Raw genomic sequence first — 57,671 nt, forward strand, 5'->3', positions numbered from 1 at the left:
CTGGCGATCAGCACCCCAACAATACAAGGCACCCATATTGCCCAATCGGGCGCTGCGGCCAGCGCAACGTGCGAAAAGAAGCTCGACCCCGCCGACCACGTGATAATGAATGCTGAGGTCGCAGCGGCCATCTTGGGATCAAGCCCCGCAATGCACAGCATCGGCACGACGAAGGAGCCGCCACCGCGACCGAGCAGGCCCGCCAGAAAGCCCAGCGCTGCCCCGCCGCATATCCCCAGGACCACACGACCACGCGCGGTCAATCCCCCTCGCTTCGGCCTCCAGCCGGAAAGCATTAGGATTGCTGCCGTCGCTGTGAACGCCGCAAAAATCCCGATCAACGGCCTAGTTGGGAGCTTCACGTTGAGCCAAGCACCGACCGGGGCAAGGCCCACTGAGGCAATCGCAAAGGGCACACCGGTCCGCCAGTCGATCATCTTCTTACGCCCATAAGTTATCGCGGCAGAAGAGCTGCTGACGACATTCAATAGTAGCGCCAATGGTATCGCCTCGGTCTTGAAATCCATTCCCATCCAGAACAACACAGGGATGTAGAGCTGCGACCCGCCCATCCCAAGCATCGAGAAAACGAACGCGATGCAGAAGATGACCAGCGGGGCGAGAACCGTCATTCCCATTTACCTACTCGCACGGCTCCTTGCTCCTTCGCGAACCAATCTCTTCTGCATCTATGTCCGAAATCTTCTCTTGCCATCCTGAGAGCGCGTCCGATCGGGTGTCAAATCGAGGAATAAACGGCTTAATGTCCACGACGGGACTCCCGTCGAGAATATCCACGTCCTCGACAAATAGCACATTTTTCTCGCGCTTGACCAGTCGAACCAGACTTAGGCCGATCAGGTTGGGCCTTCTAGGCGATCTTGCGGCAAATACGCCCCTTTTGACACTCTCAAGATAGGGCTTAACCTTCAGGGCCGCAGGTCCTGCTTTATGAAAGATGAATAGAATGAAGATATGCGAGAATCCGTCCAGGTCATCCAGCCCCTCCTCATATTCTGGCAGGATAACCACTCTTGCCTGTGAGCCCTGGGCATATAGCGGCTGGATCGGCGTCTTGGCTGGATCGACATAGCTAGAATGGACGTAGCCAATCGGCCGGAACACGAACTCTTCCTGTCCACCACTTGTGGCAGCATCCGTTCCGGACGTCATGCTGAACTCCCTCGCCTCACACTTGCCGCGTCATCATTGTCCCACATTTAGGGCACTTCATCTGCGTACACGACATTCCTAACTGATGGGGCACGACCTCGCCGCAGCTGGGGCAGACACAGTTCCCGCCAGGGCCTGCCGCGAAACCGCCGCCACCACCTCTGCCGCCGCCCCCACGTCCAGCGCCGCCGCCCGCGCCCATTCCACGACCGCCCATGCCGCGACCCGTTCCCGGGCCCTGTCCAGTTGGTCCCGTTCCGTCACCTCTTGGCATATTATCTACTCCTTTCCAATCTCATCTCTCGAGGCCACCTATCCGGCGTGATTCGCTCAATGGCCCCGCAATCTTCATAGCACAAACCATCATCCAAACAAAAGACGGGCGTCCGGTTCAGAATAGCGTTACCTGCCCGGGCGCCCTCAATGCATTCAGATTACTCGGCCTTGCTCTTCTGAAGCTCTTCCATGCGCTTTCGAATCTCGTTCAGGCTTTTCTCAAGGTATTCAGCCTGGGCCTTGAGCGCACCCGTCTCCTGCTCAGGGGTTGGTGCATAGCCCGGCGGTGGCGCATATCCGTAACCCGGCGCACCCCCCGCGGGCACGCCCGCTGCGGCGCGCTGCCAACCCGTCAAGCCGGTCGCGTAGAACTGGTTTCGCCAACCCCGACCTCTCCCGAAGCCGCCTCCAAAGCCCATGCCTCGTCCGCCAACGGGATTCATGTATCCCGGCGTGCCATAGCCAGCGCAGTAGCCGGCCGCTCTACCGGTCATTGGGCCCATACCCGCAGGGCCCGTTCCGTCTCCTCTAGGCATATCTTGCTCCTTTCTCTTCTCGTCAATTCGTTCAATTTATCTCCTACTACGAAAACTTAGCTTACCAAAATCGTCGGCCGCGCCCGCCTCCTCGGCCTCGCCCGCCAAAGCCTCTGAAAGCCCGCCGGCCGCGTCCAAGGAAAGCCCCTCGCCAAGCAGGATACAGGCCAGGGCGAAAGCCAAAGGCCGGCACCGGCGGCCGCACGACTACAGGATAGCCCCAGCCGGCCGTCCCAGTGGGGAAACCCGCAGGCGCCTGACCAGACGGCACAGCGCAGTAGCCCATTCCGCGACCTGTCAAAGGCCCAAGCCCCATCGGGCCTGTTCCATCAAAACCAGGCATCATTCATCTCCTTTCCTTTCGCCCCCTTGTCCGTAACGCTCCTCAATACCAAATCACCAATTCAGCCTTCGTAGCCATAGGCTACTATGGCGAAGTCAACAGGCGAACCGCCCTTTAAGTTGTTCCTCATGTGAAAGCACCGGGCGCGCAGCTGGCGCCCGATGAGCTGCTCACGTTCGAGCCAAACATCGACATCAGCCGTTTAGGTCCCTTGGCGCCGCATTCAGGGCAGGAGACCTGATCGCCACTCTCATTGATGCCCTGAAGAAACTCAAAACGCGTCTTGCACTCTTGACACTCGTATTCGTAAATCGGCACTCAGACCACACCTCCTCTCACTTTTGCCCTTTCTTCTTTTCTCCTGTTTCCCAGGCTAAAGACCTCGCCCGCCGGCACGGGGGAACTCCCCCTACCAATGCCCACCCACGTCCGACCTCGCAGCTGGCGTGAGCTCCCCGCTCTTGAACTTCTCGAGCGCCTCCGCCACGGTCCCGCTCGCACCGGTTACAACCTTGATCCCAGCCGCACTCAACGCCCTGAACGCGTTCGGACCGCAGTGCCCGGTGATTAGCACCTCAACTCCTTTGTCCGCCATCAGACTGGCCGCCTGCGGACCCGCGCCGTGCGCAGCGCTCATCGGCCCGCTGTTATCATGCGCCTCAAACTCGCCGGACTCAGTGTCCGCAAATAGAAAGAACGAGGCGCGGGCGAACCGCTCGTCAACATCGCTCTCGAGTGTCTTGCCCAGTGAACTGACCGCAACCTTCATCTCATCTTTCCTCCGTTATTGAAGAACCTCCCACGACGCCCATGACGAAAACGCCGGCAGCCCTGGCGTGCGCCAACTCCTACAAGCGTTCCAAAATCTGTCACGTTAAGCTCCTTGTTAAGAAAAGCCCTCAGAACGTCATCAACTCGTCCGTTGGCCCATCCGACCAGGGAAATCCCTGAGTTCGACAGCATCGCCGCAAGCGGCCTTGAGACCGCTCCGCAGATCAAAACGTCAATTCCAAGGTCTAAAATCGCTCTAGCCCGAAAGGGCAGATATGTCTCCGCGATCTCAACCTCTTCTCGCCCGATCTCCTTCCCGTCCTCAACATCAAGGACCAAAAATCGCTTGCACCCATCGAGCACGGGCGAGATTCTGTCCTCCCAAACTGAAATACCAACTTTCATCATCGCCTCCATCGGTAGTTAAGCATATCTCGTGCCAAAGTCTGTCCACAGAGCGGGTAATGGGCCTAAATATCCTTTGGATGGGAGATAACATGATGAGCGTGGTCTTTGATCGCCCATCGGATGTCAGGTAATCAGGTTGCAGAATTGAAACGCTGGCGGGCCCAGTAGTTGCAGACGGCAACCATTCAAAACGGATGCCAATCTCCGGAGAGCATGCCATCGGTAGCCGTGTGCGAAGCACAACGGGCAATAGACACAGGCCGGCCCAGCACCAAATTTCAATCCGTCAGGCTGACGCCTGCGGCTACCCATGGTCTTCTCTGACGGGAAATAGGGGCAATCCAGTGGCAAACTGACTCTGACCGATATACACGCGCCGGAATGCATTCGGACAATTGTCCATCCCCGCTAGCGGATACCGTGGGTAGCCGTGTGTGAAGCACAACGGGGATCGAAGCCTTCACAAATTTCTTCGTGTAAGCTATCCTACATCTATGCCGACGTTTTATCAGATCTATTATCATGTTATCTTCACAACAAGCAGAAGGTGTCCTGTTCTTCTTTCCGCAGGTCGTGAACGGCTCTTTAAATTCATCTGGGGGATTATCAAAAACAGGGATTGTCATTTGTACCGGATCAACGGCATGGAAGATCACATTCATATATTCACCGCTCTTCATCCAAAAATCTGCCTCGCGAATCTGATGAGGGACATCAAGGCCGGGTCATCCAAATGGATAAGGGAGGAGAATCTATTCCCGGATTTCGAGGCATGGCAGGATGGTTATGGCGCGTTCACGCATTCTCAGGCGGATAAGGACCGCCTGATCGAATATGTGAAAAACCAGCAGGAGCATCATGCGAGGCTCTCGTTTGAGGAGGAATGGCGCGGGTTATTGGCTGAGGCGGGTATAGAGATCAACGACAGGATCCCGTCAGGCTGACGCCTGCGGCTACCCATGGTCTTCCCTAGCGGGAAATCAGAGCATTCCAGCAACATAAGGATCAATGTGCTCGCGCCGTATGTATCCCAGAGAATTGTCAATCCCCGCTAGGGGATACCGTGGGTAGCCGTGTGCGAAGCACAACGGGCAATAGATACAGGCCGGCCCAGCACCAAATTTCAATCCGTCAGGCTGACGCCTGCGGCTACCCATGGTTTTCCCTGACGGGAAATAGGGGCAATCCAGCAACATAACGAATGATCAATGTGCTCGCGCCGTATGTATCCCAGACAATTACCTTCTCCCCGCTAGGGGATACCGTGGGTAGCCGTGTGTGAAACACAACGGGCAAGGAGAGCGCGCTTCCAAATAATCTCCCCGTCAGGCTGACGCCTGCGGCTACCCATGGTCTTCCCTAGCGAGAAATTAGGGTATTCCAGCAACATAACGAATGATCAATGTGCTCGCGCCGTATGTATCCCAGAGAATTGTCTTGTCCCCGCTAGGGGCTACACCAACAATCCCAGGCGACGCATCTTCCGCCAAAGCGTCGTCTTGTGAATCCCGAGCTCCCGCGACGTCGCAACGCGGTTGCCGCCGTTGCGGTCAAGCGCCTCAACTATCAGCCTCGCCTCGACATCGCGCAGCGAGCCGGAATAGGAAGGTGGCCCGGCGACAGCTTTGGGTTGGAGATAGATTGGCAAGTGCTGCGGCTCAATGATTCTGCCCCTGCACAGGACGAACGCGTGCTCGATAATGTTCTCCAGCTCGCGGATGTTGCCAGGGAAGTCGAACTTCATGAGGACAGACATGGCGTCCGGCGAGATGCCCGCTATGCTCTTGCCCTTCAGCCGGTTGAAACGCGTAATGAAGCGGTCGATGAGAAGCGGGATGTCCTTGCGCCGCTCCCGAAGTGGAGGCAGGCGCAGGTTCACGACGTTTACTCGGTAGTAGAGGTCCTGCCTGAACTCACCTCTTTCGACAAGTTGCCTCAGATCACTATTGGTGGCCGCGATTATTCGGACGTCTGCCTGAACGGTTTGTGACGAGCCAAGCGGCTCGTAGGTTCTCTCCTGCACAACACGCAGCAGCCGGACTTGCATGGAGGGAGAGACTTCGCCGATCTCGTCGAGGAATAGAGTGCCGCCCTCGGCCATGTCAAACCTCCCTTTCCGGTCTGAGGTGGCATCCGTGAACGCTCCTCTCTTGTGGCCGAAAAGCTCCGATTCTAAAAGCGTGTCCGGCAGCGCGCCGCTATTGACGATCACCAGCGGCTTGTTCCGGCGCGGGCTGAGGCCATGAATCGCCCTACACAGAAGCTCCTTACCGGTGCCGCTCTCGCCCTCTATGAGAACGGTGCTCTCGCTCTCAGCTACGGCCGGCAAGATGTTGAAAAGCTCCAACATCTCCTTGTTCTGGCTTATCATATCGGAGAAACTGTAGCGCTGCTCGACCTTTTTTTTCAGCTCCTCGACGAGGCTGAGGTCGCGGAACGTCTCAACGCCGCCGATTACATTGCCCTCGTCGTCCCTCAGAACAGCCGTCGAGGCGCTTAGGGGAACGTTCTCGCCGCTTTCGTTGATCATGAACAACGCCTTGCAGAGAACCGGCTCACCCGTCTTCATGGTCTGCCGAAGCGCGCAGTCCGACTCGCAAACCGTGGCCCGCAGAACCTCCCAGCACGGCCTTCCAACCGCATCCTCGCGCAAGACGCCTGTTATTCGCTCCGCTGCGTGGTTGAACAACGTGATGCGGAACTCAAGATCGACTGTGAACACCCTGTCGGTGATCGAGTCGAGGATAACTTCAATGTGTCTCTGATGTTCTTGCCTCATCAGCTTCTCTCTCGGGCTGCAATCTGCAACACCCCAAACGGCCCTGCTCTATCGCATCATACATTAGCAACAGCGAGCTGGTTAAGCAAGACGTGGCCTGCCTAAAAGCTTCAATCTGCGGCCCATATATGACGTCGCGACCGCCCACTTACACCGGGCTGCCTCTACTCATCCTTGCGGCGATACACTGCAAAAGATCAATGCAATGAATGACAAGGCGGAGACGTCTAGGCAATGGGCGCGCACCGACAACAACGGTGATTGGAGCATCAGCCGCTATGGGTTTGCGGCACTAAACGCCATGAGCAGGGGGAATGTCTCCGCAAGCCCGCTGGTGATGAACTCAACCGCCATGGCGGCAAGCATCAGGCCCATTATTCGAGTGAATATGTTGATGCCGGTCCTGCCGAGTCGCTTGGCCAGCGGGACGCCGATCTTGAACAGGACATAGATTGTCCCACCCATCAGCAGGATGGTCCCAATCATGATCGGCATATATGCAAGCCCAGGCGACCGTTGTTCCTGAAGGATCACCGTGCTTATGGCGCCGGGGCCAGCAAGCAAGGGAATGGCCAATGGAACGACAGCAATATCCTCTTTCTCAGCGCTCTCGGTCGCCTCGCGCGGCGTGTATTTCGACCTGGGCTGCCGAGCACGAAGCATAGCGATGGCAATCAAGAGAATCAGGATCCCCCCACCTATTCTGAATGCTGGTATCCCCACCCCAAAAAAGGATAGAATCCGTTGACCGAGAAACGCGGAGACCATCAGGATTGCGCAGACCGCCAGCGCTGTTCTTCTGGGGATTCGTCGAACCTCATCATCGTCGCGACCTTGCGATAGCGACGCAAAAATAGGCACCGCGCCAATGGGATTGAGAATCGCGAACAGCGCCGCGAAAAGTTTAACAAAATAGACCATCGGGCTCATTTCGGCTCAATCTCCCTATTGATCTCGTCTGCTGTGGCAATCTGCACAGACATTTCTACACTCGCCACGCTTAACAACGTGTCCAACGAAACATCGGGTGAGTCAAAAGGTTCCGAGGCCCGATGAGGCGCAGGCCAGATCAGCATCCGCGAAACACTCTGTCATGCTAGCTGGAATTGCTGCCTTTGTCGAGCCGCTTCCTCCACCTATGCGATATCCAGCTCCACTGTTCGGGGTCCTCTCGCACGACAGCCTCTATCGCCTTTGTCATAACGGCTGTTGCCTGGCGGACAGACTCGTCATTATACTCGCTCGGCATATTCAGAGGCGGCTGGACGACAATCTTCTGTCTGCCGCCGGGCAGGTTATACGCAAATGCCGGCGCCACCTTCGCTCCAGACCGAATGGCCAGTGCAGCGGGGCCTTTGGGGGTTGGGACCTGATAGCCGAAGAAATCAACGAAAACGCCGCCCTTCCTGGCCTCCTCATCCATTATCAGGCAAATCACCTCGCCATTTTTGAGGCGACTCAGGCATTCCCTGAACGATGCCCACCGCGGACTCCGGTCGATCGGATGCATCCCAAAGACCTCTTGGCACCCCTTGATGACCATGGCGGCGGTCTGGGGGTCCTGTGGCATGTTGATCACCGCCGAAAACGGGAAGTCCTCCAACGCAAGTCTGAGACACAGCATCATAAAATTGCCGAAGTGTGCGCTGAGAACTACGACTCCCCTGCCCCTGCTAACGGCGCTCTTGATGTGCTCCAGGCCCTCCACCTGCACTATATCGGCGGCGAGATGCGGATGACCGACAATCCACAGGAGCTCCAGCACGTTCCTCGCCAAGTTGCGAGCGACCTGCTTGCACATTCGGATTCGCTCAGGCTCCGATAGATCCGGCAGAGCAAGTCTCATGTTGTCAAGCGCACGCCGCCAATCGCTCTTTGTCACGTGCCAAGCAATACTGCCCGACCGGTCTGAAAGTCGCTCGATCCATCCCAATGGGAATCGAGGGATCAAGAGCAAGGCCGCCCTGAGCAACTGCCGCCCTGTCCAAAACTTCGCCGCGCGGGTTAGCCGCTTGCGGGCCTTCCTAAACCGCTTTCTCAATCGCATCAGTGCCTCGGCGAGGCCCGTCTATGCAAAACAGCGCTTACCATCAAGCTTGCACGGTGAGCGACAACCTGTCGATCTTGCCCATCTTCGTCCTCGGCAAAGTCTCACGGAACTCGATCTGGCAGCTCTTTGTTCGTTACCGGCCTGTCATCCGCGAGCACCGCAAGCTTGTCTGGAACATCACCTGCCGTCTCGATTAAACATTTCCCCGGATGCATAACTGTTCCCTTCAACTCTCACCAATTGGAAACGCAGACATTACTATAGCCGTATATTACTATAATAGGTGTTGCGCTGGCAAGAACACACAAAGGCCCCGATAATCAGATTGATCGTTTCTGAAGTTGAGCTCTGAAGCTGGCTGCCACGTGGGCACGGGAGTTCATGTCGACGGCCGAGTTGCTGCCTCTTTCAGCTAACGGGTGCGAACGAGGGGTGCAGGCTGCAAATCCCCGAAAGGGGATACCGTGGGTAGCCGTGCGTGCAACGCAACGGGGAGGTTAGAAAGGGGGATTGTGGCTCCATTCGGACCGTCAGGCTACGCCTGCGGCTACCCATGGTCTGCCCTTCGGGCACGAGCTTCTGCCCTCCATCCGCGAGGGAGCCGCAACGCAACAGCCACGGCCACCGCGTCAGAGACGGCGTTTAAGCCGCTCCGTAAACCTCGGAACCACTTGAAACAGATCACCTACAATGCCGTACGTAGCGACTTTGAATATGGGCGCCTCCGGGTCCTTGTTGATGGCGACGATGACATCGGAGGTCCGCATCCCGGCAAGGTGCTGTATTGCGCCTGATATCCCGCACGCAACGTAGAGCTTTGGCCGCACTGTCTTGCCAGTCTGGCCGACCTGGTGCGGATACGGTATCCAGCCCGCATCGACCGCCGCTCGCGAGGCGCCAACCACGCCGCCCAGCGCCTTAGCAAGGTTCCTAATGACGCTGAAGTTCTCCGGCTTGCCGAGACCACGTCCACCGGACACAATGACGTCAGCATCGACGAGGTTGACGTTCTCTTGCTCGCTCTTGATAAACTCAAGGACGGTAGTAAGGATCTCACCATCCTCGATCGCAAGCTCCTCTCGTATCAGCTCACCCGTCATCGTCTCGTCCGGCGTTGGCATCTCCATAACCTTCGGCCGAACGGTCGCCATCTGTGGCCTTCGCCTTTCGCACCTTATCTGCGCCATTATGTTCCCGCCGAACGCCGGGCGCGTCTGGACCATGTTCCGCCCGTCATCCGCGATGTGAAGGCCCGTGCAATCCGCCGTCAACCCAGTCTCAAGCCTCGTTGCCAGAGCGCCGGCAAGGTCCCTGCCGCAAGTCGTCCCGCCAATGAGCACAATCTCTGGCCTGTATTTCTGAATGAGAGAGACAAACGCCCGAGCAAACGGCGCCGTCCTATACAACGACAGCCGGTCATCCTCAACCAAATAGACGCGCTCCGCCCCGTAGTGAAAAAGAGGCCCAGCGAGGTCAGCAACTTCGTGACCCAGCAAGACCGCGCACAGCCGGCACGAGAGCCGGTCGGCAAGCTCTCGCCCCTTGCCCAAGAGCTCAAACGTAACATTGGCTATGCGGCCACTCTCCTGCTCGCAGAAAATCCAAACATCCCTGTAGTCCTCCACACGCATCCCCTCGAGGCGCTCCCCCACGGGGATCGAGAGGGCGTCAACCGGGCACACGGAGATGCACGCGCCGCAGTCATTACAGGCCTCCGAGACTACTGCCACACCGTCAACAACGCTCAGCGCCGAAAATGGGCACGAATCGATGCAGAGACCGCAGCCCGTGCAAAGCTCAGTATCTATCCTCAATTGGCCCAATTATCTCTACCTCTCATACTAAGCCGTCTGCACCAAGCTTCTGCATCAGCTTCTCCACGGCCTCGTCAACCCCGCCTTCTAGTATCTCGCCGCCGGAGCGAATCGGCGGAGTGAAGACTCTCTCAACCCACGTCGCAGACCCGCCAAGGCCAATCCGGGAAGCATCAGCCTGGATATCCTCCGCGCCCCAATGGGGAAGCTGTTTCCGGCTGGCTTTTCTTATTCCCAGAAGCGAGGGATACCTTGGCTGGTTGATGTCCTTGACCACCGTCAATAGCGCCGGCAGGCGTCCCCGAACCGCCTCAACACAGCCCTCGAGCATCCGGTGGACGGAAACAGCTCTACCCTCCAGGTCCAACTCCACAACCTTGCAGACATAGGTCAGCTGCGAAAGCCCAAGCCGCGTCGCAATACCCGGACCTACCTGCGCCGTGTCTCCATCAATCGCCTGCTTACCGCAAATCACCAGGTCAAAATCGCCAATCTTCTTAATCGCACGCGACAGCACGTAGGACGTCGCAAGAGTGTCCGAACCTGCAAAACACGGATCATTGAGCAAGACCGCCTCGTTCGCACCCATTGCCAAAGCTTGTTTCAGCGCCTTCTCGGCCTGAGATGGACCCATGCTAACGACCCAGACGTCCCCACCAAAACGCTCCCGCAACAGCAGCGCCTCCTCAATCGCATACTCATCGAAGGGATTGATGACTGCCTCCGCCGCCTCACGATTGAGGGTGTTGTCCTCGGGATTTATGGTGATTTCCGAGGCAGATTCAGGAACCTGCTTCACACAAACAATTGTTCTCATAACAAACTAACCTATGGTTTGATAGGGACAGCGAAAGGCCACGCAAAGATATACGACGCTCGCAATCCCGTCAAGGAAAACACTAGCCAAGCATGATCAGATTGAGCCAAGCTGTATTATTGTGGGCCCCATCGAATGTCTGAACGTTTGCAGACTGTCCGGTTCCGTGTTATTCTTCTCTGGGTTGGTTTTCTGGGTATTGTTGCGCTTCAATTATAGGGCACAGCGCAGATAACACTAACCCCTAAAAAGGGAGAGAGCCATGAGAACAGCGGTTGTTGTATCTATTATCCTTGCAGCCTTTGCGATGCTGCCTATGGTAGTTCTGGCGCAGCCAACGGTAACTATCTCCACGGACGACGATACATATCAATCCGGTGACACGATCGAGGTGAGTCTGTCCGCCCAGAACTTCGACGACGCCATGAGTGTGGCAGTGTATATTGGCCTGTTGGGTTCTGATGGTGACATATATACGTTGCAGTTCGAGGGCTGGAGCGACCGGATTGAGCCGTGGATACCTGAGATTTGGGTCCCATGTCGCTTCAACATGAACTGCACGGCCTACTGGTGGTTCGATGTGCCGTGCCTCATGCCGCCGATTGTGGACGAAGCCCTGTATCATTTCGTTGCTGGACTCACGCGCTCCGGGACGTTTGAGTTCGTCTGCGATATAAGCTATGCGCCGTTCGAGGTTCGGTATGGCCCTCCGACGGACTGCTATGTGGATGCAGAGGACGGAGACGACTCGAATGACGGCTCAGAAGGCGCTCCCTGGCAGACCATCACGCATGGATTGGACTCCGTGACAGGAACAGAGGACTATCCGGTGACGATCCACGTTGGTGCCGGCACCTATGCTGAGAGTACTAATGGTGAGACGTTCCCGCTAAGCATGGAGAGCTGGGTGTCCCTGTCTGGCGAGCACCGAGACACGACAGTTCTGGACGCTGAAGGCCAAGCTTACCATGTGATCTCGTGCGAAGATGTAAACAACTTCACTATCGAGAATCTGACGATATCTGGTGGGAAAGCCGAGGGCCCATCAAACAGTGATCAGTCGGGAGGTGGAATAGCATGTTCGTTCAGTTCCCCGACAATTTCAAACAATAGGATCACTGGCAACCTGGCAGCCTACGGTGCGGGGATATACTGCTGGGAGAGTTCACCGACGATTTCAAACAACAAGATCACCGCAAACAGGGCAAGAGATGATTGGGCATATTTGGCGGGCTATGGTGGCGGGATATACTACCGCAACAGTTCGCCGATAATCGCAAACAACAGGATCAGTGGCAATTGGGCGACGTATTATGGTGGTGGGATAGACTGCACGTCTAGTTCAGCCGCAATCTCAAATAACAGGATTAGCTGGAACACGGCCGATAGCGGTGGAGGTATTTGCTGCAAAGATGGTTCAGCGGCGATTCTAAACAACACGTTTATAGGCAACAGAGCCACCGTTGGTGCCGGAATATGCTCCTGCAATAACAGTTCACTGGATATTGAAAGTAATACTATCGTTTGGAACATGGCAAGAGATGGTGGCGGGATAGTGTGCAAGGAGGACAGTTCGGCAGCGATAATCGACTGCATCATCTGGGGCAATGGCGACGACCTGTTTAACTGTTCGGCGAGCTATTGTTGCATACAGGACAGCGATTCAGGCACTGGCAACATCTCCGACTACCCGATGTTCGGCATCGGCCCGTTGGGCGATTACTACCTCGATCCTGACAGCCCGTGCATTGACACCGGAAGTCAATCCGCCAGCGCAGCGGGGCTTTCAAATCGCACGACGCAGGCGGACGGCACGCCCGACACGGGCACGGTCGATATGGGATTCCACTACCCTATTCCGTGAGCAGTTGGCGGTAGGCAGTTGGCTCTAGGGGAAAGAAGGTAGGCGTTGGCTGGCCCAGATTCCCCCGAATGAATTCGGGGGCTAGGATTATGGTAGCCTCTTGCATCGCCTCGGCTGAAGCCGGGCGATGAGGTGCTGCCACATGCTTGCGCGCCTTTCTCCGAATCACCGTATTTTAATGCGGTGATATAAATAGCTCTGATTATCGCAACACCCGAATTCATTCGGGTGGCCTGAAGATGCATCTGCGCCCCCTCCTCCTTCCCCAGAATCCTCATCTGAACGGATATAGAGGAGGGTGTCCGGCTGCCCTAGATCCCCCGAATGAATTCGGGGGCTAGGACAATAATAGCCTTCTATATCGCCTCGGCTGAAGCCGGGCGATGAGCCTTGCCGGGTGCCGCTTGCGCCGGGCGGTGAGGTAGCGCCTGCCTGAGCTCGCCTGAGCCATTCACAAGGCTGCTGTTATCGAGTATAGAGCGATACGTCCTGCAAATGCCACTCTTCAGAGCTTGCTCTTGACCGCAGCAACCTTGCCATCCATCGTCAGCTGCTTGTCGCGACGCTCGTCTATCTTGATCGTGGTGGCCACACGCACAACCTCGTCGGAGAAGAGCGAGCTGTGCATCTTGCCCGCAACCGCAAGGACCTCGTCGAGCTCGCCCTCAATGACGGTCGCCATCGGCGTCAGCTGATACTTAAGCCCGCTTTCATTCAGCACACGCAGGCTTTTGGCGACGAACCGGCTGAGGCTGGGGGACCCCGTGCCTAACGGAACAACTGTTACAGAGCAGACTACCATCTGCGACTCCTCCTTTCTGGGAGATCAGTCATCAATTTGATACGTGATCAGAATCATACCACAACAGGCAACCGGGCGAGACTACGGTCAGACACACTCTAAAATGAACTGCCGAACCGCGGAGTGGTCAATGAGCCGCGACCTTTGGCCCTCAAGTTCGAGGGACGTGAGGATCGCCTTCTCGGTCAGGAATTTGGCCTTCGTTGCAGCTTCACGGAGACCCTTGCCGAGCACGAGCAGCGAGAGCAGGGACGCGGAGTAGAAACAGCCAGTCCCATGGACGGAAACCTTCTCGACCGACGAGGCGAGCCCGGTCTGGCCCGGGATGAAGTAGCCTTCGGAGCCATCAAAGAAAAAGTCCTCACCGCCAAAGCGCCCGCTGCCAGTGATCACAACGGACTTGGGACCCATTTGGCAGAGCCTTTTGGCGCAATCGTGGACGTCCGCTCGGCTCTTGATTGTCCGCCTAGCGAGAAGGCCGGCCTCATCGATGTTGGGCGTGATGACGTCTGCCATAAGAAAAAGATTCTCGCTCATCGCAAGCCTTCCACGAGGCGTTATCAATTGCTTGCCGTCCGATGAATGGAGGACCGGGTCCACGATGAGAATGCCCTCGAACCGACTTCTCAGCGCGCTCGAGAGCACGTCGATAGCTGCCTCGTCGCAGAGAAGCCCCGTCTTGATGCCCAGCACCTTACATGAACCGAGCATTGTCTCGAGCGACCTCCGCATCCGCCCAGCGCTACAGCACGACACCTCCAGGACCGAATCTGGCGTCTGAACAGTGATCGCCGTGGGAACGCCAAGGCCATAAAGGTCGAAAAGCTCGAACGTCTTGATGTCTGCCAAAAGTCCCGCACCGGCGGTGTTGTCCAGTCCCGCAAAAGAGAGGACACAGCGCTTGCCCGCCGCGCCGCGATCGGTTTCCGGCATGTCGGTCGGCACGTCAGGACTGGGCCTTGCCCCGTTTCCCTGAGCCCTGTCCATCTTCACTCGAGGAATCGCCTCGCCTCGGCGCCTGCCTCTCGATCTCGCCCCGGCTGTAGTATCGCACGGTAGGATACGCAAGCTCGATGTCGTCGTGCTCCGCAAACCTTGAGAGTATCTCCTCCCACAATTGGTGCTCGGTTGTCCTACGCTCCCTGGGCCGCGTCAGGTAGCGGATTGTCAGCCTAACGCCGTTGTCCTGAACCTTGATATAGACAATCGGCGTCAGATTGCGGAAGAATATCATGTAGCGCTGTGCCGCCTTCTTGAGCTGTCTCCTGGCGTCCTGCGACGTGTCGGCGAGCACGCGGGTCGCTATTTCTTCAAGAATCGACTTGACCTTCTGCCACTTGCTCTCGAAGGTGATAACGACAGAAAGCTCGTTCCATATATAATTGAAGTCCTTTGTGTAGTTCGCGAGTGGCTCGGTGAGGACCTTGCCGTTAGGCACGTGGATGAGCCGCCCGGAGCTCTGGTCCGCGTCAACCCAGTTGCCCACCTCAATTAGCGTGAACTCGAACAGCCTGATATCGATGACGTCGCCAGCATGGCCCGAGACCTCGATCCTGTCCCCCACTCTGAACAGCCGCCTTGAGTGGATTAACAGCCAACCGGCCATATTTGCGACTAGGTCTTTCAGTGCAAGCACAAGGGCTGCCGCCACTAGCCCCAGAAGCGTCGCTACTGAATGAAACGTGTCCGACCAGAGCCAGGCCAGCAGCACTATGACTAACACCGTAACCAGAGACGTTGTTCTCCGACGCCAGATGTAGGCCACAGTCGTGTCGGTAACACGCTGGTGTATTAGACTGAGAACAAGCATCCGCAGCAAGACAAAAACGGCGATCAAGATGATCGATACGAGGACCTTGCCCTGAGGGGAGGCCCGCAAGCACCACCAATTGAACGCGTCCGAGATCATCTGACCCACCGGTACTACGGCCTCTTCATCACAAGATGCGTTGGTTGCTCAGACACCTATAAATCGCCAACTGACCTCCCACCACTCGGCAGGTACCTCACGCTCCAAGACCGTGCCAGATAACGAAAACAGAAAGCCGCAATGAGAGGCACAGAGCACTGGATACCCGATCTCGCACGCCAGACTTGTCCAGCTCCCTGATGCGGTCCCGCACAATGCAGGAGCAACCTACTTCCTATCCTTTTTCAGCAAGGACCTTAAGCCCTTTATGGCACAGTACTCACCGCACATTGTGCACACATCATCGACATGCGGCCGCGATGAGCCCCTGATCCTCTCGAACCGACTCGGGTCAAGCGACACCTTTTTTTGCCCCTCCCAGTCAAGCTTGCCCCTCGCCTCGGCCATTTTGCGGTCCCTGTCCATGGCGCCCGGAACGCCCTTCGCTATATCCGCTGCATGTGCCGCTATCTTGGTGGCTATGACGCCCGCGCGAACATCCTCAACCGTCGGCAAAGCCAGGTGCTCTGACGGCGTTACGTAGCAGAGATAGTCCGCGCCCGCAGCTGCCGCAATCGCCCCGCCAATGGCGCAGGTTATGTGGTCCCAGCCGGCAGCGATGTCCGTAACAAGGGGGCCAAGCACGTAGAAGGGCGCACCATCGCACAGCTTCTTCTCGAGTATGACGTTCGCCTCAATCTCCGAGATGGGAATGTGGCCTGGGCCCTCGATCATGCACTGGACCTCGGCCTCGAGCGCTCGTTTATGCAGCTCTCCGATCCTTAGAAGCTCCGCTATCTGGCCGCGGTCCGTGGAGTCGGCCAGCGAGCCGGGCCTTAGGCCGTCGCCGAGACTCAAACAGACGTCGTATTTCTTGGCTATGGACAGCAGGCGGTCGAACTGCTCATACAAGGGGCTCTCCTGTTCGTTGAAGAGCATCCAGCTGGCCAGAAACGCCCCACCCCTGCTGACTATGTCCGTCGAACGCCCCTGGTCTATCATCGTCTGAACGACGTCCAAAGTAACTCCGCAGTGAACGGTAATGAAATCAACGCCGTCCTGGCAGTGGGTCTCGATCGCATCGAACATATCGTCCGGCGTCATGTGGACCACGCCCTCTCTCGAACGGGCAGCCAAGACCGCCGCATCATAGATGGGAACCGTGCCAACGATGACGTCGCTCACTCGCAGCACCGCTTTCCTGACCGCGCGAAGATCGCCCCCTGTGCTCAGGTCCATCACTGTGTCAGCGCCCGCCTCAATAGCGACCCTGACCTTCTGCACCTCTTGCTCGACGTCGATACGGTCCGTGGAGGTGCCGACGTTGGCGTTGACCTTGGTTGTCAGACCAGTGCCTATCCCGCACAACCTTCTGTGTTCGCGGGCTGTGTTGCACGGAATTACGATGTGGCCGGATGCGACACGGTCCCTTATCACCTCAGGGTCCAGGGTCTCCTCCCTAGCCACCTGGAGCATCTCAGGGGTTGTGTGTCCCCTCCGCGCCTCAGTTATCTGCGTCATCTTCTTGTTCAGATTCCTCTACCATATTATACCGCTAGGCCTCCCAAATACCCGCCCGAAAAACCGGCAAGCAAAACGCCTCGAGCAAAAAAGAAGGGCGAGGCACAATCACGAACCTCACCCTTCACTGAGTTAGCCTATGTCTAATTCATGTCATTTGTGAACTTGTGGCTGCACAAACGCCAAAGGATAACTCGTCCTGTTGGTAAGGTCTGTTATGGCACCATACAATAGGTATTGGCCCTCTTCCCAAATGACCGTCCCTCGACCGTTTATCTTGGTCGCGCTCGAGAACAATATGTCCCTGGCGTCCATAAACCACATGCTGTTGGGCGCGATCTCGTGATCGGCTATCCCGACGAGCTCGCCCATGTTATCGAACAAGTTGACGACAACGATGCCATTTTCATCGCCCTTGTTAGTGACCGAGACCCAGCTATCAACGCCATACTCATCATTGATCGACCAATACGGGATGAACATCGACCGGCTGTGCCTCGACTCGAAGTTGATGGCGAACCCGGTGTTGAACGTATCACTCTGGATAACACCCCAGACGTTCAAGAGTGGATTGGCGGCGCCTATGGAGATAGTGCCACTGCCGATGCCTTGCATGACGGGTGTCTCGCTCAGCTTGAGCATCCCCGAACTGTACAGACCTCCAAGCTGTGTCTGGATAGCACCCACAACGTTGCCGTTGAGGTCAAACAAACTCACAATTGCGGGGCCTGCGCTCTCCGTCAGGTTAGTCACTACCAGCCACGTATCCAGCTGCTGGGAGGCTCCGGTCACATTGATGGTGAAGTGCGTGCCCTCCGGCAGCTGCACTATCATCTCGCCGTCCGAGAACATGAAATAGAACCTATGCACGCCCGCCGTAAGGAACGTCTGGTATGAGTAACGACCATCATAAGGTTGGCCCTCCTCAAGAGTCATCCCTCGGTTGTCGTCATCGATCACGACCAGCGCGAAGAGCGGCAAATCACCGTCCTCATCGTAATAGTCAATCGAGAACGTTACGGCGTCCAGAGTCGTTGGCGCCTCGGGCGAGATCGCAAAGCCGCTCAACACTGGCGGCGCCTTGTCCGCGGATTTGGTCTCGGCGGTCCAAGACCGCGCCCCCACAGCCAAGGAGCCAGAGCTCAGGGCGGACCCATTGTGCGCAGCCTCCCGAATCGCATCAAGGTCAACGGGCTTCCCTTTCTTGCCCGAGAGCGAGCCCACAACGAGACGAGAGACGTTGTCGCCCAGGCCGTCTGAGAACCGGGGCATCTCCAGATTAATCTTAGCGAGCCCGCTGCGCCCGGAGCCACCAGACTGCAAGGCCCAATATGGCAAGTCTGCTGACAACGAAAATGGCTGATTGAAGCTTACCTCAAAAGCCTTGCTAGTATCCTCCGACATGATCATACCCCAAAGCGCTAGTATCCCGCGTTCCCAAATCAGAACGGCAGAGCCAGCCGACTCGGCATCATTGATGACGTCGCTGAGCCAGAGCGGACGGAGCACTCTAGGCTGTATGGTGAACGTCGTCGCACCGACCGAGTTGCCGTCGAAATCGTAGAAATCGACGTGAAGGTCAACAGAAGTCCCGCCGATGTTGCTTATGGCGAGCAACGTGTCTATCGTGGAATCGCTCGAAACCTGCCAGTAAGGCAGATAGGAGCTCCTGATCTGCGGGTCCTTGAGCGTCATGGAGACGGCCTGCGACTCGGCATTCTTTGTCATCGCCCACACCGCTATCGAGCCACGGTCCCAAGTAACCTTCGCACACCCAAAGTGCGACAACTGATCATCAAAACGCTCCGAAAGGTCAACCTTGACCTGCTCGCCCGGCGCTATCGTATGCGATATCGTGTCAATCTCCATACCCAGCAGCCCAGCATAAAGATGCACAACCACGTCCACCGACGACGAGAGCTGACTGGTTCCCGCATTACCAATCACAAGAGTCGTGTCCTGCCCCGTCGAATTCCTAACCTGCCAATACGGGATGTAAATCCCCGGCTCAACGATCGCCGGACCGCTTATCGACTCACTCGCGTCCTCGGGGAACCTTGTCGATGAGCCATCGTCATCAGTTGCCTCAAAATAGAAGGAGTGGTCATCACCCAGCCCGATCTGGGTCCCGCTTATCGTTCGTGCGTAAAGCCCATCGGTAATGATGCCCTCCTCCAGAATTAGATCGTACCGCGTCCCATCCAGCACGAGCGCCACCTCACTCGGCCTGACGCCATCGGGGTCAGCGAAGTGCACAGAGAAGACGAAGTCAACATCACTGTCGCCCGAAATCGGCGAGACATGGCCAACCAAAAGCGTTGGGATCGCATTGACCTGAGGACCATGGAACGGCTCCAGAGGAGGCGCAGGAAGCATTGTAGCCCCGCTCGCGGTGTCCTCGAAACCAAAGTAATAGATGTGCGAACCATATCCCATCAGCTCGCCCGCCATCGTGTATCGGTAAGTGCCGTCCGAATCAAAATCGCTGTAGAGCGACATCTGGTGAGGCACACCGTCAATGACGACGTTTGCTCTCGCTGGCGGCTGGTCATCGATGTCCTTGTAATGGACAGAATAGGTGTAATCGTCGGAGGTGTCCCCGCCTTCGGGCGTTACCGTTCCGTCCGCAAGGACAGGTGAGTTGTTGACGGTCAGGTCACTCAGCTCACCAACCACTGGGCCTTTGACCCATTCATTGACGGAGTACTCGAACTCGAAGTGGTATGTATGGTCGCCGACGCCCAGCTCCGCACCAGTCGTAGTATAGGTATAGGTGCCATTGAACGGCGTCTGGCCCTCGCCGGTAGGCTCAGAAAGCGCATGGGCCTTCCCGTCGATATAGACGACCGCCGAGACCGGCGGATCATCGTCAGGGTCAGAGAAATCAACCGATAATACAAACTCCTGGCTGAAGTCGCCATACACCGGATCGACTCCCGGATTAGTCAGGTCCGGCTTGTTGTCAATGATCGGGCCCGAAAACTGGCCTTCAGGCGCAGCTGCCGGCAGCAATACGGGAGTGTTACCTACCCAATTGCCATCTGTGAACTCGAAATAATAGGTGTGCTCGCCCTTGGACAGCGTGAAATCCGTATAGTACTCGTATCCACCATTCGAGGGAACGCCAACTCCGGTGAACATCATATCGTGAGCCTCGTCGTCGATATAGACACTCGCGTCCAGCGGCTCATCGCCATCCGCGTCGAAGAAGTGCACGCCGAAGCGGAACGACTGGTCGCTGCCACCGATCGAAGGCGAGACTGAAGGATCGGTCAACACGGGCGGAGTGTTGAAGCTCCTGTTGGCTATCCTGTAGATGTTGCCATCCCAACAGCCGAAGAACAGCTGACCCTCATCATACTGACTGGTTCCGTATCCCTCGCTGCCAACGCTGCCAAGCGGCGCTATCGACACGCCAGATATCCAAACCTGGCTTCCGACGTTCTCCCACCAGGCTAACTCGCCCTCTTTGCGCGCAACGAAATCAGGATCGGTAGGCGCCCGGACTGCGTAAAGCTTCGCATCGCTCGCCCCAAAATAGACTACGCCCGCAGAGTCCACGGTAATGGAACCAAATATCGAGCCGCCTGGCACGAACGACCATCCAAGCTCTCCAGTATCCTTGTCAATCGCATAAAGCGCATCTGACGCGAGATATACATAGTGGCCGTCAATCGCCGGCGAAGAGTACTGCACGGGAGCGCCCGTGTCGTACTTCCATACCATCATCGGCTCAAAGCCAGCGACAGTGAAGTCATAATCAAGCCGATAGAGGCAGTGATCGAACGACCCGATATAGACAGTATCCACGTTGCCATTGGTCTCCACTGAAGGCGAGCTGTTGACCATGCCGCCCGTCTCATACGTCCAGACCAACAGACCACCCGAGTTGACGGCATAAACGTAGTTATCGTAGGACCCGAAATAGACAGTGGAATCTGTCCCCTCCGCCGCACTGCACTGCACCGCGCCACGCGTCGGGAGGTTGTAGGACCACTTCAACGTGCCATCCCGGCCCTTGATGGAGTAGAAGGTGCCAGAATAAGAGCCTATATAGACGTCGCCGTTGACGCCGACACAAGGGGAACTGTCCGCGATATCGGCAGCGCTGAATATCCACCTCAGCTCGCCTGTCCACGTGTCCAGCGCAAAGACTGTCCCCGACCTCGAGGCGACAATGATGCTGCCCTCTTGCCCAAGAGCCGGCGTGCAATCCACGTAGTCGCCTGTGTCGTATTGCCACAACACGTGCGAAAAATCGCTTGCTATGGCATACACCCTGCCATCGCGCGACCCAGCGAAGATGGTCGATTCGGACCCTCCAATCACCGGGGTGCCCTTGACGGGCTCGCCTATGTTAAGCGTATCCATAACCGGCATCGTCGGCCCAAACGCCTCGTTCTCGAGCGAGTTATTGTCCTGATACCGGTTGAAAGAAGGCCACTTGGCGATTGTCGGCCCTACATATTGAAACTCTGGGGCGGTCGCCCTTGCGATCGACGGCGGCGGATTCCTCTCAACATCAGCGTTGCCGGGGTCCGAAGTCAACACGCCGCGGCTCCTAGGCTCGTTGTAGAACGGCATCTGGCCCTCGTAGTAGAAGTCAAACCAGAACGAGTGCTCCCCATAGTCCAGATACACCGTCTCGTAGGTGTAGAGCCCATCGAACTGCGAACCGTTCCCAGGCAGAAGCTCCATGTCATACTGAACATCATCGATGTACATGTGGGCATTCAGCGAGCCTACATCACCGGTATTGATGCCGGACGAGCGCCTCTTCGGGTCGAAGAAGCGGATGCTGTAAGTGTAAGCTCCCGGCGGCCCGACCGCTGGTGTTACCTTCCCATTACGCAGAAGCAGTGTAAACAGCTGACCGTATTCGGGCAGCCTCGTTGTGCAAGGCTCCACCTCATCCCTCGGCCAATCCGGATGAACGGCGGTCGGGGCGTCCGTGAACTCGAAATGGAAGCTCGGCGTGTCGTTCGTCGTGGTCATGTGGAACGAATACCTATCCTCCCAAGGCACTGAGGAGTTACCTATCACGGAGTCTCCACCCATCGTATATGCTATGTTGTCAAGATAGACCTCTCGAGCCCGGGGTGAATCCTCGTCAGAGTCGTAATACCAAACCCAAAGGTCAACAACGCTCTTCTTAGGCCTAGATATCGTCCCGTCAAACGTAACATCCGTCTTGACAAAATATAGCTCGGGACACATATTCGGCCCCCCATAGACCTCCGAGACGATCGGCGAGTTCGCACCAAAGCCATCCTCGGTCTCGAAGAAGTAGTTGAAGCAGCCATTCTGGTTGTAATAAATGTATTCCCGGAGTGACGGGGCCGCGACCGAACCGTCAGAAATATACTCGTATGTCCCCAGCCGGCGATCGTCGTCGCCAGTGTCGAGCTGATAAATCATCCCCTCCCACAAGCCATAAGGTGGACCGACGAGACTCGTCGGGCGCGCGGCGCGGTTAGGATTGTCTGGGTCGATGTGATACGGCGGGTATTGTTGGAAGGGGTCCTCCAGAAACCTCCAGAATGTATGGAACCCATCAACGTACAGGATTATGGGATTCTCCGGATGCGGGACTTCATCGTCATAAACACCCACTGAACCGCAATCCGGGTCGAAATAATCCACGTCATACGTAAACACCGTCGGCAGCCGGGCCATCCGGTTCTCCTCGGTGTAGCCGACCTTTGGATCCACATCCGCAAACCTGAACCGGCCCACAACGTTTTCCTTTATCTTCATCACCCAGCCAGTGCCGTAAAGATCGCCACTGACTTCGTCCTCGTTGCGGCCATCGCCACGGATGTAAATGTATCCGCCGGAGATTATGGGCGAACAGGCTATAGTCATATAGCGGTGGGGATAGACCTGCTCGTGAAACGGCACTTTCTCAAGGCCCCGGTGATTCTCCTCACTGTCCGTGTGGTATTCAAAAACGACATCACCGGCCAGATAGCCCATCAAATCGTTGTTCGTCGAGGTGACAACCTCAAGCCAGCCATCGCTCGTCATCATCCAGATCAGGCCGTTGCCGTCCATAGCCGGAGATGGAGCCACCTCGTAGCTTCCGTCAGGCGTGAAATTCCATTCCCCCGGCGGCTGATCGGCGGAGCAAGAGGTTTCCCACAGCCCCATACCCTCCGTGGCGCCGAAGTAGTTCGTGGCAACATCCATGCCCGTCATGATATCGACACCGTGCAACGAGTGATCGCTTTGGACATAAATAGCATTACCTGCAAGAATCGGCGTCGAGGCTGTCGGCCCGCCCAGATCGTATGACCACCTGAGCGCTGATGTGTACTTACGAGGGAACGCCCCCACAGCTATCCCAGGAGGTGGGATATCCGGGCCCATTATGTACTCGTCATTGTTGTCCTGCCACATTGGCGCTGGGGGATCATCTGCGCTCCAACCTAGAAATTCCCAGTCGTGCTCCGCATACCACGAATCCTCGAGACACAGAAGAGTCCCGGCCGGATCGCAAATATAAATTGTGGACGTCGTCACGCCAACGTTGTTGTACATAACCGGCGGCGGTGTTCCCGCTGGAGCGTCTGGGGGCGGCGTGCCCTCAACACGGTCCTTCTGGAAATTCCACATTCTCGGCACGATCACGGGCGAACTGACCAGCGGCGAGCCTGCACTGCTTACCTCGTATGACCACTTCAAGTTAACTGGCGCCGGATCGCCTAGCGGGGGTGGCGGAGGCGGAAATAATATCGGAGGCGGAGACCACGTCGTGGCAGCAATCGTGTGCATCGCATAGAGGTTGCCATCGGCGCCCGGTGCGTAAATCGTCCTGGGTTGTCCCAAGCCCATCCAGTATGTACCCCCTCCAGCCGCTTGCCCAGGTGTGTAATCCCAATATGTGTATTGGCTACTGCAAAGAGCCGGCGAGGCACATACATCAGCTCCCAACGGTGTCTGTGGGTCCATGCCATACAACCAAACAAGAGATCCCTCATCAAAGTCGCCAAAGGCATGAATAGAGAATCCATAACCGACCGAACTGCCGGCCGAGTTCCCAAAAACGTAAATGCGCTGGTCGTTCGTATCTATCATGATGTCCGAGGCGTCACTTCCGCCACCCAAGAATGGCGTGGAGAACAGGAGCAGAGCATTACCCATGTTGTCCGGGTCTCCATTCGGATCGTAGCAGTCGAGCGCAAGGCCACCCGTCCCCCTGCCTGCGAAATAGAACCTGGTCTCGTCCGGACTAAGCGCGCCGGTGTTCCAGGTGCCGTTCGGATAAGCCCCCATCAGACTCTGCCAAAGCAACTCAGGAAGCGTGCACCCCTCTTCGTCAGGAAGGCCCTCGTTAATACAGTAAAGCGCAGTTATGGTACCCATCGCGCCATCTATCGTTCCTAGACAGTAGATCCTGCCGTTCGAATCAATAATGTGGTTGGACCTGCTGTATCCGGCCTCGTAGCTCCAGTGAATGGTTAGATTCTGACTAGAGAGGGGAGGGCCCTCCTCAAAAGTCCCTCGCTTGTTCTCATAATCAAAATGAAGCGTGGGCCACGCTCCCCCGGTGATCCCCTGACCAAAAGCAGAAGACGCCACAAAGGCAAAACAAGCCATCGCCAGCAAAAGCAAACTGGTCGTAGAAGCTCTTTTCATAATCCCTCCTCAGATTCTCTGATCGACTATCGCAAACCCAGGAATGAATATATCCCCAAAAATGCACTGTCCATCAGCAAGTTGCTACGCAACTGCCGAAAAAACCTAACAAATCTCCTCTATCAACAACAAGCACACCTCTTGTGCTTATATTCTCTTGCACTCATAATATCCTGCATTACTATGACCAAAGTCAAGGCTTATCGTGTCGACGCGGGAATCGTCCCGATCAAACTTATTTCGCGCACCAAGAGACCGACATTGGACAACAAAACATACTCGATTATCACATTCGGCTGTCAGATGAACAAGCTCGACAGCGAGGTCGCGGCCGGCCATCTCCAGGCCGCTGGACTCACCCCAGCACAAACGGTCGAATCCGCCGATCTACTGCTCGTGAATTCATGCTCAGTAAGGGCAAAGGCACAGGACAGAGCCACCACCACTCTCCACAGCCTTCCCCAGACCAAAAACGCGACTCGCTCAACTAGGCTGGTCGGCATCATGGGCTGCGTCGCTCAACAGATGAAGGAGAAACTCCTCGATGCCCCGTTCAACGCTGATTTCGTTATTGGCGCACGTGCCCTGCCCCGACTCCCAGAGATCATCGACAGACTGCTCGCCGGTGAGCGCAAGATCGTCGCATCTGAGTCGGAGCGGCCGGATTGCGATTACGACCCCGCCGTCATCCACCGAACAGGCAAGCGCAGCGCCTACGTTGCGGTATCGAGAGGATGCAGCAACCTCTGCACCTACTGCATTGTCCCATACGTCAGGGGACCAATCTGGCACCGAAACCCAGAAAACATCATCAACGAAGTTAGCCAGCTCGTGCAATCAGGCTATCTCGATCTCTGCCTGCTCGGCCAAAACGTCAACAACTATTCGCATGGCCGCTGGCACTTCACGCAGCTGCTCGAGCGCCTCGCCCAGACCGACCGCCTGAGGCGCCTTCGGTTCATCACAACGCATCCAAAGGACCTGAGCATCGAGACGGTTAAGTTGATGGCTCATCCGCCGCTTGTCCCCTACATCTCGATGCCGCTTCAATCCGGCTCTGACCGCATATTGCGCCTCATGAACCGGGGCTACACGAGGACAGAATACCTCGAGAAGGTCGCCTGGCTGCGAGAGCATATTGATGGCTCGTTCATCTCGACCGACATCATGGTCGGATTCCCAGGCGAAAGCGAGGCCGATTTCGAGGACACACTTGAGGTAGTGCGCCTCGCCAAGTTCGACAACATCTATAGCTTCATCTACTCACCACGGCCATTTACGAAGGCCGCCAGTCTCAAGAACGAGGTCCCGAGAGACGTTGTCAAACAACGCTTCAAAAGACTGCTAGCGCTGGAGCGCCAAAACAACATCGATAGCCTGCACCGCTTCGTCGGGAGCACTCTAGAAGTATTGGTGGACGGTGCCAGCAGGAAGGACCGAGCCGTCGCCTGCGGGCGTTGCCCTCAGAACGTCGTTGTCAATCTTCCACACGACAGCTGCGAGGTCGGCGAGCTCGTGCTGGCCACGATAACCACGGCCGGCATACACAGCCTGGTCGGAAAGGTAACGAGGCGCTTGGTGCCCGCAGCCAAGTCCTAGCGGCGGAGTGCCCACGGCACTCGACCCAGTGTCTGGGCACCCGTAGCTTCTTTTACCTCCGGGCGCAGCTCGTCGGCTCGCACGTGCCGAGCTCGCCTCAACTGACCACGCCCAGGGTAATGGTCTGGCCTTGCCACTGCGATTCTCCCCTACATGATGCGAAATTGCACGCTTGCGATGGAGCCGATGGGGCGGAAAGGCTCACGGGCACGACTGAGCGCAGCAGCGAAGAGGTAGTCGCCGGGGATGACGTGCTCGTTCAGCGTGAACTCAAAGATGCAAGCCGGGCCGAAATGAAGCCCTTCGTCCAACAGAACGTCGATCGCGTAGGGCGTGAAGTCAGTCGTGAGGCCGTCCGGCGTAATGTAAAACACCGTCCCGTCAGCCGCTACGAACGCCGCATAGAAGTCAACCCAGATCGGCCAGCCATCGTTCCCAACTGCTACCTGCGCCCGCAGCCTGTCCCCAGGCCCCAGGGCCGGCGCCTCTGCCGCCCCTGCTATGATTGCGCCTCCGCCGATGCTTGCCTCGATTGTGGGCGGCGTGGCGGCGTAGTGGTAGCCGATATCGACCAGCTCAGTGTCGAAGGCGCCGTCCGTCCGCGTGGTGAAGAAGTTCATGCCGGCGATTGAGGCGCTTGTGGAGCCGGCGTCGATGCACGGGCTGTCCGCATCCTCTCCCGCCTCGGCCGACGATAGGTAATAGTCGCCCAGCGGCCCGCTCGCAAATATCGGGTCCCCCACGATGTTCCCCACCCCGGGGTAGCCTCCCTCAACGCAGCAGTATCGAACGCTAAGCGATGACCCGCTCAACTCAGTCTTGTTATTCCGTAAAATGCAGTTCCGAACATTCACGTCGCTCGTGCTGGAGGCCCGCAGGCCTCCCCAGCTAGGTTGATATCTACCCCAAGAGTCGGTCCAGCCAGCTCCATTGTCCAGGATTGTGCATCCCTCAACATTAAGCTGGTCCGCGTAACAACAATAGACGCCCCCTCCAGAGTTTCCCGAAATCAGGCAGTTCCGAACGACGTCATCTCCCACCCCCTCAGTGGCCCAAAAGTTAATCCCGCTCCGTTGGCTGTCGAGAATCCTGCAATCCGCTATCTTGACGTGGAATGGAGCGGCGATGTACCTGAAGTCGCCGTTGCACCAGACCCCATAAATGTTGTTCACGACAGTGCAGTTCGTCATCTCCAGCGAGAACCTGTCCCCCCTAGCCTCTCCGTCGGCTGCCGACGTGTAGGGTAACGGTGGCGCCGACCAAGCCGTCCAACTCACGCCACTAAGACCGCTCTCGTAGGGCCTGTCCGCTATGAGACAGTCGCGGATGGTGGTTTCGCCCCAGATGCCTCGATGATCGTAGTAGATCTCCCCGTCTATCCCGCCGCCAATTAGCTTGCACTTCTCGATCAGGTTCCGGCCATCCTCGAGGCTGATGCCCCCACCATAGAAACTACACCGCCTCACCTCCGCCGAAGAAGCATTTAAGGCTAGGCCCCCGTCCACGAAGGTCGAATCCTCCACTGTAGCGTCTCGCCCCTTAAGATACGCCAAGCCCGTCAAGACACAAGCATCTACCCTAATGCGAGGGCTTTCACAATTCATGCTGAACCATGCTTCCTTCCCAGCAGTGGCGGTGCAACGTTCAATAATGATCGAGCCTTCCTCGGCCCCGGACGACGATGCGTGCAACGAGAGGCACGAGGCCGAGTTCCCGGTTAGCTGACAGTCTCGAACGACCACACGCCTACAGCAGTCGGTCCATATCCCTCCTGAGAATAACGACCGGCTCACCAGTGCCAGCCTTTCTACCCTCAGATCATCTATGTGGGTCGCCTTGATGATCCGCTCATCTTCTGTGTCACCCAAGAGCCTGGTCGTCTCGCTCCCCTGACCAAGCAGAGAGGTGGAGGACATCAACTCCAGAGGAAATGTCTCCCCGTTAGTCTCCCAGGAGTAAGTCCCGGCGGCGACACTAATGGTCGCTGCCGTCGTCCCAGCCACATCCAAAGCGTGGGTAATCGTCTCGAAGGCTTGGACTGTCATCATCGCCCGGGCTTTTTTTGACTTCTTGCCCACAGCATTGTCATAATCCCTTCACTCTCGATTGGACTTTACATTTTTGGCCTAGGCGGAACAAAGATTCAGCTGCGGTGTTGGGTCTATGGTTTACGGACGTTTACAGGAGATAAATAGGCATGCAGAAGGACATACATCCCAAGTACTATGAGACAACAGTTACGTGTGCTTGTGGGAACAAGTTCAAGACTCGTTCAACTAAGAAGAACATAAGGATCGAGATATGCTCCAAGTGCCACCCCTTCTTCACCGGCAAACAGAAGCTGGTTGACACGGCCGGTCGCGTGGAGCGGTTTAGGAGAAAATACGGGCTCAAGGCGGACGAATAATGCCGCTGACAGTTGGGGGGCAGGCCGTAATCGAGGGGGTGATGCTCCGTTCACCTAACGCAGTAGCAGTAGCTGTGCGCGCAGCGGATGGCTCAATCAAGTCGAAGGTGGAGCAGATCAAACAGCCTTCGGAGCGTGTGCACCTATTGAAATGGCCGTTTTTTCGCGGCATCGCCACGCTTTGGGATTCTCTTTCGTTGGGGATCAAGTGCCTCAACTTCTCAGCTAAAGAATCTCTGCGTGACGCTTCCGAAAGCCACGAGGATAAGGGCACATTCTGGCCTTTCCTGCTCTCGATGCTCGCCGCACTTGGCATGGGCCTTGTCCTTTTTTTCATTCTGCCTCACGTCTTCACGGAGTTGCTGGGCTCTCAGTTTCCGATACTTCACAGCTCTAGCTACCTATTCAACCTTGCAGACGGCGGCTTCAGGATCGTCATCTTCGTGCTCTACATTGTAGGCATCTCGCTGATGCCGGACATCAGGCGAGTATTCCAGTATCACGGCGCTGAGCACCGCGTCGTTCACGCATACGAGTCAGGCAAAGAGGTAACCGTGGAATCTGCACGCGATTTTGGCGTCCTTCATCGCCGCTGTGGAACGAGCTTCCTGCTTATTCTGCTGGTTGTTGTCATTCTGCTTTTCTCGCTCGTCCCGCAAGAGACAGACCCAATCAGCAAGGCGGCAACACGGCTGAAGTTCCTTCCGCTCGTCTTGGTCTTGGCGGCTGGCATCTCCTACGAGCTTCTTCGTCTGTCCGCAAAGGCCCCCAACTCGCTTTTCGTCAGAGCAATCACGGCGCCTGGGCTGATGCTTCAGAGGCTTGTTACGAGGCAGCCATCGGATGAACAGGTCGAGGTCGCCATCGCCGCGTTGCATGGCGTTCTCGGCGCTGAACGTAGGCTGCGAGAGGACCGAATCAAGAAGGCTCAAGAGGAGGCGCTCTCAGTTTGAACCCTCTTCTTACGGACCTCGATCGGTTCAAAGTCAAGGTGTATAAGCTTGCGCAGCGGATGTCTGAGCCGGAAGTGCTCTCAAACCACGTCCTGTATCAAGAACTCGCCATCGAGCACTCGCGCATATCGGAGCTTGTGGAGAATCTCGACAAGCTCAAGAGACTAGAGACCGAGATCGCCGAATCGACCGAACTGCTTGACGATAAGGAGCTCAAGGAGGAGGCGCAAGCGGAGATCGAGCGGCTTAGGCCTGAGAAGGCGGCCCTGGAGCGAAAGATCCGGAATCTGCTTGTTCCGGAAGACCCCATGTCAGGCAGGGACCTGGTCCTCGAGGTCCGGGCGGGCACCGGCGGGGAGGAGGCAGCTCTTTTCGCGGCCAGCCTTCTCGAGATGTACATGCGTTTTGCGGAGCGAAAAGGTCTCCGAATGGAGGTTCTTGCGCAGAGCCCGACTCCGCTGGGCGGCTTTCGCGAGGTCCTGGTTGGCGTCTCGGGAAAACAAGCATATCAATACTTGAAGTTCGAGGGCGGCACTCACAGAGTTCAGCGAGTTCCCGTAACCGAATCTTCGGGCAGAATCCACACGTCTGCCGTTACGGTCGCGGTTCTGCCCGAGCCTGACTCGATCGAGATCAAGATCGATCCGGGCGAGATCAGGGTCGATAGGTTCCGCTCGACGGGGCCTGGCGGTCAGAGCGTCAACACGACCGATTCGGCGGTGCGTATAACTCACATCCCGACCGGGCTGGTTGTAACGTGCCAGGACGAGAAATCGCAGCATCGAAACAAGGAGCGCGCGATGCGTGTCCTGCGGGCGAGGCTCTATGACAGCGCTGTGTCCCAGCAACACCAGAGAATAGATAGCGAAAGGAGGTCCATGGTCGGCTCCGGGGACCGCTCCGGACGAATACGGACCTATAACTTCCCCCAGAATCGCGTCTCCGACCACAGGATCAACCTCACCCTCTACAAGCTCGACTCCGTCCTCCAAGGCGATCTCGATGAGATCGTCCAGGCGCTTGCCGCGGACGAGGAGGCGAGGCTGCTCGACGAGGTGATGAAGTCGTCTCAGGCCGATCTTCACGTTGACCAGGACGTGGACCAGGAGGCCGGCAGTTGAGAGTTCATCCACAGTGCTTCCCGTGCTTCGTGAGGCAGGCACTGATCGCCGCGTCGCAAATAACTGACGATCCAGTTCGGGTGAAGGAGATTATTGACCTGTCGCTCGACCCGATCCGTAACGCTAAGTTGAGCGACACCCCTGCCCACATCGCGACCGAGATTTACAGGAGAATAAGGGCGAGGCTCAACGGGACCGACCCATTCAGAAAAATCAAGGCTCGATGCACAGAGATGGCCTTGAAGATGGTGAGAGATTTCGAGCCGATAGAAAGGGCGCTGAACCCGCTTGAGTCGGCGATTCGGACGTCTGTGGCGGGGAACGTAATAGACTTCGGGATATACTCCGACATCGACCTTCGCCACGTCGTCGAGAACATCATGCAAGAGCAGTTTGGGATACTCTCGCTGTCAGAGCTCGAGTCTGACTTGGCATATACGAAGAGCATTCTCTTCCTCGCTGACAACGCCGGGGAGCTCGTGTTTGACGTTCCCTTAATCGGCCATCTGCTTCAGTTCGGTTCGGTCAAGGTCGCTGTCAAAAGCGTGCCCGTAATCAATGACGCCACGATGGCGGACGCGATGGCTTCTGGGCTTCCGGCGGGCGCTGAGTTGATCGAGAACGGGAGCGATTGCGTCGGAACGATCCTCGAGACTTGCTCGGACACGTTCAGGAAGGCGTTTTACGACGCTGATCTCATCATCAGCAAGGGCCAGGCCAACTTCGAGACGCTGGACGAGGTGAGAGAAGCCAACATCTATTTCTTGTTCAAGGCCAAATGTGAAGTTACGGCGGGCATGGTTGGCGTGGCGAAGGAGTCGCTCTGCGCGGTCTCTAGTCGGGCTATCAATCGGTTGCATGCTTGAGGTTCGAAAGTTTCCAGTTGCAGATTGTCCGCTGGAAGGGAGCCTTCTGTTCTGACAGGACGGCTCTTAAGGGCGGAAAGTTCACGAGGTAGGTGATTTAGATGCGTTTTTTTGGTTTCGGTTCGAAGAAACCTAAGCAGGGCGAGAAAGCTGCGGAGTCCAATGCTAAGCAACAGGCCTCGCAGCAAGAGAGAAGTGGCACTCAGGATGAGTCCACAAAACCGAGAGAGCTAACTCGGAAACGTTTAGCTAAGGGCCTATTCAAAACGCGCGAGAAGCTCTCGGCAAGTCTGGGCCGGATATTCCTCGGCGCAAAGCACATCTCGCCCGAGCTGTTGAAGCAGCTTGAGGAGGCGCTGATCCTTGCCGACGTTGGCGTTGATACTGTGGATAAGATCGTCGCGAAAGTTAGCGAGGACCTTAAGCGGCGAGAGCTGACTAAGCCTGATGTGGTCAAGTTCTCCGTGAAGAAGGCGCTGGTTGAGATTCTATCGTCTGGTGAGAGCAGGCGGGCGCCTTCGGTGATGGAATGCCGGCAGCGTCCGTTTGTGTCGCTGGTCGTTGGTGTGAACGGGACTGGCAAGACGACGACCATAGCAAAGCTCGCCAGGCGGTATGTGCAGCAGGGAATAACGCCGATACTGGTTGCCGCTGATACGTTCCGCGCAGCTGCTATCGAGCAGTTGACTATTTGGGGAGAGCGAGCCGGAGTCGAGGTCATAGCCCACAAGCAGGGTGGCAGCCCGGCCGCAGTCGTGTTCGACGGCATTGCGGCGGCTCGGTCTAGGGGCGCCGACATGGTCATTGTCGATACTGCCGGGCGACTGCACACCAAGAAAAACCTCATGGCCGAGCTTGCCAAGGTGAGGCGCGTGGCCGCGACGAACGCCGATGGTGCGCCTCACGAGACGCTGCTGATACTTGACGCGACTTTGGGCCAGAATGCAGTGTCTCAGGCAAAGCAGTTCAGCGAGTGGTTGAACGGGATCACAGGGATCGTGCTGACCAAGATCGATGGGACGGCCAAGGGCGGTGTTGTCGTTACGATTGCGGACGAGCTCTCGATCCCGATACTGTTTCTGGGCACGGGGGAGAAGATCGACGACCTGGTCGAATTCCAGCCGAGTGCGTTTGCAGACGCCCTTTTGGGATTGTCTAGCGAGCCACTTGGGGGCTGAAATGGCAGCCCGCACCGAGAAGCCATGCTTGTCGGAGGTCTGATATGGCTGAACACGACGTCGAGTTTATGAAGGAGTGCCTGCGGCTCGCGGCCAGAGCCCGGGGCAAAACGTCTCCCAATCCCATGGTGGGAGCTGTTCTGGTCAAGGACGGCACCAAGACCGCCAGCGGCTATCACGTTCGCGCGGGCGAGCCTCACGCCGAGGTGGTGGCAATCAGAAGGGCTGGCTCGCTAGCTCGCGGCAGCACTATGTTCGTGAATCTCGAGCCGTGCAGCCACTTCGGCCGAACACCGCCCTGCGCTGCTCTAATAGTCAAAACTGGCATCAAACGCGTCGTTGTGGGCACCCCAGACCCAAACCCGCTCGTCGCAGGCCGGGGCATCGCCATCCTCCGAAGGGCTGGCATCGAGCTCGAGGTCGGCGTTCTAGAGGACCGGTGCAGACTTCTGAACGAGGCCTATTTCAAGTTCATCACGACCGGCCTGCCCTTCGTAACGCTCAAGCTCGCCCAAACCCTGGACGGCAAGATAGCCACCAAGTCTGGCGACTCGAGATGGATTACTGGCCTTAAGGCCCGTCAGTTCGCCCACAGGTTGCGGGCTGAGAGCGACGTTGTGCTCGTGGGCAGGGGAACTTTGGAGAAAGACGATCCCGAACTCACCGTCCGCCACGTGAGTCCAGCACGTCCAGACCGCCCCATTCGTGTGGTCCTCGACAGCATGTTGAAAACACCGCCTGCCGCCAAGGTCCTTACGACGGGTCAATGCGAGACCATCATCGCGACCACCGATGCCGCGTCAGTGCAACGAGAGGAGGCACTCAGACGTGCCGGCGCCTCGTTCATCAGAACGCGGGCTCGAGACGGGCGCGTCGATGTCGAGGCTGTGCTTCGGGCGCTGGCAGAGCGAGGGCTTATGAGCGTGCTGGTGGAGGGCGGCGCCGAGGTGGCATGGGAGTTTGTCGCAAGATGCCTCGTGGACAAGGCGGTCTTCGTGATAGCGCCGAAGGTGCTGGGCGGGCGGGAGAGCATTTCCTCGGTCTTGGGTGTCGGATTTGCGTCCGTCTCTGAGGCAATGCAGCTTGATGTGCACAAAGTGATGCGGTTAGGGGACGACATCGGACTGATTGCATATCCCCGTCCGGGACCAGGTGTCGAGCGAGGTTGACATAGGCGGCGTTCTGCACGAGTATTTGAGCATGTACGGTAGTTGACAGGTCGCGACGATTGAGGAGGCTAAAGAGATGCTGGACGTTGAGGTTGCCCACGAGCAGATGGCGCAGGACAGGAGGAAGCTTGCGGAGCTGGACATGGTCAGTGCCCTTGCTGAGCCCAAGGAACTGCCAGCGCTCCCAGCTATCGCCGTGCGCGTGATGCAGATCACGTCCGATCCCAAAGCGAAACTGCCGGAGCTGAAGCGTATGATCGAGACGGACGAGGCGCTCGCCTCAAAGGTGCTCAAGTTCTCGAACTCTGCATTGTATGGTCGTACAGGCCGCGTGTCCACGCTAACTGCCGCGATAACGGCGCTCGGTTTCTTGACCGTTCGTTGGCTCGCGGTTACCGCCTCGGCGCACACGCTTTTTCGCAAAAGCGGAGGTAGCAACTCGGACCACACCGCGCTTTGGAAACACTCTCTCAAATGTGCAATCACGTCCCGCATCCTCGCCAAGCGACTCGACAGCGGACAAGACCTCGAGGAGGCGTTCTTGGCTGGATTATTACACGACATCGGCAAGCTCGCTATCCTCGACAAGATGCCGGGATACATATCGAGGTTCTGTCAGTGGTGCGATGCTCTCTCGCTGGAGTTCTCTCAGGTCGAGGTGGACGTCATCGGCGTCGATCACAGCGAGGTCTCGGGCCACGTGTTCGAGCTGTGGAATATGCCCGCCTCTCTGTCAGACGCAGTATCTCACCACCACTCCCCCCAAGCGGCCAAAGTAAACAGAACCATGGCTGAGATACTCTGGATGGCCAATGAGTTCTTCCCGATGGAAGCCTGCGGCCACCCCTCGCCAACCGACGAGGAGCTGGCCGCCCTGCCACTGATGCTCCAGCACAACATGAACGAGAGAGACGCGGCTGCCATCAAAGAGGAGACCATGTCGCGCTATTCCGAGCTCTCTGACCTACTCAGGTAGCGCGGGACCTCTGTCAGGTTTGACTGGCCCCGTTCCCCGACAGGGGGAGCTTCTTTCTCTGAATCACCGTATTTTAATGCGGTGATATAGACGGCTCTCATTGTCCTAACACCCGAATTCATTCGGGTGGGCCGAGGATGCCGAAGCGCCCCCTCTCCTCCCTCCGAGAGTCCCCATCTGAAGGGAAAAGAGAGGAAGCTGTCCGCCCGCCCGGGATCCCCCATCTGAAGATGGGGGCTAGGATCATGGTAGCCTTCTGCATCGCCTCGGCTAAAGCCGGGCGATGAGGTGGCGCCTGCCTGAGCTTGCTTCCTCCTGATCACCGTATTTCAATGCGGTGATATGGACGGCTCTCATTATCCCAACACCCGAATTCATTCGGGTGGCCTGCCTCGACCGAAAATTCGGCGGGCATTCTCCGCCGTTATCCTCGCTATGTGTTCTTTCGAGGCGCCGCGGATTCTCGCCAACCGCTCCACGACATAGACCAAAAAAGACGGCTCGTTTCGCTTGCCTCGCATAGGGCTGGGGGCGAGGAACGGAGCATCGGTCTCGACAAGGAGCCTATCGTCTGGAACAGCGGCTGCGCTCTCGGAAACCTGCTGCGCATTTCTAAACGTTACGATACCGGAGAACGAGACGTAGAAACCTAGCTCGACAGCCCTGAGCGCCTCCTGTGCACTTCCGGTGAAACAGTGAAACACGCCGGCCGATGCGCCGTGCTTTGCCAGAAGGGAGCACGTCTCCTCGAAAGCATCTCTGATGTGGATGACGAGGGGCAGGCCGAGGTGCACGGCGAGTTCGATATGTTTAATAAATGCGGAAATCTGCGCTTCGCGGGGCGAGATGAGGCGAAAGAAATCGAGGCCCGTCTCGCCGACTGCGACGACTTCGTCCCGATTCTCAGCGGCCATCGTGCCCAGGGACTTGCCGAAGTCATCCGGCGCATCTTTGGCATCGTGAGGCGATACGCCCACTGTCGCCCAAAGAGCATCGTATCGCCTCGCCATCTCGATCGCGCGCCGGCTGTGTTCGACTGTGTACCCGACAACGTTGATCGAGGTTACTGAGGCTTCTTGGGCGCGGTCAAGCACCGTATCGAGCTCCTCCTCGAACTGAGGCGCCGTGAGGTGGCAGTGCGAGTCAATCAGGCCAGGATACTTCGACATCTCGCAGGTATTTAGCCGCCTGCTCCGGCGGCGTCGGGTTAATGTAAAAGCCCGTTCCCCACTCAAAGCCCGCGATCTTCGTGACCCTGGGCATGATCTCGATGTGCCAGTGGTAGTCTAGGTCGAGCGTCTGCCAGTAGCCTGGACGGCGGGCCTTGCCCTTGGTGTTTGGCGAGTTGTGCAAGACGAAGTTATACGGCGGTGATTCGAGTGCGACCGAGATACGTTTCAAGCTGTCCCGTAGGGCAAGCGCAAAGTGATGCAAAAGCTCGTCCGACGAGCACGAGAAATGCGCCGAGTGCTTGCGCGGGAATATCCACGTCTCAAACGGAAAGCGGGATGCGAACGGGCACAGAGCCACGAAATGCTCGTTCACCGAGACTATCCTCTCCTCATCTTTGATCTCCTGCGCCAGAATATCGCAGAACAGGCATCGTTCCTTGTCGAGAAAATGGCTCTGAGCCGAGATCATCTCCTGCTTGACCACGCGCGGCGTTACCGGTGTGGCGATTAGCTGCGTATGTGGATGCTCGAGCGAGGCGCCAGCCGCGAAACCGAAGTTCTTGAAAATGAGAATGTACCTGAGCCTCATGTCGTTGACCAGGTCCATTATTCTCGCCCGGTAGGTCGAGAGGATTATCTCTAGATGCGGAAGCGGCATGTCGCCCATCTCAAGATCGTGCTGCGGAGTCTCGATGATAACCTCGTGCGCACCTATACCGTTCATGCAGTCGAAAAGCCCGTTCCCTCGCCGATCTAAATTGCCCTCTATCGCCAGCGCTGGGAACCTGTTCGGGACGACTCGCGTCTGCCATCCCGGAGTGTTTGGCTTGCGCCCATTATATGGCAAAGCGAATATCTCTGGCGGCGTCTTATCCTCGTTACCCTCGCAGAACGGGCAGAAGCCGTCGGAAGGCCGCCGCTGTTCTGTGTGTAGGCGAAAATCCGATGGCCGCCTCGCCCTGTCTGTGGCGATAATTACCCAGCGGTTAGCAATCGGGCTCTTTCTCAGCTCCGGCACCTTGTTCCTCCAATCAAACGCAAATGCTCAATCCTAAACCACCATGAGGCCATCAACTTCTGCGCTCCATCTCTTACCGTCTCAGAATCTCAACGAGAGGTGAAACCTCTCTCTGTAATATCGGAAGATCAACCACGATATTGCCCAACCTCTCCGATTCGTAGATCGCCCAGATTATGTGCAGCGACTCTCTGGCGTCTCTTCCGCTTGACCTGTTCGCTTTCACGCCTTCAATAACGCCGACCAAGTTCTCGACCATTGACAGGTATGAGCTCTTATAGACTTCAGGAAGCGGAAATGGTTTGGCCGAAAGCTCGCGAAAACCGTCGAAACTCTGCGAATGTTCGCTTATCCAAAGGTCGTTGATCCCGTTCCCGACAGATATCTTGCCCTTCGCGCCCCAAAACTCCAGCGCGAAGTAAAAATACGCCCTCCTGCCGCCCACCTCCACGTTGGCCTGTATCCCACTCTCGAGCGATAGCGTCGCGTTCGCCGAATCCTCTATCGGAAGCCTCGTGTTACGTTGGACGAAGCCGACCACGGAGCTCACATCGCCGGCAAAGAAGCGAAGCAGATCGAAAAGGTGCGTTCCATCGTGCAGCAGGGGCCCGCCGCCCACTAAGGACAGGTCGCTCTTCCAGCTCTCTTCGTCCGGGACCCCACAGAGCATCGCACCCCAGATGCTTCTCAGCGGGCCGATGACGTCATCCTCGATGAGCCGCTTGGCGGCAATGAATCGCTGGTCCCAACGCCGCTCGTGGTTCACCATCAGAACCACGCCGTTGCTCTCGCACTCGCTGATCATCTCGTCCGCGTCCGCAAGCGAGAGCGCAATCGGCTTCTCGCAGAGTATCCCCTTGACGCCACAGTTGGCCGCCTCGACGACTATGTCCTTGTGCGTGCTGGTCCATGAGGCCACGGAGATTATCTCCGGCCTCTCCTTGGCCAAGAGCTCTCGGTAGTCGAGATAGAGCCGGTCAACGCCCCAATCGGCCCTGAACGACGCGAGCCGGTCTGGGTCGATGTCGCAGGCGCACGTTACATCCGTGTGCTCACACCCGGCGAAAGCGCCGGCGTGCGTGCATGGTTTTCGCCTGTAAGGGTCTCTCGCAAGGAGCGAGCCCACGCGTCCACAACCCACAATCCCTACTTTTAACCTGGCCATGTCTCTCTAGAGGCTGTCCCATAAGTCCGTTTTGCCTGTGTCGGGGCGATTCACGAATCGCCCTGGTCTAATTCGATCGGGCACCTTGGGGGCGGTTCGTGAACCGCCCCTACACGACGTCGATGTCGTTTTATAGCCACATTGGGGACGTCAGGCCCGTCTGAGCACGCCACCCCTTGATCTTGACAACCTGTCTGATTTCCTGTATTATCCTCGTGCGGGAGAACAGTAAAACCTCTATCAGCCAACTTATTGGACAGCCTCTCTAGTAGGATGTTTTGGCCGGTTTGTCAAGAGATTAGATGCCATATAAGCCTCCACGCTGCAGCAAACCTCAACTTTCCAATCAGGCACTCATCTCATTCGCCGTTGAGCCATCATCGCGACAACGTGGATGGCATCCCAACTGGAGCCGAACGGAGGCGAGTATGGCAGATCGAGCTGCATCAGGTCCTTCACTGACAGCCCTCCGTGGATGGCCGCTACGAACGCGTCCATTCTTGCCACGACGCCCTCCTGGCCGACCGCCTGAGCGCCGAGAAGCTTGCCGGTCTCCGGACAGAATACCACCTTCAACTTCAGGGGCCTTGCGTTGGGGTAATAGGTAGCGTGAGAATGGCCCATGAACGCCTGGCCTGCGGCCTGAAGGCCGCATTTTTTCGCCGCCTGAAGCGTAAGTCCGGTCGAGGCGAAAACCAGCCCGAACGCTCCCGAGATGCTGGTCCCGAGAATGCCCGCAAATCGTGAATCGCCGCCCGCGGCGTTCTCGCCAGCGACTTTCCCCTGCTTCTCCGCCACGGTGGCGAGCGGCATGTAGGTTTCTCCGCCCGTTACGATGCTCCTGGCCTGACAGCAATCACCGGCCGCGAGAACGTCCGGGGCAGATGTTCGTTGGTGCTCATCCACAACCACGGCGCCCAACTCGCCCGTGTCGATGCCCGCGGCCCTCGCGAGCTCGACGTTCGGCGAGACACCCAGCGAGAGAATGACAACGCCGGCATCGATCGACTGCCCGCCCGCCAACACACCATTGACCCGGCCACCAGGGCCGCAGGTGATCTTCTCCAACGGAGAGCCGGTCAACACCTCCACGCCGTTTTCCTCCAGATGCTGCTGAACTATCGCCGCGATGTCCGGGTCCAGGCTGACGAGAATGTTCTGGAGCATCTCGACCACCACCACCCGAACCCCGAGCCGAGCCAGCGCCTCGGCCATCTCAAGCCCGATGTAGCCCGCTCCGACGATGACCGCGCGACTTGGGGAACGCTCCTGAATGTATTCCTTGATCCTTGTCGCGTCCCCGATGTTTCTGAGCGTGAACACACCCTCCGCCCGGACTCCCTCAACTGGCGGCAGCTTGGGCGAGGCGCCTGTCGCCAAGACCAGCTTGTCATATCCAAGCTCGTATTCGCTGCCAGCGTCGAGGTCCGCACAGACAAGCGATCTCCCCTCGGTATCAATGGAGATTGCCCTCTGCTTGAGGCGCAGGTCGATCCCCATCTTGTCTCTAATGACTTTGGGCTCGGCGAACGTAAGCTTCTTGATGTCTTGGACCTCACCGCCGATGAAGTATGGCAGTCCGCACGGCGAGCTCGACGAGTATATCGACTGCTCAACGACAGTTACTCTCGCTCGCCGGTCTATTTTCCTGGCCGCAGCCGCAGCGCCAAGTCCGGCCGTTTGCGCTCCAATCACGACAATTTTCTTACCGTCTGTCAACGTCATTACCTCACTTAGTTAGGCCATCCTGTAGTCTGCCGATGGCCCAGATAAGCCCGTCTAAACGAAAAATCTTGACTGAAGGGTCAAATCTGTAAACAATCCGCATGGTTGTCGCGGCGTTAGTAGTCTGCCTCGAGACGGATGTTTTGCCAATCCGTTTAATACAACAATCGAATGCGGAGATATTTGGTTGATTTCGCCGATTTTCTAGCGATTTCTGGGCTTGAGTATGCCCGCGCGCTCCGAGAACTACAACGGCGCTATTGTCTTGGAGTGGAAGCCATGTTGGAGGTAATCTTATGTTAGAAGGTTTTGACCCTAACAATACTGTCGTAGTTGTCGGCGCAGGGCCCGCCGGGATGTCAGCCGCGGTCTATGCCGAGAGATCGGGAGTGAACGTCTTGTTGCTCGAGAGGATAAGCCCCGGCGGTCAGATAATGACAACGCGCAGGATCGACAACTATCTCGGATTCCCAGTCGGCACATCCACCTTCGCGCTCGTTGCGAAGTTCAAGGAGCACCTCGCCTCGTGTGGTGTCGAGGTTATTTCAGCAAACGCGGCCAAGATAGTGCCAGGGCAGCTCTTGACGGTGGAAACCGCGAGTGGACCTGCCTACCAGTGCAGGGCTGTGATCGTTGCTACGGGAGCGCGTCCCAGGCTTCTGGGGGTGCCGGGAGAGGGGAGGCTCTTTGGCAAAGGAGTCTCGACCTGTGCGGTCTGCGACGGCAATTTCTTTAGGAACCAAGACATCGCCGTGGTTGGGGGTGGCACAACCGCCGTGGAGGATGTCATCTATCTTTCCCACATAGTCAGGAAAATCTATCACATCCACAGACGCGATCAGTTGAGGCTCGCCGGCGAGACATCCGATGAGCTGTCCAAACTTGAGAATGTTGAGCGGGTCTTCAGCCACACGGTCGAGAAAATCGTGGGTGAGGACGAGGTCGAGGCGATACAGGTCAAAAGTCGCAAGGACGGCAGCGTCCGGGAGCTTGCGGTGAGCGCGGTGTTCGTCTCTATTGGAATAACGCCGAACACGGAGTTCGTTCAGGGCCTTTTGGAGATGGACGATGCCGGATTCATTGTCGCCAAGAATGATATGTCCACCTCTGTCGAGGGCATCTTCGCTGCGGGCGACGTCAGGACCTCGCATCTCAGGCAGGTCTGCACGGCGGTCGCGGACGGCGCCATCGCCGGAATCTCTGCCGCAAAGCTGATAACGGGCATAGCCCTCGCTTGACGTGCGAATAACGGCCGCTATCCCTTGCTACAACGCGGAGAGGTTCATCAGCAGCTGCCTCGAGTCGCTGATCGCACAGTCCCGACCGCCGGACGAGATCATCGTTGTTGACGATGGCTCGACCGACCGGACTGCCGAGATATTGTCATCACGCCGCGATGTGAAGGTCATCACGCTCAAACAGAACAGGGGCGTCGCACACGCCCGGAACGTTCTCACAAAAAACGCCTCGGGCGAAGTCATCGTGTTCATCGATGCGGACGCGGTCGCCGATCCCAACCTCATTCAAGAGCTTGAAGTCGCTTATGAGGCGGGCGTGGCGGGTGTGGGAGGGCGAGCGATTGAGCAGCGAGAGGAGTCTCTTGCGGACAGGTGGCGTAGGCTCCATGCCTCTCAGGGCTACGGGAGCGAACAAAAATCTAATGTCGCGTTTCTCTGGGGCGTGTGCAGCTCGTATTTCAGGAACGTCCTGGTCGAGGCGGCCGGATTCGACGAGCGCTTCCGGACCAACGGTGAGGACACCGAGATAGGCTTTCGCCTCGAATCGATGGGCAAGCGGCTGGACTACAACCCAAAGGCGATCGTGCACCATCAGCGAACTGACAGCATCCTAAGTCTCTGCAAGATGATGTTCCGCTGGTATTACTGGGGCTACATCGCCATGCGCAAGGTCCGAGGCGCTGCGTTTCTCTTCTACATTAAGACAATCGTCAAAGTTCTCCTACGCAACCTCCACGCCGACCTGATCCAGGAGAGGTCCCCGCGACTCGCGTTCGTGTCCGTTCTAATGTCCCGCGTCGAGCTACTAGCCACACTCAAGGCTGCGCTCACGGCACGACGCGTGCTGAAATAAAAACCTCGATTTAAGAGGCCGTCCAATAAGTGCATCCGCATGCGAGAATCCCTGTGTTTGTGGATGGATGGCCCTATATGTAGGGGCGGTTCACGAACCGCCCGACTTCAGCGCCACAACATATTGTGGGCGATTCGTGAATCGACCCTACAAAAAAACACGGCTGACCCCTTTATCGGACAGCCTCCGTAATCCAAGGTCAGACCCCGGCCCATCAACCGTTTGAAAAATGTGCGGTTCCGTGTTACTCTCTTTTGGATTGGATTCTATGTATTCTTGCACTTCGATCACAGGGCACTGCGCAGATAACGCTAACCCCCAAAAAGGGAAGGAGCCATGAGAACAGCATTTGTATGTACCATTCTTGCGGCCTTTGCCTTGCTGCCTATGGCGGTTCTGGCTGAGCCAACGATCACGATCTACACGGATGCCGACACGTATCAGTCCGGCGACACAATTGAGGTTAGCCTGTCCGCCGAGAATCACGGCGAGGGAATGTCCGTTGACGTGTATGTCGGTTTGCTGACGCCTGATGGCGGCCTCTATACCCTTAGCCCGTATGGCCAGCACGGCTGGTCAGGGAGTGTTGAGGCTTGGATTCCTGGCATATACGTGCCCAGTCCATTCACTATGAGCCGGACGCCGTTGTTCTGGTTTGACCTTCCCTGCTACATGCCCCCAATCAGCGATGAGGGGGAATATAACTTCGCGGTGGTTCTCACGTGCGCCGGCACGATGCAGTGGATAAGCGACCTGAGTTTGGCCCCATTCACAGTTGGCGCCTCAGCTGCATCGCATTATTACGTTGACGGCGAGGCAGGTAACGATTCAAACGACGGCTCCGAAGGCTCGCCGTGGAAGACGATAACACATGCGCTCGCATCCGCGCTCAGCACCCCTGCCACCATCCACGTTGCCGCCGGCACATACTCATCCTCGACAAACGGAGAGACGTTTCCACTCGACATGAAGAGCTATGTATCGCTTCAGGGCGAAGGCTCAGAGAGCACAATCCTCGACGCGCAGCAGGCCGCTTATCACGTTATCTACTGCTCCTACGTTAGTCACCTGAGCATTGAGCAATTGACAATAGCCGGGGGCGAAGCCAAGGGGGCTGAGCACACAGATAAACGAGGCGGCGGCATTTACTGCTCGGACAGCTCGCCAACCATTTCAAACAACAGAATCACTGCCAACACCGCCATCTCCGGCGGCGGTATAGGCTGCTGGGGCGGTTGGCCCACGATCTCAGGCAACACGATCTCGGGCAATAGTGCGGACTCAAACGCCGGCGGGATATACTGCGACCACAGTTCGCCGATGATCTCGAACAACACGATCTCAAAGAACACTGCTGACTGGGCCGGCGGGATATACTGCAGTGAGAGTTCTCCGACGATTGCGTGCAACGCGATCACGGCCAATACCGCCGGCGGGTTAGGCGGCGCGATACACTGCTGGGAGAGTTCGCCCACCATCGAGAACAACACGATCTCGGGCAACAGGGCCCAACACGGGAGCGGGATATACTGCTGGCACGGTTGGCCCACGATCTCAGGCAACACGATCTCGGGCAATAGTGCGGACTCAAACGCCGGCGGGATATACTGCGACCACAGTTCGCCGATGATCTCGAACAACACGATCACTCGTAACTCCTCGCTCGGCGTATACGGCTACAACGGCTACGGCGGTGGGATACTCTGCAACTACAGTTCGCCCACGATCGTAAACAACATCATCCAGGCCAACACCGCCATCTCTGGCGGCGGGATATTCTACTGGAGCAGTACGCCAGCGATCGTAAACAATGCGATCTTAGACAACTCGGCCGGGCGCGGCGGCGGGATATCCTGCTGGGGCGGTTCGGCAACGATCGTGAACAACATCATCAAAGCCAACGCCGCCGACCGGGGCGGTGGGATGTATTGCAGCGGTTCGCCGACAATCATCGACTGCATTATCTGGGGCAACGGCGACGACCTATCTAGCTGTTCAGGGACGTATTGCTGCATCGAGGACGACGATGCGGGTGAGGGCAACATCCACGATGACCCGATGTTCGTCGAAGGTCCACTCGGCGAATACTATCTTGACCCCGATAGCCCGTGCATAGATGCGGGCAGTCGGCCGGCCGAGGATGCCGGGCTTTCTGATCGGACAACGCAGACGGACGGCACGCCGGATAGCGGGATGGTAGATATGGGCTATCACTACCCATTGCCCTGAGGAGTTGGCGGTTGGCGGTTGACCTGAATGATGCGGGGATGCGCGCTCGGCGCCGATTGAGGAAACGACCATTGAAACTTCGGGGTCAAGTTGTTACAACCACACGGGAAGACAGTCCATCACGAGTCACCAAGGAGTAACCATGAAAACTAGTAGTCGCGTGGGTTTCAGCTTAGTTGCGTGTTTGATCTTGCTCGCCCTGCTCTCGACCTGCTTGCTTGCGGCAGAGGGCAACCCAGCAAAAGCGGCACCGAACTTCACGCTAACGGACGTGAACACGGGCAAGCAGGTATCTCTCTCCGACTTCAAGGGCAAGGTTGTGGTGATAGACTTCTGGGCCACGTGGTGCATCCCTTGCCGCAAGGCGCTGAAGTTCTACGAGAAACTTTACCGTGAGAAGCGCGATGAGGGACTGGTCATCATCGCTGTTTCGATAGACCAACGAGAGAAGAAGCTCAGAAACTACGTCAGTAACCACCCAATTAGCTTCAATGTTCTTCACGATCCGGACAAGACTGTTATGAAGAAGTTCAAAGTGTTCAAGGTCCCGACGACATACATTGTCGATAGAGATGGAAAGATACAGAGCAAATACGTCGGCATCCTAGAGAAGGTTATCGAGGCGAGGGTGGAGGAGCTGCTCAAGTGAGACGGACAGATGGAACGCTAAACTCTGGCTCGTTGGCGATTTTGGCGCTTCTTTTGCTGGCGCTAGGGCTTTGTCAGGGCTGTGCGACGGTCAAACCCTACGAGATGGAGTTTCTGACGGACCCGATCATGCTTTTTGACGAGATAAATCCGGATGTCCCCACTCTTGAGTTCCTCGTTCTTGGGGACATAGAGAAGGCATGGGTCACTGGGGCCGGTGCAAGCGGCGGCGGATGTGTAAGCTGCGCAGGCAGGTAAAGGAGTGCTCATGATAACAAAATCTGGTGTTGGAAGGTCTGCGTTCGGCCTATGCACATCCTTGTCAGCAGGCATCGCCATACTGCTTCTGATAGCTGCGGACGGTTATTGTGCGCAGGACCAATTCTCCTACAGCTACTTCTGCTATCGCGACGAGAACGACACTATCAACGAGGCCTTTGCGCTCCGGCTTGACAAGCAGGTTCTGGAGAAGACCAAGCTGAAGTTCTCGTATCTGCACTCGGACACGAGATACTGGAAGGTACCATTGTGGGAGCCGCCCACCAGGTATTACTCACACGGCGACCAGTATTCGTTCAACGTCGAGCAGAAGACGTTCAAAGACGGCAAGCTCACGCTCGGATACGTTTTTACCGACCGCGCCATGAGGCTGACGGACGCATATCTCATCCATGAAATGGAGGAGAAGGCCAAACAAGACAGCGACCTCGGCCCGCTGCGCAAACCGAGGTCGAGCTCGTTCAACGTCACCTACTCGCAGCCTTTTTTCGACCAAAATACGACGGTCGAGGTTACCTATTCCCACACCGACTCTGATCTCACGCCATACTGGGAATACGACATCAACACGCTGAGGTATCTCAGCGACAGGACAACCTCATATACCAACTCCGTTACGGCGACTGTAACGCAGATATTCACCCAATACACAACTTGCCAACTAACGGCGTCCTATGCGACGCAATCAGACCTTCCTGCAACGCAGTCCTATTCGGCGAGCTTACATCAGTATTTGCCGAGTAGAACGTCGGTCCAGCTTTATTACCGTTACTCGCTGGATGACGATGCCTTCTACACGAACACCGTGGAGGCAAAGGTCTATCAATACGTAATCGACGAGATAATCCTGATGGCGAGGTTCCGCTGGCATGTTGAGGACGATCCGAGCTTGGACGAGGAGCAGGAATGGACGCTTTGGCAGCAGCAGGAGTTCGGCGAGGACCTGAGCGTCAGCCTGTTTCCGTGCCTGACGACAACGGTCGGGGGAGGCGTCATAATCGACGTTCTGGGGCTTGCGGGCAATCCCACGTGGCTTGGTGGGGGCTATCTTGACAAGGTCAACCTTGACATCCGCTACAACCGCTTTAGATACACCAGCAGGTTCGAGCGGGACGAGCATCTCGATGGGGACATGTATTCCGCGGGCCTAGGCTTCTTGTTCTGAAGCGTGGTGGGTGTTCTGAGCCTCGAGCCGCGCACGAACCGGCTCAGGAGCCGTATCTATACGTGAAGCCCATGAAGTCCAGAAGAGTCAGCAGGAACTGGTTCGCTGTGATCCGACACAGGCCGCCTCTCTGGCACGAACGCTCGGAGTAGCCGGCAACGTTGTCCGCCAACACATCAGGGCCGTAGATCGTTATGGGCACGGGGTCCGCCGTGTGGTCGCCAACCTCGCAAGGCGTGGAGTGGTCCGCGCCAAGCGCAACATAAACGTTCTCATCGATCTGGGACAGCACCAGACCTAACATCTCGTCGATCTTCTCGATGAAGTGCATCTTGTCCAGTGGCCTGTTGTCGTGCGACAGGATGTCAGTCCCCTTCACGTGCAGCACGACAAGGTCGTGGACCTTGAGCGCCTCGGTCGCGTATCTCGCCTTGTCTTCAAGTATCGTGTCAACATTGGCAGTGAAACGAGGCGACGTGAAGATGTCAAAACCTGCCATCCTCGCCACTCCCAAGACCGTGCTCTCGCCCGCTATGCACGCCCCCTGAAGCCCAAACCGCTCCGTGATGCTCCGCATTTTGAGCGCAGCGCCGGCGCCTCGCGTAAGGACTATATTCGCCGGCAGTTTGCCCTCCTCGATGCGGGCCTTGTTCGTTGGATGGTCCTTCAGTATCTCGTGTGACCGCTCGACGAACTTGTTCACCGCGTCCGCTGTTCGCTGCGCAAGCTTCAGCCCAGGCTCCGACGCCTCGCACCTTCGGACCCTCTCGCCGACGTGTCCCGGGCCAGGGTCGGTGTCCGTAATCTCCGGAGAAAGCTTCTCGCCGCGCAGAACAAGGACTGCCCGATGCTCCGTCGCCTCTTTGAAGATAACCTCGATGTCGTCCGCAATCTTGAGGCCATTGAGCTCGCCGGCGAGCCGGCGCGTGCCTTCCCGAATGCGGCCAGCCCTTCTGTCCTTCACACGCATCTCGTCATCGACAGTCGCAAAGTTGCAGCGAAGTGCGATGTCCTGAGGCTCCATCTTAATGCTGATCCCCGCCGCCTCGATCGGGCCCCTGCCCCAGTAAGTCCTGAGCGGGTTATAGCCAAAAAGAGCCAGGTGCCCAACGTCAGTCCCAACCCGAATCCCTGGCGCCAGCGGGTCCATCAGACCGTTAACAGCGTTACGGGCGAGGTTGTCCATGTTCGGCGTGTTGGCTGCCTCAAGAGGTGTCCTGCGGCCCAACTTGTAGATCGGACGGTCGCCCACACCATCCTGAATAAGCAGCAATCCCTTCGATTTCCTCACCGCAATCTCACTTCATCTTGTCTAGTGCCATCGATTTCCAACAGACCTAATCGAATCCTCGTCGCGATTCGTGAAGCCAAAATGCAAGCCCGACCCTCCTCAGCCTCATTCCTGATTCTTTGGGCCATACAACACAGTGTATATCGTCCTTACCGAGAGTAAAGTGAATAGCCTACACGGCCTTGATCCTTTGGAATCGGCTATAACTATGCGGCACCCACTGAGGGCGCTCCGATGTGAATCAGACCCCTACTTGATGATTCAGTTGAGCCGGGTGCGTATCCGCAAAAGAGTCCACGCAATCGTGAGCACCAACCCTACGCCAAACAGACAGCCGCTCATCTTGTCCATCGAGGAACTAAGCGCAGTTCTCGTCTCCTCGATCTGCCGCTTTCTCAAACTTTCCGCGACTTTGCCCTCAAACAGGCCAGCGAAACCGTCCGTGATTGCATCTCCTATGGCACCACCAACGATCGCCCCTTCGCACTCCCGCGAAGCTCGCCCCAACCAGTGCCGCAACTCCCAGAATCCCGGTGTCAATTGCTCCAAACACAATGTCTGCTCCAGCAGACCGCATCCCGCGCCCGCCGAGCTTCAGCGGAATCCACGGCACAAAGCCTAAGAGAACCGTCACCGGACCGATCAATCGCACATTATTGACGGAGCGAATCCTTGCCTCTTCATGCTCTCCGTCCCCGGTTTCAGACTGCTACACTGCTTCGCTCGCGGCGGCCGTTGCCGGCGCCACGCAGAATCTAGACTCTCATCAATAGTCTATGCGCTGTCGCCCAACTCCCATCGAATAGCCTAATTGTCTCGGCATCAGCTCAACTCAACCATACCACCCAGACACCACATAACAGTACTCCGGAAAATATGGCGGACGCGACTGGCTACAATCTCGTCCTGACTTCTCGCTGCCAGCCACAGTTACTCAGTCCAAGCTAGGGCCCGGACTGAGGAACGTTTCCACAAATGCCCTCGGGGCAAATCATCTCGCTAGTCAAAGTACAAAGATGCGCCCGATAGCTGCACACTTCCGCAGACCGCCTGCTGTCGTGCTCTGGTTGATGTCTGGGTCATCCGAGCGCGCAGTACCCCATGCAAGATAGGGCGTACGCGCTCGCCGCATTGCCCGCTACGAGTCTATCGATCACGGTCTTGCGCTCGATTGACCCAGGACACCTATTAGCTCTCGTCCAGTCGCAGATTCGTCGCTCGAAGCCCTTTAGGCCCTTGCTCCGTCGAGAAATCCACCTTACTACCTTCGCGAAGAGAATCATAATCAGTTCCCTGCACGGCAGAACGATGGAAGAATATCTCGTTACCATCTTCCGCTCGAACAAATCCGAAACCACGGTCTCTGATCAGCCTTTTAATCTCACCTTTCAAATCAATCACCTCCTCTCGTCAAAGCCACAAAGCTATGTAATAGTGCATATTAGCTGCAAAGCAGTATTCTGAGTCATGGATATGAATTGGGATTCACCAATTAAGCAAAAGGGGGGAAACTCGGCCTGTTACTTCGCTTCCAAAATCAGTTTGGAAACAGCAGTCAGCTCGGGGTTGCTTCCGCTACCTCCCCGACAACATCGAAATCTCACCAACACCTTGGCCTAACCAGGACAACTCTCCTGATCAAACACATCCTTCATCACAGTTTCCTAAGCCTATTCAGCCAGATTACACATCATGTCCTGCCTCCTCGGCCTCAGATATCTGTTGCCTAAGAAGGTTCAAGACCAAACTCAATAACTGAAACATTAAGTCCACGGATATGCAATGTCAAGTGCAATCTCAAAATCTTTCCACTAAACCAAACATCGCCCGGAACTGGATGGCGTCAAGGACTGGATTCGACAGGGGGCGATTCGACCAAAACGGCGCACGAGACAGGCCCAGAACCAGCCTCCAAAACCGCCGTGCAGTCAGGAGAGTTTGTGTGTTGCGCGCCGAAGTAACATGCGCCTAGCGAACTTCTTGAGGCGCCCTGCGAACGAGTAGCGGGTTCTCTTCAACGCCTTTCGGTATAGCCTAGCGAGCTCGGCTGGCGTAACGTTCTCGAGCGCTATCATCTGCGTGGACACGCTGCTGTAGTTCTGGTCGCTCGTGTCAATCAGCAGGTCTCTTTCGAGACAATAATCATGGAGCGGCGAGCCAGGAAGCGCCTTGGGCAGATTGAACTCCGCATAGTCCAGCTTGAGTTCTTGCGCAAATTGTATTGTTTGCTCGATGGTTTCAACCGTCTCGGTCGGATAGCCAAGGATAAAAAATCCCATTGTAAGTATCCCCCGCGCTCGTGTCGCTGCGATGGTGGACTCGATGTCAGGAAGCGTGGTCTTCTTGTCGCAGAAGTTGAGCAATCGCTGGTTACCGAACTCAATCCCATACATTATCAGGCCACATCTGGCTTTCTCGAGCCAGTCGAGCATGTTGGCGGACATTCTGCCCGGCCGGCCCATACACGCCCACTTGAATCGATCGTAGCCTCGTTCGATCATCCCCTGGCACAGCCTAATCGCCCACTTTTCGTTCAGAAGGAGCAGGTCGTCAGGGAACAGGAGCATCCCCACGTCGTATTCGCGGCTGCATTTGCCGATCTCGTCGAGCACGTTCTCGACCGACCTTCGCCGCTGCACTTTCCAAAGGTAACTCGAGGCGCAGAAATGACAGTGAAATGGGCACCCCCGCGTAGCCGTTATCGTAACAACCTTGTCGTCCGGGCGCGTGAAGCCAAAGATGCGCCAGTAGTAGGCATACATAGGGAGCAGGTCCCTTGCCGGAAACGGCAGATTGTCGAGGTCTTTGATAAACGGGCGGTCCTGATTCACGAGTAGCCTGCCGTTTATGCGGTGGACCAGCCCGGGTATGCCTGACAGGTCTGTGCCTCGTTCGAGCGCCGAGAGGAGTTCCAGCGTGGTGTGCTCACCCTCGCCTCGGACGCAGAAGTTTATCCAGGCGTGCTCTTGCATAATTTGCTGATACAAGAAATGAACGTGCGGGCCGCCGAGGACAATCTTGGCCTGGGGCAGCGCCTCGTGGAGCAGCTTGCCGAGCATGACGCTGGAGTTGTGGGTCCCGGACACAACCGAAATGCCAACCAGGTCCGGCTGTGAACTGCGAACGCGAGCCACCGTCTGGGCGTGGTCGAGTCCGAGATTCATCGCATCGAGCATATCGACGTCATAGCCGTTTTCTCTGACAAATGCTGCGATGTATGCAAGGCCAGCCGGCGGCAGAGGCGCGAGGTTCTTACTGAAGGAGGGAGGGTTGACGAGGAACAGCCGCATGGCTTATTACTTGCGGGCCCCCGAGCGCAAATACTTGAAGAACGGCGAGTCCGGAGCAATCACCAGCGTGGTCCTGTTATCAACAGTTTTATTGTAGGCCTGAAGCGTCCGCCAGAACTGATAGAACTCCACGTCTTGAGAGAACGCCTCGGCATATATCTCTGTTGCTTCGGCGTCGCCCTCGCCCTCGGTCGTTTTGGCCTGCTTGTAGGCCTCGGCCAGAATGACCGTCCGTTCCTTGTCGGTCTCCGCCTTGATCTCTGTCGCCGTCTGCCGACCCTCTGCGCGATATTGCTTCGCCTTTCGCGACCGCTCGGCCTCCATTCGCTCAAAGACAGCGCGCTCGTTCTCCTCGGGAAGGTCTGCTCGCTTGATACGTACGTTCACGATTTCAATCCCGAATTCCGTCATCTTTGCCGTGCATTCCTCGGAAACGGTGTCCATTATTGGGCCGCGCTTCAATACGATCTCATCGAGGTTGTGCTTGCCAAGATCGACGCGCAGCACAGAATAGACTATGTCGTCCAGCCTCGTCTGGGCGCCCGCCTCGTTCACGACCTTTTTCATGAACAGCAGAGGATCGGAGATTCGCCACCTGGCGTAGTTGTCAATCACAAGCGTCTTCTTGTCGCCAGTTACGATCTCGCGGGGCTCGCTGTCGTACTCCAGTACCCGCTTGTCGAGAATGCGCACCGTCTGTATCGGATAGGGGACCTTCGCGTGAAGCCCCGGCTCGCGAATTGTCCTCACGAACTTGCCGAACTGAAGGATGACCGCCTGCTCCGTCTCATCGACCGTGAAGAAGATCATGTTCACGACGATCGCCAGGAGTATGAACCCGCCAAGCAGATACAGTCCCTTCGGTATCGGAGTAGCGTTCTTTGTCATTTGCCGCCCGCCTCCTTCTTGCTCGGCGCAAGCGTTTGAAAATCGCTCGACAGAAGATTCAACAGATTCACCTGGCCCGTCTCGGTGAGGATTATCTTCTTGGCCGCCGGTAGAACCGCCTCCATCGTCTCGATGTAGAGTCGCCGTCTCGTAACATCCTTGGCCATCCTATACTTCTCGAGCGTCTTGAGGAACTTCTGCACGTCGCCCTCTGCGCGCTTGATCCTATCGACCTTGGCGCCTTCGGCCTTCTGAACCATCTGGGCCGCCTCGCCCACGGCTTGGGGAAGCACTTCGTTGCGATAGCCGTGCGCGTTGTTGATCGTCTTGCTTTTGTCCTCTTTGGCGCTCGCAACGTCCTTGAAGGCGTGGATGACCTGCTGGGGCGGATGAACGTCCTGCAACTGAACGGCCGTTACGTGAACGCCGAGCGTGTAGGACTGGAGCAGCTCGTCGAGCTTCTCACGAGTCTCGTCCTGAATCTGCTGCTTGCCAGCCGTCAGAACGTCGTCGATGGAGTGGATGCCGATAACCTGCCTAAGCGCCGATTCAGTCGCGTCCCGGATCGTCCCCACCTGATCCTTCACGTTGAAGAGATAGGCCCTGGCGTCGTTGACGCGATACTGGACGATCATCGTCACGTTGACGATGTTTTCGTCGCCAGAGAGCATGTGCGACTCTTGATGCACGTTTCGCGCAACGCCCTCGACCGTCCTGAAGCCGACCTCGAGGCGCCTTATCTCGGTGAGGCTGACTTTATCAAGGGTCTCTATCGGGTAGGGAAGGTGGTAGCGAAGGCCCTCCTCTGTGCTGTAAACGTAGGCCCCGAACCGTCTTACAACGCCCTGCTCGCCCGGTCGAACCATGTAAAACCCAGTCAGAAGCCAAATAACAATGATGGCGAGAACAATCCAGGGGAGACGAACCTTGGGCAGCTTCAAGTTGCCAAAGTTCATCCCAAAGTTCTCACCGCTGCGTCCCTTGGCCCTCATCTTGCTGAGGTCAAAATCCTGTGGTGGCATAACTCATCGCTCTTCAACGCTCCAAATCAGATCAAACTTCAACGCTCCAAATCAGATCAAATACAAATACAAGTTAACAGCGCCATTGGCAAATGTCAAATGATTGTTCACTTCGTTTGAAGCACTTGACGGAACGTGGAAATTGTTGATGATTCACCACAGAGACACAGAGAGCACAGAGGCAGGAAGATGGGACAATTCAGGAGAGCTGTGAGCGTGAGGGAGTGAACCACAGAGACACAGAGTCGCAGAGGGACCCATTGACTGGGAAGGTTATCGGGCTCGCGATTGAGGTTCATCGGAACCTCGGTCCCGGACTTCTGGAATCTGCCTACGAAGAATGCCTCTGCTGGGAGCTCAAGCAGGCCGGCCTTAGTGTTCAGCGGCAGATCGCGCTGCCTGTAGTCTATAAAGGATGTGAAGCTTGACGTCGGCTATAGGGTCGATGTAATCGTAGAGAACAGGCTTATCCTTGAACTGAAGACTGTGGAGAAGCTGTTGTCGATTCACGAGGCGCAGCTACTGACATATCTGAGACTAACCGGTCTGAAAACAGGTCTTTTGATCAACTTCAATACTGCTGTTCTGAAGGACGGCATAAGGAGATTAGTCCTTTGACCTCTCTGTGTAACTCTGTGTAACTCTGTGTCTCTGTGGTGAAAAAAGGATAGTCGCATGGCAAGCCGAAAGCCGCCCGTATCCATTGTCGTGCCCGTCTATAACGCCGAGGGGACGATAGCCGACTGCGTTGGGGCTCTGCTTGGACTGGATTATCCCAGGCGGCTCGTTCAGACCATCGTTGTTGACAACAACTCGACCGATAACACACCCGACATTCTCCAGCAGTTCAACAGCATAGATTACGTCTTCGAGCCCAAGAAGGGCGCATATCAGGCGAGAAATACTGGCGCAAAGTTCGCCCAGCACGACATCATAGCCTTCACCGACGCCGACTGCATACCGAAACCAGATTGGCTTTCGCGCCTCGTCGATGGGCTCGTTCATCCCCAACCGCCAGCCGCCAACCGCCAACGGTCAACGGTCAACCGCCAACCGCCAACTAATGGCTTCGCCATCGTGGGCGGGAAGGTTGAGGCATACCCTCCGTCCAACCTCGTCGAGCGATACATAGATTATCGCAAGATACTGGACCAGGAGAAGATGGCCGAGCGCTCCGAGTTCTCGCTGCCGTTCTTCGTCACCGCCAACTGCCTCGTGAGGAGAGACGTGTTCGAGCAGCTCGGCGGCTTCGACACCTATTTCGAGATAGCGGGCGACGCCGACTTCTGCTGGCGTGCCCAGCAGGCGGGATTCGGGCTGAGATACAGCCCTGAAGCGGTGATTGTCCACAAGCACAGGTCGGACTTGCTGGGTCTTTATTCGCAGTCCTTTCAATACGGTTTCGGCCGCGCCTCGCTCTTTGCAAAGCACGGTGCTAGTTTTCGCCGGAGGTTCAGGTTCGACTGGAAGGAGCACGTTTTCCTGGTAGAGAGCATACTGAAGAGCATCATCGCACCGGTCGCTAGACGGCCAAAATCCGAGGCGCTGCTGCCGGTATTTGATACAATTGCCTATTCTGCGCTGACGTTGGGCAAGATTTACGGTAGTTTCAAGAGAGGGACGCTCGTGCTATGAAGGTTTGGCTCTGGTTTCATGGCCGAGCTGCAGCTCTCGATCGGCATCGCCGACGTGTAGGGGCGATTCACGAATCGCCCTTAACATCTGATCAGACTAGGGCGGCTCGTGAGCCGCCCCTACAACACCCAATCCTATAGGAAGGCCTCTGTAATCAGGTGAGCGTAGAAACTGAGCATGTCAAGGTTGCGGTTGGGGTCCCGTGCTACAATGCGGCCGCCACTATTGGCGCCTGTATCGCATCGCTCGGCGAGCAGACGCGCACGCCTGATGAGATAATCGTTGTGGATGACGGCTCCACGGACAACAGCGGCCTCCTTGCCGGATACGCTGGTGCGGAGGTCATCTCCCCGGGCGAGAACGTGGGGCTATCCGCGGCGAGAAACCTGCTGTGGCAGCATACGGATGCCGACATCATTCTTTTCGTAGATGCGGACACGGTTGCGCGCAGCGACTTGCTGGAAAAGCTGCTCAAGCACTATGTGTCCCCCGAGGTTGGCGGCGTTGGGGGGCAGGCGGTCGAGGCGCGTATCGAGAGCATTTATGACCTTTGGCGGAAGTTCAGCGCGGCGCAGACTCTCGGGGACCGGGTGCTCGAGGACGCGCAGGTGCTGTTTGGTCTTTGCTGCTCCTACCGCCGGTCTGTGCTCGAGCAGGCGACCGGCTTCGACCCGTATTTTCGGACCAACGGGGAGGACCACGACATCAGCATTCGGATACGAAAGGTCGGCCACAGGCTGGTTTACGAACCGGCCGCGGTCGTCGAGCATTACAGGACGGACACGTTCAGGTCGCTGATGAGAATGCTATATCGTTACGAGCTGTTCACGCAGGTTGCGAAGATGCGAAACGGCGTCCTGATCGAGAACCATTACAGGACATTCTGGAGACGCGTCGGCTTTTTCTTCGGACGTCTTTCACAAATTGCTAGTAGGATGCGAGGCTTCAAGTTCGCTTTGATCGACCTGGCGGCGCTGGTTCCCGTCTTCGCCGCGTGCTACAGGGCGAAGTCCCTGGCGAGGCAGGGGCTCGCGAGGTCGAGGGCGCACTCGAATGTGTAATAGATCTGTTGCGATGACTCTCACCGCAGAGGCTCGAAGACCACGAGGTAGGAGGTATTGAGATTCTCTTGCAGCACGCTTACAGTTAATGAACTGTAGGCCAATAGAGGTCTGGCTTCGGTGTTGCATACAGCGGGAAGCACCAAAGGGGCAGTTTGATGAATAAGGAATCATGGGAAACCTCGCTGATTACTACTGTGCATTACTGAAGTGGGAGCAAGCGCCGCCGGCGCGACTGGTCGATCCATGGCCACTTGAACTGCGCCAAGCGGTCGAGGACGAGATCAGGCATGCCGTGCTGAAGAGCGGCATCAAAGGAGAGTTTTGCCCAATCCGGCCCAACAGCACAAACCAGTCCATCGGGAATCAGGTAGAGGCTTTTGTCGTGAACCGCCTCATCCCCCACGGTTCTTCATATTGCATATCTCCCTGCCCCGGTGCCGGTTACCCAGATAAGATGCTCGCCCACAGCGCATCGACGCTTGAAATACCACTGGAGTTGAAAGCTACCAGTGATTGGAATCCGAGCGACACGAATCGTAGAGTATTAACTTCGTCCTCGCACAAGTTGCGCCAGCAATTCAGAACGCCCATTTATCACCTTCTTATGACTGTCCTCTATACAAATACTCGGGACTGCGCACGCATCGATGCGATACGTCTCGATTTTCTTGAACCTACAACATCGGTCAATGTGAGACTTGAGGCTTCCGTGAACCACAAGATCCTCGCAACGGGCCCACACCACAGCGTTATCATTTAGAATGCGTGACGAGCGAGCCATCCTGAGCAAGGTTTCCCCGCGCAGCGGGTTCTCCGGTGAGGCTCTTCCCCTTTTCGATTCGGAACCATTTACAGCGGATGTGGTCCAACATCTTGACAACCATGCAATCCCTGTTTATCGGGGAGAGTTCTGGACATCCAAACAGAGGCAAGCTCACTCTATCCACGAAGTGTCATACCGGGGCTGTTACAAGCCACAGCTGCCTGCCTTTTTTATTAGGCGTTTTTGCGAGCCAGGCGACGTAGTTTTCGATCCATTTATGGGCCGCGGCACAACTCTCATAGAGGCACAGTTGCACGGTTGTCGAGCAATTGGGAATGACATCAATCCACTAGGTAGCATTCTCATTAGACCTAGATTATGTCCGCCTACTATGATGGAAATCTATAAGCGATTGGCCAACCTGGATTTGCATTATGCCGGTCCAAAGGACGAGGAACTCCTCGTCTTCTTTCATCCCGACACATTGAATGAGCTATACGCCTGGAGACTGTACTTTAAGCACCGAATTAACGAGAACAAATACGACAGAACCGACGCATGGCTTCAGATGGTCGCATGTAACCGGCTTACAGGACATTCACCAGGATTCTTCTCTGTTTACACGCTTCCGCCGAATCAGGCAGCTTCTGTGAAGAGTCAGCGACGCATCAATGACCGGAAGGAACAGCACCCCGAATATCGGGACACAAAAGAGCTCATAATGAGAAAGTCAAAACGACTTCTTCGGGACCCGTTGCCCAAGCACTTTTTTCGGAGAGATTATTCCCTCTATTGCTTATCAGCAGATAAAATGACTCCAATTCCTTCACAGTCCATTAAGCTAGTCGTAACCTCTCCACCTTTCCTTGATAATATCAACTACATCCAGGATAATTGGCTCCGAATGTGGTTCTGTGACATTCAGGTCGCGACCGACAATGTTTGGCAGTGCCACCACTTGGCTGATTGGCTAGAGAAGATGACACGGACTTTCGTGGAACTCAAGCGGCTCCTGATTGAGAATGGAATTATTGCCTTTGAAGTCGGGGAGATGCGTAAAGGTCGCCTCCAATTAGAGAATGAGGTAGTTGGGGCGGCCATCCGCGCTGGGCTGTTCCCAGAGTGCATAATGATCAATTCACAGCGCTTCACAAAAACATCGAATTGCTGGGGTGTTACTAATAACACAAGAGGCACCAATACAAACCGGATAGTGGTTCTAAAAAAGCGTCCCTAGGTGCGATTTCAGACCTGGC

Annotated in this window: 49 protein-coding genes and 1 pseudogene (1 of these 50 only partly in view); 22 read left to right on the forward strand and 28 right to left on the reverse strand. The window is 56.7% G+C overall.

The annotated features are described in order from the left end of the window. The 7 genes from VM163_11895 to VM163_11925 form a co-directional block, all read right to left on the reverse strand. Window positions 1-632: the 5' portion of a sulfite exporter TauE/SafE family protein gene (locus VM163_11895; protein ID HUT04578.1), read on the reverse strand. It extends 121 nt beyond the left edge of the window; only the first 632 of its 753 coding nucleotides appear in the window; the start codon lies at window positions 630-632; its stop codon lies off the left edge, out of view. Window positions 633-642: 10 nt separating this feature from the next. Next, window positions 643-1,173 (reverse strand): tRNA (N6-threonylcarbamoyladenosine(37)-N6)-methyltransferase TrmO, encoded by a 531-nt coding sequence (gene tsaA, locus VM163_11900; GenBank protein HUT04579.1) that lies wholly within the window; start codon window positions 1,171-1,173, stop codon window positions 643-645. Between the two features lie 434 nt (window positions 1,174-1,607). Then, window positions 1,608-1,985, reverse strand: a complete 378-nt coding sequence (locus tag VM163_11905; protein ID HUT04580.1) for a DUF5320 domain-containing protein — start codon at window positions 1,983-1,985, stop codon at window positions 1,608-1,610. A 36-nt stretch (window positions 1,986-2,021) separates the two neighbouring features. Continuing rightward, a complete protein-coding gene (locus VM163_11910; protein ID HUT04581.1) occupies window positions 2,022-2,168 on the reverse strand; it encodes a hypothetical protein in 147 nt (48 codons plus the stop codon). Window positions 2,169-2,454: 286 nt separating this feature from the next. Further along, on the reverse strand, window positions 2,455-2,646 hold the full coding sequence (locus VM163_11915) for a zinc ribbon domain-containing protein (GenBank protein HUT04582.1): 192 nt from the start codon (window positions 2,644-2,646) through the stop codon (window positions 2,455-2,457). A gap of 91 nt (window positions 2,647-2,737) precedes the next feature. Beyond that, a complete protein-coding gene (locus tag VM163_11920) occupies window positions 2,738-3,097 on the reverse strand; it encodes a NifB/NifX family molybdenum-iron cluster-binding protein (GenBank protein ID HUT04583.1) in 360 nt (119 codons plus the stop codon). Beyond that, entirely contained in the window at window positions 3,094-3,507 is a 414-nt protein-coding gene (locus VM163_11925; GenBank protein HUT04584.1) for a NifB/NifX family molybdenum-iron cluster-binding protein, read from the reverse strand. The genes VM163_11920 and VM163_11925 overlap by 4 nt, the downstream gene beginning before the upstream one ends. A 494-nt stretch (window positions 3,508-4,001) precedes the next feature. Here VM163_11925 and tnpA point away from each other — a divergent pair, with 494 nt between their 5' ends. After that, window positions 4,002-4,451: an IS200/IS605 family transposase gene (gene tnpA, locus VM163_11930; protein HUT04585.1), complete on the forward strand. Its 450-nt coding sequence runs from the start codon at window positions 4,002-4,004 to the stop codon at window positions 4,449-4,451. Window positions 4,452-4,960: 509 nt separating this feature from the next. Here tnpA and VM163_11935 read toward each other — a convergent pair. The 3 genes from VM163_11935 to VM163_11945 form a co-directional block, all read right to left on the reverse strand. Then, window positions 4,961-6,286, reverse strand: a complete 1,326-nt coding sequence (locus VM163_11935) for a sigma 54-interacting transcriptional regulator (protein HUT04586.1) — start codon at window positions 6,284-6,286, stop codon at window positions 4,961-4,963. A gap of 276 nt (window positions 6,287-6,562) precedes the next feature. Continuing rightward, entirely contained in the window at window positions 6,563-7,216 is a 654-nt protein-coding gene (locus VM163_11940; protein HUT04587.1) for an NAAT family transporter, read from the reverse strand. A gap of 166 nt (window positions 7,217-7,382) precedes the next feature. Then, entirely contained in the window at window positions 7,383-8,333 is a 951-nt protein-coding gene (locus tag VM163_11945) for a hypothetical protein (protein ID HUT04588.1), read from the reverse strand. 23 nt (window positions 8,334-8,356) lie between these two features. On the opposite strand from VM163_11945, the gene VM163_11950 reads away from it, so the two are divergent. Next, window positions 8,357-8,533 carry a hypothetical protein gene (locus VM163_11950; protein ID HUT04589.1) on the forward strand — a complete coding sequence of 59 codons (177 nt, stop codon included), beginning with the start codon at window positions 8,357-8,359 and terminating at the stop codon, window positions 8,531-8,533. Window positions 8,534-8,965: 432 nt separating this feature from the next. Here VM163_11950 and VM163_11955 read toward each other — a convergent pair whose 3' ends face one another. Together VM163_11955 and VM163_11960 are read right to left on the reverse strand one after the other, a co-directional pair. Next, the gene (locus tag VM163_11955) at window positions 8,966-10,150 is read right to left on the reverse strand and encodes an electron transfer flavoprotein subunit alpha (GenBank protein HUT04590.1); all 1,185 of its coding nucleotides are present in this window, start codon (window positions 10,148-10,150) and stop codon (window positions 8,966-8,968) included. A gap of 22 nt (window positions 10,151-10,172) precedes the next feature. After that, complete coding sequence (locus VM163_11960; protein ID HUT04591.1) at window positions 10,173-10,967, reverse strand: electron transfer flavoprotein subunit beta/FixA family protein; 795 nt, start codon at window positions 10,965-10,967, stop codon at window positions 10,173-10,175. Window positions 10,968-11,229: 262 nt separating this feature from the next. Here VM163_11960 and VM163_11965 point away from each other — a divergent pair, with 262 nt between their 5' ends. Further along, window positions 11,230-12,831, forward strand: coding sequence for a right-handed parallel beta-helix repeat-containing protein (locus tag VM163_11965; GenBank protein HUT04592.1), 1,602 nt, complete (start codon window positions 11,230-11,232; stop codon window positions 12,829-12,831). A 505-nt stretch (window positions 12,832-13,336) separates the two neighbouring features. On the opposite strand, the gene VM163_11970 is transcribed toward VM163_11965, so the two are convergent. The 5 genes from VM163_11970 to VM163_11990 form a co-directional block, all read right to left on the reverse strand. Continuing rightward, window positions 13,337-13,633 (reverse strand): MTH1187 family thiamine-binding protein, encoded by a 297-nt coding sequence (locus VM163_11970; GenBank protein ID HUT04593.1) that lies wholly within the window; start codon window positions 13,631-13,633, stop codon window positions 13,337-13,339. Between the two features lie 87 nt (window positions 13,634-13,720). Next, window positions 13,721-14,620 carry a hydroxymethylpyrimidine/phosphomethylpyrimidine kinase gene (locus VM163_11975; protein HUT04594.1) on the reverse strand — a complete coding sequence of 300 codons (900 nt, stop codon included), beginning with the start codon at window positions 14,618-14,620 and terminating at the stop codon, window positions 13,721-13,723. Further along, entirely contained in the window at window positions 14,580-15,542 is a 963-nt protein-coding gene (locus VM163_11980) for a mechanosensitive ion channel domain-containing protein (protein HUT04595.1), read from the reverse strand. Before VM163_11980 ends, VM163_11975 begins: the two co-directional genes overlap by 41 nt. A 228-nt stretch (window positions 15,543-15,770) precedes the next feature. After that, window positions 15,771-17,063: a phosphomethylpyrimidine synthase ThiC gene (thiC, locus tag VM163_11985; GenBank protein ID HUT04596.1), complete on the reverse strand. Its 1,293-nt coding sequence runs from the start codon at window positions 17,061-17,063 to the stop codon at window positions 15,771-15,773. Window positions 17,064-17,216: 153 nt separating this feature from the next. After that, complete coding sequence (locus VM163_11990; protein HUT04597.1) at window positions 17,217-24,701, reverse strand: PQQ-binding-like beta-propeller repeat protein; 7,485 nt, start codon at window positions 24,699-24,701, stop codon at window positions 17,217-17,219. A gap of 261 nt (window positions 24,702-24,962) precedes the next feature. Between VM163_11990 and miaB the strand changes: the two genes are divergently transcribed. Then, on the forward strand, window positions 24,963-26,300 hold the full coding sequence (gene miaB, locus VM163_11995; protein HUT04598.1) for a tRNA (N6-isopentenyl adenosine(37)-C2)-methylthiotransferase MiaB: 1,338 nt from the start codon (window positions 24,963-24,965) through the stop codon (window positions 26,298-26,300). A 149-nt stretch (window positions 26,301-26,449) separates the two neighbouring features. On the opposite strand, the gene VM163_12000 is transcribed toward miaB, so the two are convergent. Continuing rightward, the gene (locus VM163_12000; protein HUT04599.1) at window positions 26,450-28,378 is read right to left on the reverse strand and encodes a right-handed parallel beta-helix repeat-containing protein; all 1,929 of its coding nucleotides are present in this window, start codon (window positions 28,376-28,378) and stop codon (window positions 26,450-26,452) included. Window positions 28,379-28,497: 119 nt separating this feature from the next. On the opposite strand from VM163_12000, the gene rpmE reads away from it, so the two are divergent. The 7 genes from rpmE to VM163_12035 all read left to right on the forward strand — a co-directional run bounded on the left by rpmE (window position 28,498) and on the right by VM163_12035 (window position 34,970). Beyond that, entirely contained in the window at window positions 28,498-28,707 is a 210-nt protein-coding gene (gene rpmE / locus VM163_12005; GenBank protein ID HUT04600.1) for a 50S ribosomal protein L31, read from the forward strand. Then, complete coding sequence (locus VM163_12010; protein HUT04601.1) at window positions 28,707-29,660, forward strand: DUF1385 domain-containing protein; 954 nt, start codon at window positions 28,707-28,709, stop codon at window positions 29,658-29,660. The genes rpmE and VM163_12010 overlap by 1 nt, the downstream gene beginning before the upstream one ends. Next, window positions 29,657-30,781: a peptide chain release factor 1 gene (gene prfA / locus VM163_12015; protein ID HUT04602.1), complete on the forward strand. Its 1,125-nt coding sequence runs from the start codon at window positions 29,657-29,659 to the stop codon at window positions 30,779-30,781. The genes VM163_12010 and prfA overlap by 4 nt, the downstream gene beginning before the upstream one ends. After that, window positions 30,778-31,647, forward strand: a complete 870-nt coding sequence (locus VM163_12020) for an ARMT1-like domain-containing protein (protein ID HUT04603.1) — start codon at window positions 30,778-30,780, stop codon at window positions 31,645-31,647. Before prfA ends, VM163_12020 begins: the two co-directional genes overlap by 4 nt. Before the next feature lie 101 nt (window positions 31,648-31,748). Continuing rightward, on the forward strand, window positions 31,749-32,825 hold the full coding sequence (gene ftsY / locus VM163_12025; GenBank protein ID HUT04604.1) for a signal recognition particle-docking protein FtsY: 1,077 nt from the start codon (window positions 31,749-31,751) through the stop codon (window positions 32,823-32,825). A gap of 44 nt (window positions 32,826-32,869) precedes the next feature. Further along, entirely contained in the window at window positions 32,870-33,994 is a 1,125-nt protein-coding gene (ribD, locus tag VM163_12030) for a bifunctional diaminohydroxyphosphoribosylaminopyrimidine deaminase/5-amino-6-(5-phosphoribosylamino)uracil reductase RibD (protein ID HUT04605.1), read from the forward strand. Window positions 33,995-34,070: 76 nt separating this feature from the next. After that, on the forward strand, window positions 34,071-34,970 hold the full coding sequence (locus VM163_12035; protein HUT04606.1) for an HDOD domain-containing protein: 900 nt from the start codon (window positions 34,071-34,073) through the stop codon (window positions 34,968-34,970). Between the two features lie 374 nt (window positions 34,971-35,344). On the opposite strand, the gene VM163_12040 is transcribed toward VM163_12035, so the two are convergent. The 4 genes from VM163_12040 to VM163_12055 all read right to left on the reverse strand — a co-directional run bounded on the left by VM163_12040 (window position 35,345) and on the right by VM163_12055 (window position 40,050). Beyond that, complete coding sequence (locus VM163_12040; protein ID HUT04607.1) at window positions 35,345-36,139, reverse strand: TatD family hydrolase; 795 nt, start codon at window positions 36,137-36,139, stop codon at window positions 35,345-35,347. Further along, window positions 36,114-37,160, reverse strand: coding sequence for a galactose-1-phosphate uridylyltransferase (gene galT, locus VM163_12045; GenBank protein ID HUT04608.1), 1,047 nt, complete (start codon window positions 37,158-37,160; stop codon window positions 36,114-36,116). Before galT ends, VM163_12040 begins: the two co-directional genes overlap by 26 nt. Before the next feature lie 73 nt (window positions 37,161-37,233). Next, entirely contained in the window at window positions 37,234-38,325 is a 1,092-nt protein-coding gene (locus VM163_12050) for a Gfo/Idh/MocA family oxidoreductase (GenBank protein ID HUT04609.1), read from the reverse strand. Between the two features lie 354 nt (window positions 38,326-38,679). After that, on the reverse strand, window positions 38,680-40,050 hold the full coding sequence (locus tag VM163_12055; GenBank protein ID HUT04610.1) for an FAD-dependent oxidoreductase: 1,371 nt from the start codon (window positions 40,048-40,050) through the stop codon (window positions 38,680-38,682). Window positions 40,051-40,346: 296 nt separating this feature from the next. On the opposite strand from VM163_12055, the gene VM163_12060 reads away from it, so the two are divergent. The 6 genes from VM163_12060 to VM163_12085 all read left to right on the forward strand — a co-directional run bounded on the left by VM163_12060 (window position 40,347) and on the right by VM163_12085 (window position 46,462). Beyond that, a complete protein-coding gene (locus VM163_12060) occupies window positions 40,347-41,288 on the forward strand; it encodes an FAD-dependent oxidoreductase (protein ID HUT04611.1) in 942 nt (313 codons plus the stop codon). Between the two features lies 1 nt (window position 41,289). Then, window positions 41,290-42,141 (forward strand): glycosyltransferase, encoded by an 852-nt coding sequence (locus VM163_12065; GenBank protein ID HUT04612.1) that lies wholly within the window; start codon window positions 41,290-41,292, stop codon window positions 42,139-42,141. 336 nt (window positions 42,142-42,477) lie between these two features. After that, window positions 42,478-44,370: a right-handed parallel beta-helix repeat-containing protein gene (locus tag VM163_12070; GenBank protein HUT04613.1), complete on the forward strand. Its 1,893-nt coding sequence runs from the start codon at window positions 42,478-42,480 to the stop codon at window positions 44,368-44,370. Between the two features lie 142 nt (window positions 44,371-44,512). Continuing rightward, complete coding sequence (locus VM163_12075; protein HUT04614.1) at window positions 44,513-45,019, forward strand: TlpA disulfide reductase family protein; 507 nt, start codon at window positions 44,513-44,515, stop codon at window positions 45,017-45,019. Continuing rightward, entirely contained in the window at window positions 45,016-45,276 is a 261-nt protein-coding gene (locus VM163_12080; protein HUT04615.1) for a DUF4266 domain-containing protein, read from the forward strand. Before VM163_12075 ends, VM163_12080 begins: the two co-directional genes overlap by 4 nt. A 10-nt stretch (window positions 45,277-45,286) precedes the next feature. Then, window positions 45,287-46,462 carry a hypothetical protein gene (locus VM163_12085; protein HUT04616.1) on the forward strand — a complete coding sequence of 392 codons (1,176 nt, stop codon included), beginning with the start codon at window positions 45,287-45,289 and terminating at the stop codon, window positions 46,460-46,462. Between the two features lie 43 nt (window positions 46,463-46,505). Here the strand turns inward: VM163_12085 and VM163_12090 are convergent, their stop codons facing one another. The 6 genes from VM163_12090 to hflK form a co-directional block, all read right to left on the reverse strand. Continuing rightward, window positions 46,506-47,753: a 2,3-bisphosphoglycerate-independent phosphoglycerate mutase gene (locus VM163_12090; GenBank protein HUT04617.1), complete on the reverse strand. Its 1,248-nt coding sequence runs from the start codon at window positions 47,751-47,753 to the stop codon at window positions 46,506-46,508. A 261-nt stretch (window positions 47,754-48,014) separates the two neighbouring features. Beyond that, window positions 48,015-48,302, reverse strand: coding sequence for a hypothetical protein (locus VM163_12095; GenBank protein HUT04618.1), 288 nt, complete (start codon window positions 48,300-48,302; stop codon window positions 48,015-48,017). Between the two features lie 639 nt (window positions 48,303-48,941). After that, complete coding sequence (locus tag VM163_12100) at window positions 48,942-49,145, reverse strand: cold shock domain-containing protein (protein ID HUT04619.1); 204 nt, start codon at window positions 49,143-49,145, stop codon at window positions 48,942-48,944. A gap of 536 nt (window positions 49,146-49,681) precedes the next feature. Beyond that, window positions 49,682-51,043, reverse strand: coding sequence for a radical SAM protein (locus tag VM163_12105; protein HUT04620.1), 1,362 nt, complete (start codon window positions 51,041-51,043; stop codon window positions 49,682-49,684). Between the two features lie 6 nt (window positions 51,044-51,049). Then, window positions 51,050-51,931, reverse strand: coding sequence for a protease modulator HflC (gene hflC, locus VM163_12110; protein HUT04621.1), 882 nt, complete (start codon window positions 51,929-51,931; stop codon window positions 51,050-51,052). Beyond that, complete coding sequence (gene hflK, locus VM163_12115) at window positions 51,928-52,953, reverse strand: FtsH protease activity modulator HflK (GenBank protein ID HUT04622.1); 1,026 nt, start codon at window positions 52,951-52,953, stop codon at window positions 51,928-51,930. Before hflK ends, hflC begins: the two co-directional genes overlap by 4 nt. A gap of 224 nt (window positions 52,954-53,177) precedes the next feature. Here hflK and VM163_12120 point away from each other — a divergent pair. The 5 genes and pseudogenes from VM163_12120 (at window position 53,178) to VM163_12140 (ending at window position 57,652) form a co-directional block, all read left to right on the forward strand. Then, window positions 53,178-53,571 (forward strand): annotated as a pseudogene (locus tag VM163_12120) (GxxExxY protein). Window positions 53,572-53,628: 57 nt separating this feature from the next. After that, window positions 53,629-54,588, forward strand: coding sequence for a glycosyltransferase (locus tag VM163_12125; protein ID HUT04623.1), 960 nt, complete (start codon window positions 53,629-53,631; stop codon window positions 54,586-54,588). 158 nt (window positions 54,589-54,746) lie between these two features. After that, window positions 54,747-55,649 (forward strand): glycosyltransferase, encoded by a 903-nt coding sequence (locus VM163_12130; GenBank protein ID HUT04624.1) that lies wholly within the window; start codon window positions 54,747-54,749, stop codon window positions 55,647-55,649. Window positions 55,650-55,821: 172 nt separating this feature from the next. After that, window positions 55,822-56,412, forward strand: a complete 591-nt coding sequence (locus VM163_12135) for a hypothetical protein (protein HUT04625.1) — start codon at window positions 55,822-55,824, stop codon at window positions 56,410-56,412. A gap of 394 nt (window positions 56,413-56,806) precedes the next feature. Further along, on the forward strand, window positions 56,807-57,652 hold the full coding sequence (locus VM163_12140) for a hypothetical protein (protein HUT04626.1): 846 nt from the start codon (window positions 56,807-56,809) through the stop codon (window positions 57,650-57,652). The last annotated feature ends 19 nt before the right edge of the window (window positions 57,653-57,671 follow it).

It is taken from the genome of bacterium (genome assembly GCA_035527515.1).
GTDB lineage: Bacteria > B130-G9 > B130-G9 > B130-G9 > B130-G9 > B130-G9.

Excerpts from the sequence above, each read along its gene's own strand:
- tsaA (HUT04579.1), bottom strand. The coding sequence starts at position 1,173 with ATGACGTCCGGAACGGATGCTGCCACAAGTGGTGGACAGGAAGAGTTC.
- VM163_11905 (HUT04580.1), bottom strand. The coding sequence starts at position 1,985 with ATGCCTAGAGGAGACGGAACGGGCCCTGCGGGTATGGGCCCAATGACC.
- VM163_11920 (HUT04583.1), bottom strand. The coding sequence starts at position 3,097 with ATGAAGGTTGCGGTCAGTTCACTGGGCAAGACACTCGAGAGCGATGTT.
- VM163_11925 (HUT04584.1), bottom strand. The coding sequence starts at position 3,507 with ATGATGAAAGTTGGTATTTCAGTTTGGGAGGACAGAATCTCGCCCGTG.
- tnpA (HUT04585.1), top strand. The coding sequence starts at position 4,002 with ATGCCGACGTTTTATCAGATCTATTATCATGTTATCTTCACAACAAGC.
- VM163_11935 (HUT04586.1), bottom strand. The coding sequence starts at position 6,286 with ATGAGGCAAGAACATCAGAGACACATTGAAGTTATCCTCGACTCGATC.
- VM163_11940 (HUT04587.1), bottom strand. The coding sequence starts at position 7,216 with ATGAGCCCGATGGTCTATTTTGTTAAACTTTTCGCGGCGCTGTTCGCG.
- VM163_11945 (HUT04588.1), bottom strand. The coding sequence starts at position 8,333 with ATGCGATTGAGAAAGCGGTTTAGGAAGGCCCGCAAGCGGCTAACCCGC.
- VM163_11950 (HUT04589.1), top strand. The coding sequence starts at position 8,357 with ATGCAAAACAGCGCTTACCATCAAGCTTGCACGGTGAGCGACAACCTG.
- VM163_11960 (HUT04591.1), bottom strand. The coding sequence starts at position 10,967 with ATGAGAACAATTGTTTGTGTGAAGCAGGTTCCTGAATCTGCCTCGGAA.
- VM163_11965 (HUT04592.1), top strand. The coding sequence starts at position 11,230 with ATGAGAACAGCGGTTGTTGTATCTATTATCCTTGCAGCCTTTGCGATG.
- VM163_11970 (HUT04593.1), bottom strand. The coding sequence starts at position 13,633 with ATGGTAGTCTGCTCTGTAACAGTTGTTCCGTTAGGCACGGGGTCCCCC.
- VM163_11975 (HUT04594.1), bottom strand. The coding sequence starts at position 14,620 with ATGGACAGGGCTCAGGGAAACGGGGCAAGGCCCAGTCCTGACGTGCCG.
- VM163_11980 (HUT04595.1), bottom strand. The coding sequence starts at position 15,542 with ATGATCTCGGACGCGTTCAATTGGTGGTGCTTGCGGGCCTCCCCTCAG.
- thiC (HUT04596.1), bottom strand. The coding sequence starts at position 17,063 with ATGACGCAGATAACTGAGGCGCGGAGGGGACACACAACCCCTGAGATG.
- VM163_11990 (HUT04597.1), bottom strand. The coding sequence starts at position 24,701 with ATGAAAAGAGCTTCTACGACCAGTTTGCTTTTGCTGGCGATGGCTTGT.
- rpmE (HUT04600.1), top strand. The coding sequence starts at position 28,498 with ATGCAGAAGGACATACATCCCAAGTACTATGAGACAACAGTTACGTGT.
- VM163_12010 (HUT04601.1), top strand. The coding sequence starts at position 28,707 with ATGCCGCTGACAGTTGGGGGGCAGGCCGTAATCGAGGGGGTGATGCTC.
- ftsY (HUT04604.1), top strand. The coding sequence starts at position 31,749 with ATGCGTTTTTTTGGTTTCGGTTCGAAGAAACCTAAGCAGGGCGAGAAA.
- ribD (HUT04605.1), top strand. The coding sequence starts at position 32,870 with ATGGCTGAACACGACGTCGAGTTTATGAAGGAGTGCCTGCGGCTCGCG.
- VM163_12035 (HUT04606.1), top strand. The coding sequence starts at position 34,071 with ATGCTGGACGTTGAGGTTGCCCACGAGCAGATGGCGCAGGACAGGAGG.
- VM163_12040 (HUT04607.1), bottom strand. The coding sequence starts at position 36,139 with ATGTCGAAGTATCCTGGCCTGATTGACTCGCACTGCCACCTCACGGCG.
- VM163_12050 (HUT04609.1), bottom strand. The coding sequence starts at position 38,325 with ATGGCCAGGTTAAAAGTAGGGATTGTGGGTTGTGGACGCGTGGGCTCG.
- VM163_12055 (HUT04610.1), bottom strand. The coding sequence starts at position 40,050 with ATGACGTTGACAGACGGTAAGAAAATTGTCGTGATTGGAGCGCAAACG.
- VM163_12060 (HUT04611.1), top strand. The coding sequence starts at position 40,347 with ATGTTAGAAGGTTTTGACCCTAACAATACTGTCGTAGTTGTCGGCGCA.
- VM163_12070 (HUT04613.1), top strand. The coding sequence starts at position 42,478 with ATGAGAACAGCATTTGTATGTACCATTCTTGCGGCCTTTGCCTTGCTG.
- VM163_12075 (HUT04614.1), top strand. The coding sequence starts at position 44,513 with ATGAAAACTAGTAGTCGCGTGGGTTTCAGCTTAGTTGCGTGTTTGATC.
- VM163_12085 (HUT04616.1), top strand. The coding sequence starts at position 45,287 with ATGATAACAAAATCTGGTGTTGGAAGGTCTGCGTTCGGCCTATGCACA.
- VM163_12105 (HUT04620.1), bottom strand. The coding sequence starts at position 51,043 with ATGCGGCTGTTCCTCGTCAACCCTCCCTCCTTCAGTAAGAACCTCGCG.
- hflC (HUT04621.1), bottom strand. The coding sequence starts at position 51,931 with ATGACAAAGAACGCTACTCCGATACCGAAGGGACTGTATCTGCTTGGC.
- hflK (HUT04622.1), bottom strand. The coding sequence starts at position 52,953 with ATGCCACCACAGGATTTTGACCTCAGCAAGATGAGGGCCAAGGGACGC.
- VM163_12125 (HUT04623.1), top strand. The coding sequence starts at position 53,629 with ATGGCAAGCCGAAAGCCGCCCGTATCCATTGTCGTGCCCGTCTATAAC.
- VM163_12135 (HUT04625.1), top strand. The coding sequence starts at position 55,822 with ATGGGAAACCTCGCTGATTACTACTGTGCATTACTGAAGTGGGAGCAA.
- VM163_12140 (HUT04626.1), top strand. The coding sequence starts at position 56,807 with ATGATGGAAATCTATAAGCGATTGGCCAACCTGGATTTGCATTATGCC.